This window comes from Streptomyces lonarensis (genome assembly GCF_012033735.1).
Lineage (GTDB): Bacteria > Actinomycetota > Actinomycetes > Streptomycetales > Streptomycetaceae > Streptomyces > Streptomyces lonarensis.
The window spans coordinates 1-54,951 of record NZ_JAAVJD010000008.1; the positions used below are offsets into that span (position 1 = coordinate 1).

General features: G+C 73.4%; 42 protein-coding genes. 21 read left to right on the forward strand and 21 right to left on the reverse strand.

The annotated features are described in order from the left end of the window. Nucleotides 1–508 precede the first annotated feature (508 nt). Together HCN56_RS02505 and HCN56_RS02510 are read right to left on the reverse strand one after the other, a co-directional pair. Nucleotides 509–808 carry a hypothetical protein gene (locus tag HCN56_RS02505; protein ID WP_167967778.1) on the reverse strand — a complete coding sequence of 100 codons (300 nt, stop codon included), beginning with the start codon at nt 806–808 and terminating at the stop codon, nt 509–511. A gap of 205 nt (nt 809–1,013) precedes the next feature. After that, nucleotides 1,014–1,931 (reverse strand): UvrD-helicase domain-containing protein, encoded by a 918-nt coding sequence (locus HCN56_RS02510; protein ID WP_245245835.1) that lies wholly within the window; start codon nt 1,929–1,931, stop codon nt 1,014–1,016. Between the two features lie 575 nt (nt 1,932–2,506). On the opposite strand from HCN56_RS02510, the gene HCN56_RS02515 reads away from it, so the two are divergent. The 8 genes from HCN56_RS02515 (at nt 2,507) to HCN56_RS27150 (ending at nt 11,765) form a co-directional block, all read left to right on the forward strand. Further along, nucleotides 2,507–2,995, forward strand: coding sequence for a hypothetical protein (locus HCN56_RS02515; protein WP_167967779.1), 489 nt, complete (start codon nt 2,507–2,509; stop codon nt 2,993–2,995). A gap of 77 nt (nt 2,996–3,072) precedes the next feature. Then, nucleotides 3,073–3,642, forward strand: coding sequence for a hypothetical protein (locus tag HCN56_RS02520; protein WP_167967780.1), 570 nt, complete (start codon nt 3,073–3,075; stop codon nt 3,640–3,642). A 425-nt stretch (nt 3,643–4,067) separates the two neighbouring features. Continuing rightward, nucleotides 4,068–6,824 carry a class IV lanthionine synthetase LanL gene (gene lanL, locus HCN56_RS02525; protein ID WP_167967781.1) on the forward strand — a complete coding sequence of 919 codons (2,757 nt, stop codon included), beginning with the start codon at nt 4,068–4,070 and terminating at the stop codon, nt 6,822–6,824. A 117-nt stretch (nt 6,825–6,941) separates the two neighbouring features. Then, nucleotides 6,942–7,088 (forward strand): hypothetical protein, encoded by a 147-nt coding sequence (locus tag HCN56_RS02530; RefSeq protein ID WP_167967782.1) that lies wholly within the window; start codon nt 6,942–6,944, stop codon nt 7,086–7,088. Nucleotides 7,089–7,292: 204 nt separating this feature from the next. After that, nucleotides 7,293–7,439, forward strand: a complete 147-nt coding sequence (locus HCN56_RS02535) for a hypothetical protein (RefSeq protein WP_167967783.1) — start codon at nt 7,293–7,295, stop codon at nt 7,437–7,439. After that, nucleotides 7,439–8,116, forward strand: coding sequence for a flavoprotein (locus tag HCN56_RS02540; RefSeq protein WP_167967784.1), 678 nt, complete (start codon nt 7,439–7,441; stop codon nt 8,114–8,116). The genes HCN56_RS02535 and HCN56_RS02540 overlap by 1 nt, the downstream gene beginning before the upstream one ends. After that, complete coding sequence (locus HCN56_RS02545; RefSeq protein ID WP_167967785.1) at nt 8,113–9,966, forward strand: ABC transporter ATP-binding protein; 1,854 nt, start codon at nt 8,113–8,115, stop codon at nt 9,964–9,966. Before HCN56_RS02540 ends, HCN56_RS02545 begins: the two co-directional genes overlap by 4 nt. Then, complete coding sequence (locus HCN56_RS27150; protein WP_167967786.1) at nt 9,951–11,765, forward strand: ATP-binding cassette domain-containing protein; 1,815 nt, start codon at nt 9,951–9,953, stop codon at nt 11,763–11,765. Before HCN56_RS02545 ends, HCN56_RS27150 begins: the two co-directional genes overlap by 16 nt. A 96-nt stretch (nt 11,766–11,861) precedes the next feature. Here the strand turns inward: HCN56_RS27150 and HCN56_RS27155 are convergent, their stop codons facing one another. The 3 genes from HCN56_RS27155 to lanKC form a co-directional block, all read right to left on the reverse strand. Then, on the reverse strand, nt 11,862–14,240 hold the full coding sequence (locus tag HCN56_RS27155) for a helix-turn-helix transcriptional regulator (protein WP_167967787.1): 2,379 nt from the start codon (nt 14,238–14,240) through the stop codon (nt 11,862–11,864). A gap of 129 nt (nt 14,241–14,369) precedes the next feature. Further along, complete coding sequence (locus tag HCN56_RS02560; RefSeq protein WP_167967788.1) at nt 14,370–14,501, reverse strand: SapB/AmfS family lanthipeptide; 132 nt, start codon at nt 14,499–14,501, stop codon at nt 14,370–14,372. 141 nt (nt 14,502–14,642) lie between these two features. Next, nucleotides 14,643–17,234 (reverse strand): class III lanthionine synthetase LanKC, encoded by a 2,592-nt coding sequence (gene lanKC, locus HCN56_RS02565; RefSeq protein ID WP_167967789.1) that lies wholly within the window; start codon nt 17,232–17,234, stop codon nt 14,643–14,645. Between the two features lie 446 nt (nt 17,235–17,680). Here lanKC and HCN56_RS02570 point away from each other — a divergent pair, with 446 nt between their 5' ends. The 3 genes from HCN56_RS02570 to HCN56_RS02580 all read left to right on the forward strand — a co-directional run bounded on the left by HCN56_RS02570 (nt 17,681) and on the right by HCN56_RS02580 (nt 21,275). Further along, nucleotides 17,681–18,238, forward strand: a complete 558-nt coding sequence (locus tag HCN56_RS02570; protein ID WP_167967790.1) for a TetR/AcrR family transcriptional regulator — start codon at nt 17,681–17,683, stop codon at nt 18,236–18,238. Continuing rightward, on the forward strand, nt 18,235–19,794 hold the full coding sequence (locus HCN56_RS02575; RefSeq protein ID WP_312871008.1) for an MFS transporter: 1,560 nt from the start codon (nt 18,235–18,237) through the stop codon (nt 19,792–19,794). The genes HCN56_RS02570 and HCN56_RS02575 overlap by 4 nt, the downstream gene beginning before the upstream one ends. A gap of 260 nt (nt 19,795–20,054) precedes the next feature. Further along, complete coding sequence (locus HCN56_RS02580) at nt 20,055–21,275, forward strand: flavin monoamine oxidase family protein (protein ID WP_167967791.1); 1,221 nt, start codon at nt 20,055–20,057, stop codon at nt 21,273–21,275. 439 nt (nt 21,276–21,714) lie between these two features. On the opposite strand, the gene HCN56_RS02585 is transcribed toward HCN56_RS02580, so the two are convergent. Next, nucleotides 21,715–22,041, reverse strand: a complete 327-nt coding sequence (locus tag HCN56_RS02585; RefSeq protein ID WP_167967792.1) for a hypothetical protein — start codon at nt 22,039–22,041, stop codon at nt 21,715–21,717. 105 nt (nt 22,042–22,146) lie between these two features. On the opposite strand from HCN56_RS02585, the gene HCN56_RS02590 reads away from it, so the two are divergent. Beyond that, nucleotides 22,147–23,733, forward strand: a complete 1,587-nt coding sequence (locus HCN56_RS02590) for an alpha/beta hydrolase (protein ID WP_209312268.1) — start codon at nt 22,147–22,149, stop codon at nt 23,731–23,733. Between the two features lie 360 nt (nt 23,734–24,093). Here the strand turns inward: HCN56_RS02590 and HCN56_RS02595 are convergent, their stop codons facing one another. Continuing rightward, the gene (locus HCN56_RS02595; protein ID WP_167967793.1) at nt 24,094–24,945 is read right to left on the reverse strand and encodes an alpha/beta fold hydrolase; all 852 of its coding nucleotides are present in this window, start codon (nt 24,943–24,945) and stop codon (nt 24,094–24,096) included. Nucleotides 24,946–25,070: 125 nt separating this feature from the next. Beyond that, a complete protein-coding gene (locus tag HCN56_RS02600) occupies nt 25,071–25,286 on the reverse strand; it encodes a ferredoxin (protein WP_312871009.1) in 216 nt (71 codons plus the stop codon). 470 nt (nt 25,287–25,756) lie between these two features. Here HCN56_RS02600 and HCN56_RS02605 point away from each other — a divergent pair, with 470 nt between their 5' ends. Together HCN56_RS02605 and HCN56_RS02610 are read left to right on the forward strand one after the other, a co-directional pair. Then, on the forward strand, nt 25,757–26,482 hold the full coding sequence (locus HCN56_RS02605) for a LysR family transcriptional regulator (protein ID WP_167967795.1): 726 nt from the start codon (nt 25,757–25,759) through the stop codon (nt 26,480–26,482). Then, entirely contained in the window at nt 26,469–27,176 is a 708-nt protein-coding gene (locus tag HCN56_RS02610) for a 4'-phosphopantetheinyl transferase family protein (protein WP_312871010.1), read from the forward strand. The genes HCN56_RS02605 and HCN56_RS02610 overlap by 14 nt, the downstream gene beginning before the upstream one ends. Nucleotides 27,177–27,241: 65 nt before the next feature. Here the strand turns inward: HCN56_RS02610 and HCN56_RS02615 are convergent, their stop codons facing one another. The 10 genes from HCN56_RS02615 to scoE all read right to left on the reverse strand — a co-directional run bounded on the left by HCN56_RS02615 (nt 27,242) and on the right by scoE (nt 43,346). Beyond that, nucleotides 27,242–27,481, reverse strand: a complete 240-nt coding sequence (locus tag HCN56_RS02615; RefSeq protein WP_167967796.1) for an acyl carrier protein — start codon at nt 27,479–27,481, stop codon at nt 27,242–27,244. Next, nucleotides 27,478–28,494, reverse strand: coding sequence for a beta-ketoacyl-ACP synthase III (locus HCN56_RS02620; RefSeq protein WP_167967797.1), 1,017 nt, complete (start codon nt 28,492–28,494; stop codon nt 27,478–27,480). The genes HCN56_RS02615 and HCN56_RS02620 overlap by 4 nt, the downstream gene beginning before the upstream one ends. Then, entirely contained in the window at nt 28,491–29,369 is an 879-nt protein-coding gene (locus HCN56_RS02625) for a thioesterase II family protein (RefSeq protein WP_167967798.1), read from the reverse strand. Before HCN56_RS02625 ends, HCN56_RS02620 begins: the two co-directional genes overlap by 4 nt. Before the next feature lie 43 nt (nt 29,370–29,412). Then, nucleotides 29,413–30,981, reverse strand: a complete 1,569-nt coding sequence (locus HCN56_RS02630) for a long-chain-fatty-acid--CoA ligase (RefSeq protein ID WP_167967799.1) — start codon at nt 30,979–30,981, stop codon at nt 29,413–29,415. A gap of 22 nt (nt 30,982–31,003) precedes the next feature. Then, nucleotides 31,004–33,139 carry a polyketide synthase gene (locus HCN56_RS02635; protein ID WP_167967800.1) on the reverse strand — a complete coding sequence of 712 codons (2,136 nt, stop codon included), beginning with the start codon at nt 33,137–33,139 and terminating at the stop codon, nt 31,004–31,006. Nucleotides 33,140–33,159: 20 nt separating this feature from the next. After that, nucleotides 33,160–39,621 (reverse strand): type I polyketide synthase, encoded by a 6,462-nt coding sequence (locus HCN56_RS02640; RefSeq protein ID WP_167967801.1) that lies wholly within the window; start codon nt 39,619–39,621, stop codon nt 33,160–33,162. 142 nt (nt 39,622–39,763) lie between these two features. Further along, nucleotides 39,764–40,177, reverse strand: a complete 414-nt coding sequence (locus HCN56_RS02645) for an acyl carrier protein (protein ID WP_312871011.1) — start codon at nt 40,175–40,177, stop codon at nt 39,764–39,766. Beyond that, nucleotides 40,174–40,761 (reverse strand): FcoT family thioesterase, encoded by a 588-nt coding sequence (locus HCN56_RS02650; RefSeq protein ID WP_167967802.1) that lies wholly within the window; start codon nt 40,759–40,761, stop codon nt 40,174–40,176. Before HCN56_RS02650 ends, HCN56_RS02645 begins: the two co-directional genes overlap by 4 nt. Then, nucleotides 40,758–41,993 carry a cytochrome P450 family protein gene (locus HCN56_RS02655; RefSeq protein WP_167967803.1) on the reverse strand — a complete coding sequence of 412 codons (1,236 nt, stop codon included), beginning with the start codon at nt 41,991–41,993 and terminating at the stop codon, nt 40,758–40,760. The genes HCN56_RS02650 and HCN56_RS02655 overlap by 4 nt, the downstream gene beginning before the upstream one ends. A 465-nt stretch (nt 41,994–42,458) precedes the next feature. After that, nucleotides 42,459–43,346, reverse strand: a complete 888-nt coding sequence (scoE, locus tag HCN56_RS02660; protein ID WP_167967804.1) for a (3R)-3-[(carboxymethyl)amino]fatty acid oxygenase/decarboxylase — start codon at nt 43,344–43,346, stop codon at nt 42,459–42,461. A gap of 416 nt (nt 43,347–43,762) precedes the next feature. On the opposite strand from scoE, the gene HCN56_RS02665 reads away from it, so the two are divergent. Beyond that, nucleotides 43,763–44,413, forward strand: a complete 651-nt coding sequence (locus tag HCN56_RS02665) for a TetR/AcrR family transcriptional regulator (RefSeq protein ID WP_167967805.1) — start codon at nt 43,763–43,765, stop codon at nt 44,411–44,413. A gap of 205 nt (nt 44,414–44,618) precedes the next feature. On the opposite strand, the gene HCN56_RS02670 is transcribed toward HCN56_RS02665, so the two are convergent. Continuing rightward, the gene (locus tag HCN56_RS02670; protein ID WP_167967806.1) at nt 44,619–44,783 is read right to left on the reverse strand and encodes a hypothetical protein; all 165 of its coding nucleotides are present in this window, start codon (nt 44,781–44,783) and stop codon (nt 44,619–44,621) included. A 1,015-nt stretch (nt 44,784–45,798) separates the two neighbouring features. Here HCN56_RS02670 and HCN56_RS02675 point away from each other — a divergent pair. From HCN56_RS02675 to HCN56_RS02685, 3 genes are all read left to right on the forward strand, one after another. Continuing rightward, entirely contained in the window at nt 45,799–46,194 is a 396-nt protein-coding gene (locus HCN56_RS02675) for an ArsR/SmtB family transcription factor (protein ID WP_167967807.1), read from the forward strand. A 5-nt stretch (nt 46,195–46,199) separates the two neighbouring features. Next, nucleotides 46,200–46,838 (forward strand): SRPBCC family protein, encoded by a 639-nt coding sequence (locus HCN56_RS02680; protein WP_167967817.1) that lies wholly within the window; start codon nt 46,200–46,202, stop codon nt 46,836–46,838. A 351-nt stretch (nt 46,839–47,189) separates the two neighbouring features. Beyond that, nucleotides 47,190–48,641 carry a transcriptional regulator gene (locus HCN56_RS02685; protein WP_167967808.1) on the forward strand — a complete coding sequence of 484 codons (1,452 nt, stop codon included), beginning with the start codon at nt 47,190–47,192 and terminating at the stop codon, nt 48,639–48,641. A 58-nt stretch (nt 48,642–48,699) separates the two neighbouring features. On the opposite strand, the gene HCN56_RS02690 is transcribed toward HCN56_RS02685, so the two are convergent. Together HCN56_RS02690 and HCN56_RS02695 are read right to left on the reverse strand one after the other, a co-directional pair. Next, a complete protein-coding gene (locus HCN56_RS02690) occupies nt 48,700–49,035 on the reverse strand; it encodes an SCO4225 family membrane protein (protein ID WP_312871012.1) in 336 nt (111 codons plus the stop codon). A gap of 230 nt (nt 49,036–49,265) precedes the next feature. Then, complete coding sequence (locus HCN56_RS02695; protein WP_167967809.1) at nt 49,266–51,629, reverse strand: histidine kinase; 2,364 nt, start codon at nt 51,627–51,629, stop codon at nt 49,266–49,268. A 662-nt stretch (nt 51,630–52,291) separates the two neighbouring features. Between HCN56_RS02695 and HCN56_RS02700 the strand changes: the two genes are divergently transcribed. The 3 genes from HCN56_RS02700 (at nt 52,292) to HCN56_RS02710 (ending at nt 54,682) form a co-directional block, all read left to right on the forward strand. Continuing rightward, nucleotides 52,292–52,684 (forward strand): STAS domain-containing protein, encoded by a 393-nt coding sequence (locus tag HCN56_RS02700; protein WP_167967810.1) that lies wholly within the window; start codon nt 52,292–52,294, stop codon nt 52,682–52,684. Nucleotides 52,685–52,913: 229 nt separating this feature from the next. Continuing rightward, on the forward strand, nt 52,914–53,393 hold the full coding sequence (locus HCN56_RS02705) for an ATP-binding protein (RefSeq protein WP_167967811.1): 480 nt from the start codon (nt 52,914–52,916) through the stop codon (nt 53,391–53,393). 245 nt (nt 53,394–53,638) lie between these two features. Next, nucleotides 53,639–54,682 (forward strand): zinc-dependent alcohol dehydrogenase, encoded by a 1,044-nt coding sequence (locus tag HCN56_RS02710; protein WP_209312270.1) that lies wholly within the window; start codon nt 53,639–53,641, stop codon nt 54,680–54,682. The last annotated feature ends 269 nt before the right edge of the window (nt 54,683–54,951 follow it).

Below are 54,951 nucleotides of genomic sequence, written 5' to 3' on the forward strand. Positions count from 1 at the left end.
TCGGAGGTACGAGCCGAACAGATGGACCTCGGTGACAAGGCCCACCGGCCACTGCTGCTCCTCCAACCGGTCAAGCATCTCCCCGATGAGCAACGTCGCATGCTCTCGCTTCACAGCACCCCCCCGTAGACCAGTCCCACCGAAGCCAGGTTCACACACCCGCCGTACCCGGCGCAGGCAGTTGACCGAGCCCCCTACCCCGGCGACCGGGCCACCCCGCCGGCGGTCAGGGGCGGCGGCGGGTCAGGGATGCAGGCGATACCGCCGAGGCCGGCTCCAGGAGTGATGGGCGCAGGGGGCAGGCCGGGGCGCCGGTCCGGACGGGAACGAGGCAGGGACGGGAACGAGGCAGGGACGGGAACGAGGCAGGGGTCGATGGCGGCGTCGGCCGGCGACGGCGGGCCGGTGATCGTGGCGCGCGCCGAGGCGGTCGCCGCGCTGGTCGGTTGGGTGCGCTGACGGCCTGACGGCCGGCTCCGGAAGTAAGGCCGGCCGTCAGCGTGGGGTGTCAGACGGTGGAGGCAAGCCAGCCGATGGTCTCGGTGGTGTGCTTGCCGTCGCTCTTGGTGGCGCCGGCGTAGACCTCGTTCATGCGGATGAGGAACCCGGTGGTGGTGACCTCGTGGATGCGGATACCCGGGGTCTCGGGTCCGTTGAAGGTCTGGGTGAGCGGGAAGACCACGACGTCGCTGCCCGCGGGGAACGGGGTCGGGAAGGTGACCCGGGTGAAGGTGGAGGTGTTGCCGCCGGTGGTCTCGATCGCGTTGTCGGACCGCAGGTCGATCTTGCCGGTCTGGATGAAGCTCATCGTGGTGGCTCCGTTCTGTGGTGTCCGTGGCCTGGTGGTTCTGGCTCTTGCTATTGGACCGGGCGGGGACGGCAGAGCCGGGCGGGGTGTGCGAAGTCCCCACGGACGAGGGAGCGCCCGCGCGGTAGCGGCCCGCTGCCCCCGGAACGTGCATTCGGGGCGCCCCTGGAGGCCCTGGCTCGGACGGGATCGGCCCGGTCGGGTGTCAGCGCGGGGCGGTCCGGGCGAGGAGCGCCTCCAGGTCACCGGCGACCGCCATCAGGCGCTCGGACTCGCGCGGATCGTCGGCGGCGAGGCGACCGGCGGCGAACGACAGCTCGCGCGCCGCGCGCCGGACCGCGTGCCGGAGGTCGGCGGTGTGCAGCTGCTCGGCGGGGAAGCCGGTCATCACATCGCGCGCGTTGCGCCAGCCGTAGATCTGCTGGGCCGGGTCCCCGACGCACACCCGCTGCGCGTCCCGGGCGAGGAAGACCTCCTCCAGGACGGGATTGGTGTCCTGGGCCTCGTCCAGCAGGACGAAGGCCGCCCCGAGCTGCGGGGACGTCATCGCCCACAGCTTCATGTAGTGGTCGTGCTCGAACCGCAGCCGGCCCACGGGCGAGCAGATGTCCTCCCACGCACGGTGTGCGTAGGGCAGCAGGGTGCGGGCGAGATAGTCCTGGCCGGGGCCGTCGAGGCCGTTGACCGGCTCCATGTGGCGGGCCATGACCCGCCGGTCGGTGGTGTAGCAGAACTTGCGGACCATGCCCATCACCAGGCGCGCGGCGTGAGTGACCTCGATCTGGCGGGAGTTGACATTGAGGTCGCGGGTGATGCCGAGCAGGCGGGCGGTGTGCTTGGCGGGGATCCTCGCCGAGGCGTCCAGACGCTCACGGTAGTGGTGGCCGACAGCCCTGAAGGCCAGGGAGTGCGCGGTACGGCACTCCACATTCGGCCCGAACCGCCCGCGGGCGTCGTCGGCGATCGCCCGGTTGAACGCCACGTACAGCCCGCATTTGCGGGTCGCGCTGCCCATCAAAATCAACGTGGACGTCTTGCCCGTCCCGGCACCTGCGACCAGGGCCAGGTCCCGGCCGGAGGCGAACACCTCACGGGCAGCCTGCTGCTCCTTCGTCGGCTCCATGGCCACGAATTCCTCTCTGGGAAGCGCGGCTTCATGTACCGCAGCCCCAGAGGCTGGACCAGTCGATGACCAAACGTCAGTACAGTCATACGTTCGGTAGCCAGTTCCGGCCGAATCCGGACGGGCGTACAAGTGAGCGCCGCGGACCGGTGCGCTGCCGGTTCTTCCCTCCCCGCACCTTGGTGCGATGCCCCCCGACGGCGGCAATCAGGCCAGCGAACTTTCCTGATTCCGGGAAGAGTTGTCAGTCCCGGTTTCCATGCTGCCGCAGGCAAGGAAACCGCTGGGCACCGCGCTGATGCGCGGTCATGCGATCACATGGGAGGTGCGGGATACCGACGTGTACCCGCCGGGCCAAGTCGACCCGGCGCTTATGCCGACGCGAGGCCGCCGAGTGGCCCCGCTACAACGATCTCGCCGCCCCCGTGGTGGCGTGCGCCAGCCACCTCACGCCGGCGGAATGGGCCGCCTGCCAGGAAGCCCGCGCCCGGGCGAACGCCGAGTGGTCCGCCCGCCGGGCAGCGGAGGCGGCCGCACACGAAGAACAGGGCGAACAGGCGCAGCCTGCGCCGGCCGTGGCACGCTATGTCCCCCGGCCGTGCACCGGCCAGTGCGTCTCCCAGGAACGTGCCTGGGGCCGCGACGCCGACAGCGCCTCCAGCCTGTGCGCGACCTGCGACGGCTACGTGTGCCTGGCCTGCGGCGAGGCCGAAGTCGACGGCATCTTGGACTTCTGCGGCCGGTGCGCGGCGTTCGAGTCGGAGATGGACCAGGAGCCGGACGCGGTCTGGGGCGGTGAGATCGACACCGGGCCCGAGCCGCGCATGCGGCTGACCGCGATGGTGCACCAGATCGTCGCGGCCACCGGCACCCCATACCGCGACGTCAACGCCCGCATCAACCGGACCATCGGGGTGCACACCCGCGTCGGAGCCGACGAGCAGGTGATCCGACGCGGGTGTGCACCCCGGCCGCCCGCGACTGGCTCGACCAACGCCTCCCAAGCCCCCAGCCGGACGCCACCGCTGCACCCGACATGCCCGATCCCGGCGCGAGGACAGTGACCGCGGAGCATGTCGAGCCCTCTGCGGTGGCCGAAGGCGCTGCGCGCGAGGGCGGCCGGGTACTACGGTCAGCGCCCGTGGACGCCCCCGCACCACGCCCTGCCGACGACTCCGTCGGCGAGCACGCCGAGCTGACCGTGACCGTCCGCCTGACCGGCCAGAGCGCCGGGCGCCTGCGCCGCGCGGCCGAGATCCAGCAGCGGCCCGTCGAGGAGCTCGCAGCCGAGAGCATCAGCGACGAGGTGCACCGGGACGTGCACGAGGCGCTGTACAGCGGCAGCGACCCGTACGCGGCCACCCTCGACGGCCTCGCCAAGCGCCTCGCACTCATCGTCCGCGAACTGGGTACCCCGCCCTCCGGCGCCGCCGCGCACGTGATCGCCCAGGCAGCTGCCGAACAGCACGGGCCCCTGCCCGAAGAATGGCACCAGCGCATGCTCGAACAGCTCACCGAGATGTGGTCCAGGCGCACCGCCGAGTTCAGCGCGCGCCCCGACGGCTCCGTCGGCCCGCTAGAGGACACGAAGGTCCACGCGATGGTCACCCCCGCGCAGTGGGATGCCCTGGCCCGCATCGGCGCACCCGGCAGCACCGCACTGGGCGCGCAACAGGCCCTCGAGGCCGGGATCGCCGCCCTCGACCGGTGACCGCAACCGGGCGCGTCCGGTCCGGAGGCCAGTGCCCGAGTCGGGAATTGCTTGGCAGCCCAGCGGACGGTGGACGATCTGGACGGCCGGTCCGGCTGGTGCCGCCGGCGTCGGGGTGTAGCGCCCGGCTGGTGGGGTGGCGGCCGAGCGGCGTCGTCAGCCGGATCCGCGCTCGTGATCAGGGCTCAGCTCGGGCAGGCCGTCTCGGCAGCCGTTGGCGGGTCCCGGTGCGCGCCTGGGGCGTGAGCGCACGATGATCGCGTCGGCCTTCCCGAGGCCGTCGTCGCGCCATCCGGCGCAGCGACCCCGGGGGCCCTTGTAGGGGTTCCCCCGATGCTCGGGCTGCGCGTCCGGTGGCACGGTGGCTCGGTCCGCGCCGGCTCCCGGCGTGCGGCGGCGGGCTGACCCGGCTGTGAGGGGGAACCATGCAGGCGTTCGCACTCGATGTACTGCTCGACCGGCTACTGGCCGATGAGGACGCCGAGGGCTGGGGCACCGACGAGGAGGAGGTCTGGTACCGGGTCACTGCGCCCGGGGCGCCGGACCGCGTACAGGGCTGGAAACTCCATGTGGCGGCGACGCGGCTCTCGGCGCCGGAGGTTCTGCACCGGTCCGCCCGGGTGCTGATCGCCGGTGGCTGTTCCTTCAAGTTCGCCAAGAACACCCGGATCGTCGAGGAGATGACCGGGGCCCGCTACGACCGGGCGCAGTGCGGCAAGTTTCTGACTGCCTACCCGCGGGATGACGCCCACCTGCGCGAGCTGGCTGCGGCACTCGACGAGGCGACGGCGGGGCTGCCCGGCCCGGCCGTGCTCTCTGACCGCCCGTACCGGCGCGGCGGGCTGGTCTCCTACCGGTTCGGTGCGTTCCGGGGGGTGCCGGTGCTCACCGACGACGGGGTCTTCGAGGGCCGGCTCCGCACGCCGGACGGCGGCACCGCTCCGGACGTGCGCAAGCCGTGGTTCTGCCCGCCGTCCTGGGCGGAGCTCCCTGTTCCGGGAGCGGCGGCACGTCCGCCCGCGGTGGCCTCGCCCGCTCCGGTGTTGCTGGCGGGGCGGTTCGTGGTCCGCGAGGCGATCCGTCACTCGGCCCGCGGCGGCGTCTACCGGGCGCAGGACCAGCGAACCGGCGCGGAGGTCGTGATCAAGCAGGCCCGCGCCCACGTCCACAGCGGGTTGCCCGCCGAGGACGCCCGGGACGGGCTGCGCCGGGAGGAGGCCGCGCTGCGCGCGCTCGGCGCGGTCTGCCCGGCGGTTGTGCTCTCCTTCGAGGCGGACGGTCATCTCTTTCTGGCGCAGGAGCTGGTGCCGGGCGAGACGTTGAACTCCTGGGTGAAGGACCGCCACGCCGACGACGGCGGGCTCTCCCCGGCGCGCGCGGTCCGGCTCGCGCGGAAGCTGACCGGGCTGGTGGCCGCGGTGCACGCCGCCGGTCTGGTGCACCAGGACATCTCGCCCAACAACCTGATGGTCACGCCTGATGAGGACGTACGGCTGATCGACCCCGAGTGGGCGAGCGCCCCCGGCGCTTGGACCAACCGCGTGTACACACCGGGCTACGGCGCGCCCGAGCAGGTCCGGGCTGCGGGCCCCGGTCCGGGCCCCGGGCAGGCCGTGGACCTTTTCGGACTGGGCGCGGTGCTGTGGTTCGTGGCGACCGGCGTGGCGCCACTGCTGCCGCCGGACGACCCGGACCCGCGCGCCCCGCTGGAGCGGTTGGAGCCGGTGTCGGCGCTGCTCGCACCGGACCGCCCGGCGCTGGTTCCGCTCACTCCGGTGATCCGTGGGCTCCTGCACGCCGAGCCGGAGGAGCGGTGGAGCACGGAACGGGTGATGCGGGCGCTGCGAGGTGCTGTGCGCGATCGGGCGGACCAGGGGGGCGCCACGGACCCGTCGCGGGTGGCCTACGAGTCGCGGCTGGGCCGCCGACTGGTCGCGGACGGGTTGACCCATCTGGTCCGTGCGATGGCTGCGCCGGACGCGACGGCCACCCCGGGGATGCCCGAGCGGCTCTGGCCCAGTGACGACTTCGGCGGCCGGACCGACCCGTGCAATGTGCAGCACGGCGCGGCGGGAGTGCTGGCCACGTTCACGCGGGCCGCCGCGTTGTCGGGCGACGGTCCCGTCGGTGGGGCGGACGGCGGGAGCCTGCGCGAGGTCTGCGCCCGGATCGCCGGGTGGATCGATGTCCGGCGGGAGACGATCCCGCGGCTGCTGCCCGGCCTGTACTTCGGCCGCTCAGGCACCGCTTGGGCGCTGTACGACGCAGGGCGTCTGCTGGGCGACGAGCGGCTGACCTCGCATGCAGCCGAGTTGGGCCGCGCGGTTCCGGTCCGCTGGCCCAATCCGGACGTCTGCCACGGCGCGGCCGGATCCGGGTTCGCGCAGCTGCACCTGTGGCGGGCCACCGGCGAGCAGAGCTTCCTGGACCGGGCTGCCGAGTGCGCACAGGGACTGGCGCTCGCTGCGGAACGGGACGGCGACCGGGTGATGTGGGAGGTTCCGCAGACCGTCGACTCGCAGTTGGCGGGTATCCGCTATCTGGGCTTCGCGCACGGTGTCGCGGGAATCGGGGCGTTCATGCTGGCCGCGGCCGAGGCGACCGGGGAGGACCGCTACCGCGAGCTGGCGCTGGCTGCCGGACTGACGCTCGCCGCAGAAGCCGAGCGGGGCCCGTGGGGCGCCCGCTGGCGCGCGGATGTCCGCGACAAGCACGGGGAGACCATGCTGTACCACTGGTGCAGCGGAGCGTCCGGGGTCGGCACGTTCCTGGTCCGGCTGGCCGCCTCGACCGGGGACGCCGACATGCTGCGGCTCGCCGAGGAGGCGGGCGCTGCCTGCCACGGGGCACGCTGGAACTCGACCACCGCTGCTTGCCACGGGTTGGCCGGCGACGGTCAGTTCCTGCTGGACCTCGCCGAGGCGGTGCCCGGTGGTCCCTACCGCCGCTGGGCGGGCGAGATGGCGCTGGCCCTGGATGCTCGGCACGCCCTGCGCGAGGGTCTGCGTGTGATCCCCGACGAGTCCGGCCTCGGGTTGCGCGCCGACGCGCAGACCGGAATGGCCGGCTCCCTGGACTTCCTGCTCCGCCTGGAGTACGGCGGCCCCCGCCCCTGGATGGCCGACGCGCCGTCCGTCGGGGCGGGGTCCGCCGGCCCGGCGGCGGCGGGGAGCCGGGCATGAGCCCGGCAGCACCACAGGTCATCGGTCCTTCGGCCTCGCCGCCCGGCTTGTCCGACAGGACCGCTACCGCCTCCGGTCCCCCGTCCTCGGGGCTCCGGCCGAACTGAGGGAGAGCCCATGAACTCCGAGATCCAGGCCCCGATCGAGACCAGCATCGACGCCCTGCAGCAGCTGCCGTCGTTCAACGAGACCGGCCCGGGCGTCTGCGAGCAGACGTGCAACGGCGGCTTCACCTGCCTGGTCACGGTCTACCCGACCCAGTGACCACGGGTGGGGCCCACCGCCGGAATCTGCCCGGTGGCACTCCGGTTCCTGCCCGGGCGCCGCACGGTGGCCCCGGTCTCCATACCGGGACGACCTGCGGCGGCGCGGGTGCCACCGGCACCGGGGAGCCGGCCACCCGGGCTCCCGGCCGGGCACCCACTGCACTGTCCGAATTTACGCGCCACCCATCGTAAGGAGAACACCATGACCTCCGATCTCGACAGGCTCCAGGAAATGCCCGCCCAGTTCGAGGGCGTCACCGCGGCCTGCACCGTCACGTGTGGCGACTCCGGGACCTGTTCGGGCGGCGGCACCTGCATGCTGACCGGCGACCAGAAGCCCATGCTGTAATGACGACGCCGGAGCCCGCCGGGACGGGACAGCCGCGGATCGACCTCGCGCGCGGCCGGGTGCTGCTGGCAGCGACCGGCAGCATCACCGTTGTGGGCCTGCCTGAGTGGATCTCCATGCTGCGCGCCCGCTTCGGCTGGACCGTGCGGGTGTGTCTGACCCACTCGGCGGACCAGCTGGTCTCTCGGCGGGCTCTGGCGGCCGTGTCCGGTTCCCCCGTGGACGGCCCCTCCTGGGAGACCGAGCGCGGGGTGGTCCCCCATCAGGAGCTGGCCGCCTGGCCGGATCTGGTGATCGTCGCCCCTGCTTCCCTGAACTTCCTCGCCAAACTGGCCCACGGCATGGCTGACAGCCTGGCGCTGACCGCGGTGCTCTCGACCCGGGCCCCGGTGGTGATCGCGCCGAGCCTGCCGGAGGCCGCCGCGGTACGGCCCTCGGTGCAGCGCAACCTCGCGCTGCTGGCTGAGGACGGCCACCGGGTGGTGCCGATGGAGCCCGCCTACTCGGTGCACCAGCAGGCCATGATCGCCACGGGGATGCCGCGCTGGCCCGCCATTCTCAGACATGCCGCCGCGGCGGTCGCCGACCGCGGCACGGGCACGGTCACCACTGCAGCCTCCTCCGGTGGCACCGGCCCGGTGACCGGGTCCGCTTCCGGGGAGGCGGTCCTGCGATGACCGCCCGTCAGTCCGCTGCCGAAGGGGTCGCCGGGCCGCCACCGGTCACCGCGAATGCCCTACTGAGCGGCGGCGCCCGCCAGGCGCGCGGCAGGCTCCTGCTCCTCACCGTGCTGATGCTGGTCCGCGGCGGCCTGGCGCTGGCCGCCCCGGCGCTGCTGGCCACGGCTGTCGATGCGATGCTGACCGGCGGTTCGCTGCGGCCGGCACTGCTGTGCGGCGCCGTGCTGGTCGGCGGCGCCGTGTTGGAAACGCTTCTCAGTCCCCTGGCGGCCACCGCCTCCGCACGCGGCACCCGCTGGCTGCGGTTGCGCGCCATGCGGCACTTCCTCGGCCTCGGGGCCCGGCCCCCGCTGCAGGAGGGCGAGGCGGTCACCCATCTCACTCAAGCCGCGCCGCAGGCCGGGTCGTTGCCGGTTTCCGCGGTCAGTTGGGCGGTCAGCCTCTCTGGTGCTCTCGGCGGCTTCGTGGCGCTCTGGCTGATCGACTGGCAGGTCGGCCTCGCCTTCACCGTGGCGGTGCCCGTGGTGGTGCTGCTCGCCAAGCTCTTCGTCGGCCGGGCGGTCCGGGCGCACGACGCCTATCTCGCTGCTCAGGCAGGCATCGCCACCCGGCTGATGACCGCGCTGTCCGGAGCCCGTACGATCCGCGCCTGCGGCACCCTGCAGGCCGAGAACGAGCGGGTGCTCGCCCCGCTCGCCGACGTCTCCGCAGCCGGGCGGCGGATGTGGGGGCTCCAGCGGAACGTGGTCTGGCAGCTGACGCTGCTCGCCTCGCTGACCGAGGCGACCGTCCTGGCAGTGGCCGGCCTGGGGGTGGTCCACGGCCGGGTCTCCCCCGGCGCGATGCTCGCCGTCATCGGCTACCTCGCCCTGGCGTTCCAGGGCGTTCAGCAGATCGAGGGCCTCTACGGGCTGGCCATGGCGCGCTCCGCCGCCGGACGGATCGCGCGGGCGCTCTCGGCTCCCGCGGTCGACTATGGCGACCGCCCGGTGCCGGCCGGGCCCGGAGCCCTGAGCCTGCGCAGCGTCACCGTCCTGGCCGCGGGGCAACGGACCGCGGCTGGGGAAGGCGGCGGCTCGGACAGTGGGGAGGCCACGGACGCGGGCTCCGGGAACGGCGCGCCGCTGCTCGACCGACTGGATCTGGAGATCCCCGGCGGCAGCGCCGTCGGCCTCGTCGGGCTGACCGGCTCCGGCAAGAGCCTGCTGGCCCGGCTACCGGGCCGGCTGACCGATCCCGATGCCGGAGAGGTGCTGCTGGACGGCGTGCCGGTCCGGGAACTGAGCCGGGCAGCGCTGCGTTCCGCGGTCACCTACGCCTTCGAGGAGCCGCGGCTGGTCGGCGCCACCCTCGCCGACGCCCTCGGCTACGGCGCGCAGGAGGGCAGCGGGCGGACGCCGGATGTCCGCGCGGCCGCCGTCGCCGCCCGGGCCGATCGCTTCGTACGGCTGCTGCCGGAGGGCTACGACACCCCGCTCGCCGACGCTCCCATGTCCGGCGGTGAACGCCAGAGGCTGGGGCTGGCCCGCACCCTGGCCCGGGACGCCCGGGTCTATGTGCTGGACGACGCGACGTCCGGGCTGGACACCGTCACCGAGGCCGAGGTGAGCGCCGCCCTCACCTCTGCGTTGGCCGGCCGGACCCGGCTGGTGGTCGCCCGGCGGGTTGCCACCGCGGCCCGCTGCGATCTGGTGGCCTGGCTGGCGGACGGCAGAGTCCGGGAGCTGGCGCCGCACCGGGAGCTGTGGCGCCACGCGGAGTACCGCGCGGTGTTCGGCGCCGGAGAGGGCGACGCCGCCGAGAACGCACCGACCACCGGGGAGGAGGCGGCGTGTCCCGCGCGCTGACCGAGGAGATACCGGCCGGACCCGCCCTGCGGCTGCTCCGCGACGGATTGCGCGGCAGCGCCCCGCAGCTGCGCCGCGCCGCCGCGTGGTCGTTGCTGGAGGCAGCGCCCGCCGCGGCGGCGGGTGCCGTGGTCGCGACAGCGCTGGACCGCGGGTTCCTCGCCGGCGACGCCGGCGTCGGCCTCGCCTGGCTCGCCCTGCTGGTGGTCCTCTACACGCTGCGGGCCCTGGCCGAGCGCGCCGTCTTCGGCCCGCTGGCGGAGACAGTCGAGCCGCTGCGCGACGTGCTGGTCCGCCGGGTCGTCCACGGCTCCCTCCACCACGCGGTGCACCGGACCCGGCTGGTGGACGCCGCAGGGGTCTCCCGGCTCACCACCCAGTGCGACGGTGTGCGAGGCATCACCGGAGCGCTGCTGCGCACCGCCCGGCCACTGGTGGTCACCCTGTTCGCCGCCTCGGCCGGACTCGCGGCGCTGGAGCCGGTGTTGGCCGCGATCGTGATGCCGCCGCTGGTGCTGTCGGTGGGACTCTTCCTTCTGGTCATGCGCTCGCTGCTGCGGCGGCGGCTCGCTCTGCTGCTCGCCGAGGAGGGCCTCGCGGCCACGGGAGGCGAGGTGCTGACGGCCGGCCGCGACATCACGGCACTCGGCGCGGAGGAACGGGCGCAGGCCGAGGTGGCCGGTGCCGCCGACGCGGCGCTGCGCGCCTCGGTCACGGTCGCGTGGGGGGAAGCGCTGCGGCTGCCGGTGCTGCTGCTCGGCGGCTACCTGCCGATGGTTGCGCTGCTGCTGGCCGGCCCGTCACTGGTCGGTCAGGGCACCGTCACGGGCGGCGCGATGGTCGGGGCGGTGGTCTATCTGACCTCCTATCTGATTCCGGCGCTGCGCATGATGACCGGTACGGTCGCCGGGTACTGGTGCCAGATGCGGGTGCTGCTGGCCCGGCTGGCGCTTGCCACGGCCGTTCCGTCGCCGCCCGCTGCGGAGCCCACCGCGGCGGCCGCGCCGCCCGACGGGCACGGCCTGGAGGTCCGCGAGCTGACGTTCCGGTACGGTCCGCACGCCGATCCGGTGCTGCGGGAGTTGGATCTGCGGATACCCGAGGGCGGTCATCTGGCGATCGTGGGCCCCAGCGGCGTCGGCAAGTCGACGCTCGCGGGTCTCCTTTCCGGGCTGGAGCGGCCGGGGGGCGGCCGGGTGCTGCTCGGCGGCCGGCCGGTGACGGACCTGCCGGAGGCACTGCGCTGCCGGTTGGTCGCGCTGGTACCGCAGGAGGCGTACGTCTTCCCGGGAACGCTGCGGGAGAACCTCGGATACCTGGTGCCCGGTGCGGAGGACGCGCGGCTGGAGCGGAGTGTGGCGGCGGTCGGTGCGCAGGCGCTGGTGCACCGGCTGGGCGGGCTGGACGCCGAGCTGGCGGACCCGGCCGGTGAACTCTCCGGTGGGGAGCGGCAGCTGATCGCCCTGGCTCGGGTGCACGCCTCGCCGGCCCTGGTGGTGGTGCTGGACGAGGCCACCAGCCAGCTGGACATGGGGGCGGAGGCACTGGCCGAGCGTGCGTTCGCGGAGCGGCCCGGCACCTTGGTGGTGGTCGCGCACCGGTTGAGCACGGCTGTTCGGGCGCGGCGGGTGCTGCTGCTCGACGGTGACCGGCCGGTGAGCGGCACGCACGCCGAACTGCTCGGCGCCAGCCCGTCGTACGCGGCGCTGGTCGGTCACTGGAACGCCGGGGCGGCGCAGGAGCCGACGGTGTCGCGGACCGGGCCCGCCGGGCGAACGGCCGACCCGGCGCACGCCTAGCGGGGGCGCGCCGGGTCGCCGCGGTCGGGGTGGTGGAGACGGCGCCGATGTCGCTCGTGGGGGTGGGCGATGAGCGGCTTGTTGGGCCGCGTGCGGTCAGCGCACTGCGGCGAGCACGGCGGTCAGCTCGGCGCGGGAGCGGACGCCGGCCTTGCGGAAGATGCGGGTGAGGTGCGTCTCGACCGTCTTGACCGAGACGAACAGCGCTGCGGCGATCTCTCGGTTGGGCAAGCCTTGTCGGACCAGGTCGGTGATCTCCTGCTCCCGGCCGGAGAGCTCCGGTCCGCGGCGCCGGCGGCGGGCGCCGAGGGCGCGCTGGCGGTCGGCGGCCAGTCGGGTGAGCCAGGGGGAGCCGGTCCGCTCGGCGAGGGACTTCGCGCGGTGCGTCTCGCGTTCCGCGTCCGCCGGCCGGTCCGCGGCCAGGTGGGCACGGGCCCGTAGCAGGCGGGCGGCGCACTCCAGCAGCACTGCGCCTCCGGCCGCGTACCGGTCGCTCTCGTGCGGTCCGGGCGTGTGCTCCTCCGGTCCGCCCGGTGCGGCGAGCGCTTCGGCGAGGCGGATCAGAGCGGCCGTCTCCGGTCCGCACCGGTGGTCGTGGGTGGCCTGGCCCGCACCGGGGCCGCGCGTCCACCGTGCGGCGAGGAGCTCCAGGTCGTGGGCGGATACTGCGAGGTCGGGTCGGTCCACGTCGAAGGCGGCCAGGCCGGCGGTCCGGGCGGCGGCGACAGCGTCCGCCGGTCGGCCGAGGCCGAGCAGCACTCGACCGCGGGCGGTCAGCAGCATCGGCAGGCGGCCGCTGCGGCCGCACCGTTCGGCGGCCCGCACCGCGCGGCCGAGAAGGCGCTCGGCGTCGGCCCACCGTTGCTCGTGCAGCCAGGCACGGGCAAGCCGTTCCGCGGTGTCCAGGCGGGCGGCGAGCGCCGCGTCGCCGAGCCGCTCCAGCAGCTGCCCGGCGCGGTGGGCCGCGTCCGGCGCGGGCTCTCCGGCCAGCGCGGCGGCCAGTGCCTCGCTGGCGGCGGTGTCCAGACATGGGCCGGGCGGTTCGGTGTGCGGACCGTTCGGCAGCAGTGCGGTGACCGCGGCGCAGTCGCCACGTTCGGCGGCGAGAGCTGCGAGCGGTGCGTCCAGGGCACCGGCGGGCAGCACGGGTTGCTCGGCCTCCAGGAGCGCGCGGGCCTCCGGGCCGTGGCCGGCTCCTTGCTCCAGTGCGGCGTGCAGGGTGACCACCTCGGCCCAGCTCGCGGGGTCCGCCTCCACCAGCAGCACTCTCAGTTCCGGGAGGAGTTCGCGGCATACCCGAAGGCGGCCGACGCGTTCCGCGGCGCGGTAGCGGTCGAGCAGCACGGCGCGACGGGCCGCTGCGTCGCCTGACCCGGGGGCGATCCGGTGCGCGGCGTCCAGCCAGCGTGCGGCACGGGTGGGGGCGACGGGGAGGTCGTGGTCGGCGGCCGCGCGCAGTACGGCGACTGCCGCGTGGTCACCGGGGGTGGCCGAGCGGGCCAGGTGCGGGGCACGGTCGGTGGGTGTGGCGCCTGCGCCGAGCAGGGCGTCGGCCGCTCGGGCGTGTGCGGCGAGGCGCCAGCCGGGCGGGGTCCGGGCGTGGATGACCGCGCCGAGGAGCGTGTGGCGGAAGCGGAAGCAGGGCCCGTCGGCCTCGGCACGGACGATGTCCAGGGCGGCGAGGGCGTCGAGCTCGCCGAGGACCGCCTCGGTGTCCCGGCCGCACACTGCGGCGGTGACGGCGGGGTCGAAAGTGTCACCGACAACGGCCGCGGCGCGGGCCACGGCGAGCTGAGCCGCACTCAACTGGGCGAGTTCACGGCGCAGTGCGGTTCCCGGGTCGGCGGGAAGGGGGCCGCGGAAGCGTCCGGTCTGGGTGAGCTCGCGGAGTTCGGCGTCGGGAAGTCCGGTGAGCAGCGGCAGCCAGCCGGGGACGCCCCCGGTTAGCCGGTAGAGCCGTTCGCGGCGCGGATCGGAGGTGGCGGCCGGCAGGAGCGGGTCGAACTCTGCGGGGCTCAGCGGTCCGAGGGTGATCCGCTCGGTGTGCCAGGCCGGGTCGGCCGCGGTCAGCGCGAGGGTGTGACGGGCGGTCAGCTGGCGGGGACGGACGGCGCAGGCGACCACCGTGGGCACAGTGGGGCTGCGGTCGAGCAGCCGGTGCACCGGGTCCCAGGAGGCACCGGCCAAGCGGTGCAGGTCGTCGAGGCAGTTGAGGACGCCGGGCACGGCGCCGGCGGGACGCCGCACCGCCCGCAGGCCGCGGTGGCCGGCGCGGGCGGCGAGTCCGTCCAGCAGCCGGGTCTTGCCGAGACCGGGGTCGCCGGCGATCTCCAGCAGGACCGAGCCGCCGTTCCGCTGTGCGGCAGCAAGGGTGTCCAGTACGGCCTCGGGGCGGGGGTCCGCAGGGTCCGCGCCGCGGGCGCGGACGGCTCGGACGGCCTGCCGGGGACGGTCCACGGGTACTGCCTCTCCCACTGCTGCTCCTCCCCGTCCGCGCGGGGCGCGGCCGCTGCGTTCTGACCGGCCGGCCGGGGGCCGTCGGGCGGGTGCGTCGCTGCCGGCGGTCCCGGGCGGCGGCGTACCGCCGCCCGGGGCCGCAGGGTTTCAGCAGGCGACGAAGCTCCAGTCGCTGGCGCACTGGAACAGGCTCACGGAGCTGCCGCCGAGGCCGGGCTGGGTCTCGTTGTGCTGCTCGACCATGTCCTGCAGGGCGAGAACGGTGTTCTGGGCCTCCATGGGCCTCTCCTCTCGTCACCGGCGCGGTCGTTCCGCGCCGGACCTGTGGGGAACTGCCGGGGGACGGGTGGGGACCACCGCGTCTCCCGGACACTCGAGGGGCCGGGGCCGTCCCGCGCAACGGCGCGGCGCCCGGCGATTTCAGCCGCGGCGCGCGGCTGGGGCGTCGGCGTCGACCGTGAAGAACGGGTTGGGCGCCGGGGCGAGCAGCTGGGCGAGGAAGAGCAGGACGCCGGCCGAGCCGCTCCACAGCTCTGCGCTGAAGCGGAGCATCTGGTCGCCGAGGAAGCGGACGCCCTCGGGATGGCGGACGGCGCTCTTGAACAGGCCCTGGCCGACGTCGAGGGCGGCCGAGGCGGTGGCCGGGTCGCCGGTGAGGTGGGCGTGCTCGCTGAGCGCGAGGCCGAGTCCGGACAGCCCCTGGTAGAGGCCGGTCATCGCGGTGAAGCGGTGGCCGAGACGAGCGGTGAGCCGGGGCAGCGCGGCGGTCAGACGGTCGTCTTCGGTGTGGCGCAGGCAGCGGGTGACGACCTGGGTCATCCCCGCCGATCCGCTGTAGAGGTAGGGCAGCACCCGGGGGTCCGTACGGGAGACCGGGAAGGCCAGTGTGGGTGCGCTGGGGTCGGGGTCACGGTCGAGTTCCGCGTGCAGCAGGCGGACCGCGACCCGGAGCGGGGCGGACTCGCCGCTGACGGCGGCGAACTGCTGGAGAGCCAGAGCGATGCCGCATCGCCCGTACAGCAGTCCGGTGGCGTCGTCCGGTCCGAGCAGCGGGATGAGGTCGGGTGCGGTGGCGAGGGCGGCGGTGAGTTCGCCGGCCCGGCGGAGGTGGCGCGGATCGCCGGTGTGGCCGTGCAGGGCGAGGTGGGCGAGGGCGACGCCTGCGGCGCCCGAGGCGAGGGTGGCGTCGGTGCCGAGCAACGGGTGGGTGGTGGCGGTGTCCAGCAGGGTGGTGGCCTCGTCGAGCAGTCCGTGGTCGGCGAGGACCCAGGCGACCCCGGCCAGTCCGGTGTGCAGCCCGGGCGGCAGGGCTCCGGGGGACGCCAGCGCTTCGCGGCGGAACTCCTGCAGCACCTCGTCGGGGGCGGTGCGCCCGGCCCGGCGAAGGGCGTGCAGCACGCCGGCGGTGCCGTACATGACGCTGAGTCCGTTGCTGAGCAGCCCTTCGGGAACGGTGGGGAAGACGCGCTCGTCACGGCGGCCGGCGAGAGCGAGCAGGCCATCGGCGGTGCGGTCGCGGAGAGTGGCCAGGGCGGCGGCCGGCGCTGCGGCGACCTCGGCGGGCGTGGGCAGAGCCACCGAGCCGGGCGGCACGCGGTCCTCTGTGTGGTAGCGGCTCAGGCGTTCCCACAGTGGTTCGGGAAAGGGGGCTCGGAGCTGGAGGTCGGCTCTGAGGTGGGCGAGCATGCCGGGGTCGCGCTGGAGGACCTGGTGCAGAGGCATCACCAGGGAGAGGACCAGGGCGCCGAGACCGTAGGTGTCGAAGACGGTGGGGTCGTCGCCGACGAGGGCGGCGGGCGGGGTGAAGCCGGGGGTGGTGATGGCGGTGAGCGGGCCGGCTGTGGGGCTGGCGGCTTCGAAGTCGATCAGCCGGGGGTGGTCGTCCTCGTCGACGAGGACGTTGCCAGGGCTGACGTCGATGAAGACGTGTCCTGTGGCATGCAGTCGCTTGACCGCCGATTCGATGCGCGCGATCAGCCGTTCGGCGCGGGCGAGGTAGGAGGTGATCTCCTCGGCCCCGGAGAGCGCGGCAATCACCGGGTTGTGGCGGGCGCCCCAGGTCATCAGGTTGCTTCCCTCGATGAACTCCGTCACCAGGAAGAGGTGTTCCCACTCCTGGAAGCAGTTCAGCGGCTCGGGGGCGAGTCCGGGGTCCGCTCTGTGCAGGAGACGCAGGGTCTCCGCTTCCCGGCGGAGCCGTGCGCAGGCGTCGCGGCCGTCGGGGCCGACCGCGGTGTGCGGGCGGGCCTCCTTGATGAAGACCTGTCTCCCGGTGGCGAGTTCGCGGCCCTGGTACGTGCCGCCGGAGGTGGTGAAACGGAGTACCCGCTCGAAGGTGTAGCCGCGCAGGGTGTGGGCGGTGGCGCCGGTGGTGCCGGCGGGGGGCTGTTCGGCGCGGAAGGGGTCGGTGATGCCCTCGGGCAGCCGGAAGGAGGGGCGACGGATGTCCTCGACCAGCCGGCCCGCGCCGTCGCGGACGGTGGAGGCGGTGGTGCCGTCGGCGCGCAGCAGCTGCCTGCTGCGAAAGGCGCCGTAGCGGTAGAAGACGATGCCGCGGTCGCCGAAGCGGCGGTCGGAGAGCACGTACGGGCCCTCCTCGCCGTCGAGTTCGGCGGCGAGGCGCTCCATGAGCCGTCGGGCGGCGGGTACGTCGTCGGGGTAGGCGGCGAGGAACTTGCCCACCTGTTCGCGGGCGCCTTGTTTCTGGTGCAGCACTCGGTGGAGCAGCGGGGAGGTGACGTGCTTGAAGCCGATGCCGAGGTCGAAGCAGACAGCGGCGGCGCGCTCCAGTACCGGGGCGAGGCGGTCCGCGCGGGGGGCCACGTGCACCTTCCACCCGCACTCGGCGACGGGCCGGTCGGCCGGCATCCAGGTGGTCCAGACGCCGCGGCGGCCTTCGGCCCAGCCGTCCGGGACGGCGGCGGGTCGGAGCTCGCCGGAAGGGTCGACAGCCAGATGCAGCGGGGAGTAGAAGTCCTGATCTGCGACGGCGAAGCGGTACGGATTGCGCACGTGAACTCTCCCCCTGATCCCCGGACTATCAGCTGAGATGAATGACCTGATGCACACTCACCAACAGCAGCTGACATCCGGGACTCTGGCACAGCCCTCGAAACACTGTCAACTGATCTGAATGGAGAATCACACGGCCATACATCTCAGCTGTCACCACCTACCGGACACCACCCCGCGTCCCCCAGGTGCGAGGCACAACAGCCGCACCCCCCGGGGAGCACCGCCGGCAGCAACGCGTGTCCGTACGCGATCCGCGAGCATCGCGACGGGGCACCTGATCGGCATCGCCGACGAACCAGCTCACCACCGTGACCCGGGGTGGTCGACGCCACGTTCGCAGCCCGCATCCCGTGCAGTACATTTGTACAGTACGAATGTACTACTTCTTGGGAGTGACGCATGAGGTTGCTGATCAGCGGAGTGCACCGGCGTGGAGAACGGCCGTGAGCGGCCGCAAGGACCCCCACGGGCGCCGGCGCACCATGCTCGAGGTCGCGGCACAGGAGATGGCCGACCACGGCTACCAGGCGTTGACTCACCGGAGGGTGGCCGAGCGGGCCGGGGTGTCGCTGAGCTCCACCACCTACCACTTCACTTCCCTGGACGACCTGCGCACCAGCGCCCTGGACGTGCTCGTCGCCCGGACCGAGGAGGACCTGCGTGAGACCGCACAGGCCCTCGAGGCCTGCGGTGGCCGCCCCGAAGGCATCGCCGCGAAGTTCGCCGCCTATCTGAGCGACCACTCCTTGCTGCAGGCCGAGAACGTGCTGTACCACGCCGGGGTGTACGAGCCCGAGATGCGTCCGCTGGCACGGCGCTGGATCGAGGGCATGACGGACATCCTCTCCGCTTACACCTCGCCGGCCGCAGCGCAGGCCACCGCTCTCTACATGGACGGCGTCGTCCTGCACACCCTGATCACCGAACGTCCCACCGGCGAGGCCGAGCTGTGCACGGCCATCGCCGCACTGATGAACGCGTTTCCGGAGAAGAACCCGTGAGTCCGACACAGACCGATCAGGCGCCGGGCCCCACCGCGGACCACCTCTCGCCCCGTCGGCGCTGGGCCGCTCTGGGCGTGCTCGCCGCGAGCCTGCTCGTGGTCGTCATGGATATGACGATCCTCAACGTCGCCCTGCCCGAGATATCGGCCGCGCTGTCGCCCACCGCCGCGCAGCAGCTGTGGATCGTCGACATCTACGCCCTGGTGCTGGCCGGGCTGCTGGTCACCATGAGCACGCTCGGCGACCGTTGGGGTCGCAAACGCATGCTGCTGACCGGCTTCGCGATCTTCGGGGCCGCCTCGCTGGCGATCCTGGTGGTGGAGTCCCCGCCCATGGTCATCGCCGTACGCGCCCTCCTGGGTGTGGGTGGCGCGATGATCATGCCGGCCACACTGTCGATGATCCGCAGCCTGTTCACCGACCCAGCCGAACGCGCCAAGGCGCTGGGCATCTGGGCGGCGGTGGCCTCGCTGGGCGCGGCGGTGGGCCCCATCGTGGGCGGGCTGCTGCTGGAGCACTTCTCCTGGCACGCCGCCTTCCTGATCAACGTGCCGCTCATGGCGGCCGCTCTGGTGGCGGGCGTGCTCCTGCTTCCCGAGGCCCGCAACCCGCGCCCGGGCCGCTGGGACGCTCTGGCCACCGGGCTGTCCATCACCGGCATGGTCGCCCTGGTCTGGGGCATCAAACGCATTGCCAAGGAAGGCCCTGCCGACCTCATGGCGCTCAGCACACTGCTCGCGGCGCTCGCCCTGCTCACCTGGTTCGTGATGCGCTGCCGCAACAGCGACTCCCCGCTGCTGCGCGTACGGCTGTTCGCCATCCCCTCCTTCACTGCCGGCACACTGGCCGCCTTGTTCACCACGCTCGCCATGGGCTCGGCACTGCTGCTGGCCGCGCAGTGGCTGCAGTTGGTGCAGGGGCTGTCGCCGCTCCAGGCGGGCGTCAGGTTGTTGCCGCTGGCCATCGCGGCCGCGGTCGTCTCGCCACTTGCTCCGTACCTGGCCCAGCGCATCGGTGCCCGCGCCGTCCTGGTGGGCGGTCTGGCCCTCTCGAGCGCCGGCTTCACCATCCTGGCCCTGGCCCCCGAGCCGCTCGGCTACGGGCCCGTCGCGGTCTTCCTGGCCCTGCTCGGTGCCGGCATGGGCTCGCTGGCGATCGCCTCGGCGATCATCATGTCCGGCACCCCGGCCGAACACGCCGGCAGCGCTGCCGCCATCGAGGAGACCGCCTACGAACTGGGTGCCGTCCTCGGCGTCGCCGTACTCGGCAGCGCCGCGGCGGCTCTGTACCGCGCCCGACTTCCCGCCGCCGACCTGACGGCCGCCGGGCTGGACCCGACCCAGGTGACCACGGCGCAGGAATCGCTGGGTGGCGCCCTGCACGTGCTGTCCGACCTGGGCGCGGCAGGCGCGGCCGCAGCCGCTCAGGCCCAGGCCGCCTTCACCGACGGACTCACCCTCGTCGGCGTCATCGGAGCCGCGGTCATGCTGGCATCCGTGGTCGTCGTCTTCACCCTGACCCCGAAGGACCTCGACCTGACCAAGGGCCACTGACGCCAGCGGACGCCGTCCGCGGCCCCTGGGCTCCGGCTCGTCCCGGGGGCGGCGCCCGCCGCCACAACCCGCGCCACCCGACTTCTCTCTCCGCCGCTCCCGGCACACCGCCAACGCACCGGACCTGGCCCCGGACGGCGACCGAGCCGCCACCTCGGTCCCCGACCCCGCCCGCCGGCCTCCCGCCGAACAGCGCCACCGACCTCCGGGGGCCTGCCGCTGAACCGACCCCCTCCTCAGGAAGTATGGAGACCGCCCCCATGCCCACAAAGGACGTCATCATCATCGGCGCCGGCGCCGCCGGGCTGATGGCAGCCCTCGACCTGTCCGCCGCCGGCCACGACGTCGCGGTCCTCGAAGCACGCGACCGCGTCGGCGGACGTGTGCACACCGTTCGGTTCCCCGACGGCCGGATCGCCAACGCCGGCGCCGAATGGATCAACGCCGAACACCACACCGCGCGCGGGCTCGCGGAGCGCTACGCGCTGCGCCTGCGCCCCGACACCGGCCTCCAGGGGCTGCTCGTCGACGGATCGCTGCACGACGACGCATCCGAGGAGGCGACCGCGGTGTGGTCCGCTCTCAGCGCGCTCAAGGGCCGTCTGACCGACCTTGAGCGGCCCTGGCGGGACCCCGTCGCGCGCGCCATGGACCGGCGCAGCGCCGAGGACTGGATGACGACCGCCGGGCTGTCCTGGCAGCAGAGGAGCTGGCTGACCGCGTACATCCGCAGCGACTACATGGTCGAACCCGACGAGCTCTCCGAACTGAGCCTGGCTCTGTCGGTGGAGTTGGAGACCGACACCGCCTACCGCATCCAGGGCGGTACCGCCGAACTGACCGACGCCATGGCGCGTGACCTCGGAGAGGACCGCATCCACCTCGGCACACCCGTCCGCAGTATCGAGCACGACGGCCGAGGCGTGTCGGTCCGCACCGACCAGCACCACCTCAGCGCCGACCACGCTGTCCTCGCCCTGCCCCTGCCGGCGCTGGAGCACATCCGCATCACCCCGCAGGTTTTCGTGCCCAGCAAGAAGCACGGACACGGCGGGAAGCTCCTCATCCCCACCCCCGCCCGACGCGACACCGTCCTCGGCAGTGGCCGCGCCCAGGGCAGCCCCTTCCAGTTCCTGTACGACAACGCCCCCCAGGACCAGCCCGGCAGCGCGGGGATCCTCACCGCCTACAGCTACCGCCCGCGTTCCACCGAAGAGATCCTCGACACCGTCCGCGCACTGTTCCCGGAGGCCGGGCCACCGGACGGCGTCCCGGTCACCGCCTGGTGGAGCCAGGAACCCGAATCCGGCTGCACCTACTCCGTCCACGGCCCCGGCGACCTCGACGCGCTCCGGCGCCTGCGCGAGCCCTACGGGAGGCTGCGCCTGGCCGGAGAACACACCGAGATCATCTGCGGCTACGTCGAGAGCGCGCTCCGCAGCGGACGAAGGGTCGCCGCAGCCATCACCGGCCGGACCTGACACCCCGGACACGGCGCTCGATCCGCCCGGACCTTCGCGGTTCGCACGCCGGCGGGCCGACTGTCCGGACAACGAAGGCCCGGAACCGCGCCTGGCGCGGCAGGCTGAGCGCCACCCCCGAGACCGGCTATGAGCGGGGGGTTGCGTACTCGTCCGGGTGAGAAGCAGGGTGGTCGGCACAGGACCGATGACAGCCGCTCCCCCGCTCCCCTCGCACGGCACCGAGCACACCGGTACGCGCCCCGGCCGAACAGCCGCCGCGTGCCGGAGCTGCGCTCTCGCAATGCCACTGGTCGTCGGCCGACCGAGCACGCGACGTCAACCGGTTTCGTACTGCTTCCGGGGAAGGAGCGGCAGAGGCCGGTGATCGCGGGACGCGGAACGGGACCGGCCTCCGCTCGCCCGAAGAGGCCGAGGGGAGGCCGGTTCCGGCGAGTCGTCAGATGCCACCGGGGTACATCTGGCCGTACGCGACCGTCCCTTCGCAGACGACGAAGCCGTTCGCGTTGGCGAAAGGCGCGTACAGGACGGTGTCGGTGCCGGGGACCTGGGTGTTGACCGCCGTGTCACGCTTCTCGACGCAGTCCTCGGCGCGGGCGGTGTACGAGATCGCGGTACGCGCCGTCGCCGGCCCGGAGACCGTGAGCTCCTCGCCTGGGTCGGCGGGCGGCAAAGAGAGGGCAGAAGGTGCGACACTCCGGGTCAGGATCGTCTTCACCAGCACGACCTGCCCGTGGCCGGCGCCAGGCTCAAACCTGTGACTCACGCCACATCCCTGGGGTGTTGAGTCTGCCCCCGGGGCCGAGTGTCCCCTTACTCAACCGACGATCCACTGAGCAAGGGGCGAGCCGCCCCGAAGAGTGAGGAGCTCATGCCGACTCGTAAGATCCGCCCGCGGGCGCTGGCCCTCGTGGCAGTCGCGCCCCTTCTGCTGACCATGGCCTGCGGCGGGGAGTCGCCGTCCTCGGGCGGCGAGGACCAGGACCGGTCCGATCAGCAGCCGGCCGGGCTGCAGCGCTTCTACGAGCAGGAGCTCTCGTTCGAGGGGTGCGCCGACTACGCGACGACCGGGGACGAGGAGACGCTTCTCACCTCGGACGACGCGTTCGAGTGCGCTCGGATGGAGGTGCCGCTCGACTACGACGAACCCGACGGCGACACCGCGCAGATCGCCCTGATGCGCGTACCGGCGCGCGGTGAGCCGATCGGTTCGCTGGTGCTCAACGGCGGCGGCCCGGGCGGCTCCGGACTGGTCCAAGCCGCGGTCACCGCCCCGGCGCTCGCGCAGAGCCCGATCACCGAACGCTTCGACCTCGTGGGCTTCGACCCGCGTGGCGTCGGCGCGTCCGTGCCGGCCGTCGACTGCTATTCCGACGCGGAAGCCGACAGCGGCGACAACACGCTCTCCTACCTCGGCACCGTGGTGGAGTGGACGGAGGAGGACACCCGACGCCTGGTCGAGCGCTGCGCCGAAGGTTCCGGTGGCGGGGACGCGCTCGCCGGCCTCGGCACCCGGGATGTGGCCCGAGACATGGACGTGCTCCGCTCCCTTCTGGGGGACGACGGCCTCAGCTACCTCGGGCAGAGCTACGGCACGCGTCTGGGCGCCGTCTACGCGGAGACGTTCCCCGACCGGGTGCGGGCCATGGTCCTCGACGGCGCCATCGACCCGCGTCAGGACACTGCCGGACTCCGCGTGGGCGCCTACAGCGCGTTCCAGCGTTCCTTCGAGCAGATGGCGCAGTTCTGTGCCGCCGAGGCCGAGTGCCCGCTGGGCACCGACCCCGACGCTGCCACCGAGGAGTTCCAGAGCCTCATCCGCCCACTGCTCGACGAAACGGTTCCGGCCGGCGAGGACGGGGAGCTCGACTTCGATACGGCTACCGGCGGAGTCGTCGTCGGCCTCTACTCCGAGGAAGCCTGGCCGGCTGTCATCCAAGGGATCGCCGAGCTGAAGAACGACGGACGAGGAGACACCCTCCATGCGCTGGCCCGCTCCTTCGGGGGCCGTTCCGCCGACGGCAGGTGGAACAACTTCTCCGAAGCGAACTTCGCCATCAACTGCATGGACGAGGACCGCAAGACCCCCGCGGAAGCCGCCGACCTGCGTGCCGCGGTCTTCGACGCCGCTCCCTTCATGGACCCGGGAATCGACCTGAGCGAGGGCAGCCGCGACGGCTGCGAGTTCTGGCCCGTCGAGCCGACCCTCGGCTACCCGTACGCGGATGACATCGACGGCCTGCCGCAGACCCTGACCGTCTCCATCACCGGCGACCCCAGCACCCCGTACGAGAGCGGCATCAGCCTTGCCGACGCGCTCGGCGGCACCATGCTCACCGTCGAAGGCGAACAGCACACGATCGTCGCGACCGGCACCAACGCGTGCGTCGACGACATCGCCTCCGCCTACCTGATCGACCTGGAAACGCCGGACGACGACACCGTCTGCCGGCTGTGACTGTCTGAGATTGCCGAGGGGGTGAGCCGGGCGGATCCTGCCGACCCCGCCCGCAGCCGAGAACGGTTCGGAAGTCTGGCGTCACGACAGACAGCACCCGGACTGAGCCGGCGCTCGCGAGCACGGCCGAGTGAAGAGGTGCGCCGGCCAGCCAACGTCCCGACCCCGGGCGCTCGCCCGCCGGCAACTCCGCAGCCGCCCTGCACGGTTGCCGGCCGGGTCGCGGAGGTCTCCCGGACCTCTCCGAGGAGGGTTTCGGTGACACGCGAGAAGAGCTGCGCCTGCCACGCGGAGGCGCAGCTCTCCTTGCGTGTCAGCGCCGTGCCGCGGGGAGTCGGCTCCGGCGCGTTCGGCACGCGGTCAGCCCGCTGCGCCCGGCTCGCGCGCCCCGTCGATGAAGTCGGCCACGCGGGTGATCACCTGGGGAGCGGTGATGACGCGGTGGTGCCCGAGACCCTGGGTCAGCAGAAGTTCGGCACGCGGCTCGTAGGCCTCGGCGGTCTCGTGGAACTGGTGGACGCGCGCCCGGCGGTCGTCCTCGTCGTGGACCAGCAGAATCCGTTCGACGGCCACCTCCTCGGGTGCGCGGGGAACGGCGAAGCGCCGCCAGAGGTCGGGCTCCTCGGGGAAGAGGTCGCGCTCCACGTGGCGCCGGAGGTGCTGCTCCAGGCGGCTGTCGAGGCGGAGTTCCTCGATGAAGCCGGAGACCAGGTGGTCGAAGCGGCTGACCCCCGCGATCCCTACCAGTGCCTCGGTCTTCACGCCTTCCCGTACGGCGAGGAAGGTGGCGAGCGAGCCGAAGGAGTACCCGACCGTCGCTCCGAAGACGCCGTGCTCGTCCTGGAGTTCGCGGATGATGTCGGCGTACTCGAGGATGGTGGTGCTCTTGCCGCCGGACTCGCCGTGCCCGGGGGCGTCGAAGGTGATGACGCTGTGTCCGCGTTCCCGGAGTTCGGCGATCAGCGCACCGAAACGCATCCCGCGTGATCCCCAGCCGTGGACGAGGAGGACGGGTCGGGGACCGTCCCCCCAGCGGTAGGTCTCCACACCCTTGCCCGCCACGGTCAGCCGCCCCCGATCGGCCCGCTCGAGCAGCGGAGCGTCGGCGGGGCGGACCCGGGCCTTGCCGATGGGGCGGCGGAAGAGCGCGAACGCGCCCTTGCCCGCGAGTCCCGGGGCGACCTTCGCCGTGACATTCAGGGCCGCACTCACTACAACGGTCGGGTCCATCGTCCTGCCCTTCTGGAGCGCTTCACGCCAGCGAGATAGTAGCACGATCGTTCGCACTTCTTGTTGGGTATCACCTCACGTCCGAACTGCCCGGGCGGGGGGCGTGATCAGCCATCCACCGGGGCCACGAGATCGCCGCTCACACCGTCGACGACCGCTATCGCCTCCAATGGACAGAGTTCCGCGGCGCGGAGGATTCGCGCATCCGGCGCCACCTCCGCGCGCACCACGCGCGACTGACCGTCCTCCCGCAGCGTGAACACACCGGGAGCAGTGGAGACGCAGATCGTGGAGCCGACACAGCGCGACCGATCGACCTCCACCCGCCAACTTCTCACCATTGCCTTTGCCCTTCCCTCGTGAGTATCCGACGAGACCTCCACCGCGGGCGGCCCCGTTCTCCCGGACCGCGCGCCACCACTCCCCCGACCGCGACGCCCCGAGCGACGCAGCCCGCCCCGTGCGTGACCGGCCGCTCCTTGACGCGGGAAGTCGCGAACCCTACTATGCGCACGAACGTTCGCATAGTAGGCGCGGCGCTGCTGGTTCCGAGCCCGAGCGGATGTTTCTCGCCCTCTGCACAGCCACCGTCCCCGAGCGACGATCCGGCCGCTCCGGAGCGCTTCCACCAACTCAGATCGCAGCACGGCGTCTCGATCCCGCCCGGCGACCCAAGAGCCACCGTGCGGACGGACCGACGCGGACCCGATCGCGCCGACGCCTGGTCCCGTCCGCCTCCGGCTCTCGTCCGCAGCAGGTCAGAGGCGTTCATCACCACTCGTGGGGGAACGAAATGTCGATCACCGACACTGAACGAGAGGCACCATCCGGGCGGGCCGTCAGACAGCCGTCGGCAGACCTCGGCCTCAGCCGCCTGCGCTCCTTCATCTGCCTCGCGGAGGAACTGCACTTCGGCCGCGCCGCACAGCGGCTGCACATCAGCCAGCCCGCACTCAGCCAGCAGCTCGTCCGGCTCGAGAAGGACGTGGCCACGCCGCTGCTGCGCCGCACCAACCGGTCGGTGTGGCTGACCCCGGCGGGCCGCGAGTTTCTCCGGGGCGCGCGAGCGGCCGTCCGGGCGCTGGACGAGACGACCGACGCCACCCGGCGCCGGGCGGGCAGCAGGCTGCCGCTGGTGCTGAGTCATGTGCCGCACGCGCACGGCGGGCTCGGGTCCTTTGTCGAGGACTTCGGCGCCGCACTGGGCGAGCAGCTGTTCCGCTCCACGGTGCGGATCGCCCGGCACAGCCACGAGGAGCACCGCAGGGCGTTGCGCGAGGGACGGGCAGTGCTGGGGATATGCCCCGCGGACGGCGAACCGGGGGTGCGGGGACTGGGTTCCGCGGACATCGTCGTCCTCCCCGCGCCGGGCGGTGCGAGCGCCGCGGCGCCCTACCCGCTGCGGTTGAGCTGGCCGGAGTGGGCAAGCCCCGCGGAGGTCGACCGGCTGGTCTCGCTCGCTCGGCACCTCGCGCAGGGGTCCCCCACTCCGTTGGCGGCCGTCCGTGCGGGCGTCTGAGGGGTTGCTCGCCCGGGTCGTGCACGCCGCCTGTCGCACCGTCGAGGCCGACGAGACGTGCGACACCGGGCATCTGGCTGCGCTGCCGCCCGAGGAGGCCGCACTCGCCGCGCTGCTCCCGGAGCGGCGGGCGGGAGAGTTCGCCGCGGCGCGGGCCTGTGCTCGCGCCGCCCTCGGTGGGCTCGGCCTGCCGCCGGTCGCGATCCTGCCCGGCGTACGGGGCGCTCCTGGTTGGCCGCCCGGGGTGGTGGGGAGCCTGACGCACTGCACGGGGTACCGGGGCGCTACCGTGGCCCGTCGGCGTGATCTGCTGGCGGTGGGTGTCGACGCCGAGCCCGCCGTCCGGCTGCGACCGGGCGTGCTGGAGCGGGTCTGCTCCGGGGACCGGGAACTGCGTTCGGTACGGGAGTTGCTGGCGCGCGCTCCGCAGGTGCCATGGGACAAGGTGCTCTTCTCCGCTAAGGAATCGGTCTACAAGGCGTGGTTCCCTCTGACTCTCCGTCGGCTGGGGTTCAGGGACGCGGAGGTCGTGCTGGGGCAGTCCTGGGACGGTCGCGCCGACGGCGGGTTCCGGGCGCGGCTCCGGGTGGGGCCCGGGGACGGGAACAGTCCGACGGACTTCGACGGCCGCTGGGCGCTGCTCGGGTCGTTGGTCGCCACCGCGGTGTGCGTCCCCGCCGCTCCCGGTCCGTGACCGGGGCGCGAGCCCCCGACCGCCCGGCCGGCGCGGTGCTTCGGCCGGGCGGTCGGGGGCTCACGTCAGCCGGGCGAGAGGCAGGACTCGACGATCCGGACCAGGTCGCCGACGGTGGTGACGTCGGAGAGGGCGTCGTCGTCGACGCTGGTGCGGAACTCCCGCTCCAGTCCGAAGCCGATCTCCATCATGGTGAGTGAGTCCAGGTCCAGTGCCACGAGGGACGTCTGTGCGTCGATACCCTGCGGTGGCAACTCGCAGTGCCCGGCGAGAACCTTCCGAACGCGCTCCAGGTTCGTGCTCACGGTGTCATCTCTCCCTCGTTCAACAGGATCTCGGGCCATTCCAGGACGGTCGAACCCCACGTCAGCCCGGCGCCGAAGGCGGTGAGCAGGACGGTGGCGCCCTCCTTCACGCCGCCTTCGGCGAGGCCGTCGGCCAGCGCGAGCGGAATTGAGGCCGCCGAGGTGTTGCCGACGCGGTCGATGTTGCTGATCAGCCGGTCCTCGGGGAGTTCCAGACGGTCGGCCACCGCCCGCAGGATGCGGATGTTGGCCTGGTGGCCGACGACGCGGTCCACGCTCGTCACGTCTCGGCCGGCCTCGGCGAGGACTGTGCGGGAGGACTCCGCCATGCGACTGACTGCGGCGCGGAAGACCTCGCGCCCCCGCATGGTCATGTAGGAGCCGACGGGGTCGGTGGGGCGGCCGCCGGACCGCTGGCGAGAGCCCCCCGAGGGCACGATGATGAAGTCCTCGTGCCGGCCGTCGCTGCCGAGGTCGAAGGCGTTGAGCGCACCCGGCTCCTCCGGGGTGCCCGCCCGCAGCACGACCGCTCCGGCGCCGTCGCCGAAGAGCGGCCGGACGACGGGGTCGGCCGGGTCCAGGACGGTGGAGAAGGTGTCCGCGCCGATGACGAGGACGCTCTCGGCGAGGCCGCCGCGCACCAGCGCGGTGCCGGTGGCGAGTGCGTAGACGAAGCCGGTGCACACGGCGTTGACGTCGAAGGCGATGGCACCCGTCATGCCCAGCCGGGCGGCGACCGCGGGCGCGGTGCCCGGGATCTGGTGATCGGGGGTGGCGGTCGCCAGGACGACGGCGTCCGTGGCTTCGACGCCGGCCGACGAGAGGGCGCGGGCACCGGCCCGGACTGCCAGGTCGGAGGTGGAGGTGCCGGGGTCGCACACGTGGCGCCGCCCGATGCCGGTCCTTCGGCGGATCCACTCGTCGGTGACCCCGAGTTCGCGCCCCACCTCCTCGTTGGTGACGACGCGCGGCGGCAGCCACCCTCCGAGCCCACTCAGTACTGCGGCGGTCATCTCTCTCCTCCTGCCCTGTCGTGTTCCTCGGCCGGCCGGGTCCGCCGGGCGGCGTGGTGTCGGTGGGGGCCGCGCGTACCGCCGGCGGCGGTGGCGGGCCGGGGCTCGCCCGGCGGTCGGCCCGCCGGCTGGGCGGGGCGTGCGGTCCGAAGCAGCTCGCGGACCGGGGCGAGCCGGTCCCGGAGCGGGAAGTGCCCGCCGGGCAGCAGTCGTCGGCGGAACGGGCCGGTGGTGTGGACCCGCCACGCCGCCAGCGTGGCGGGCGGCACCAGGGGGTCGCGGGCCCCACCGAGCGCCGTGAGAGGCATCGTCAGCGGGTCGTGGTCGTGGTGGTGGTAGCGCGCGCAGAGCGTGAGGTCGCTGATCAGCAGCGGTCGGACCGGCCCGGCCGGGCCGGGAGCATCCGGCGACGGACCGGCGAACAGCCGGAGCATTTCGGCCGCCTGCGTCTCCGAGACGGTGTCGTCCGTGTAGCCCGGCCAACGGGCCTGCGGGGCGCGGTGCGAGGAGACGATGAGCTGCTCGGGTGCGGTGGTCCCCAGTTCCCGCAGCCGGCAGGCCAGTTCGTAGGCGACGAGTGCGCCCATGCTGTGCCCGAACAGGACGTAGGGCGTCCCGTCCAGCCGCGGCGCGAGCGCCTCGGCGGCGTCCGCCACCAGCCGCGCCATGTCCCGGTGCGGGGGTTCGTCGCGGCGCTCCCCGCGCCCCGGCGGTTGGAGCGGCACGACGTCGACCTCCGGGCCCAGCGCCTCCGGCCAGTCGTGGTAGGCGGACGCTCCGCCCCCGGCATAGGGGAGGCAGAACAGCCGGACCCCCGCAGTCGGGCGCGGCGGCCCGCCGGGGAACCAGCCGGGCACGCCGTCGGTCGTCGTCACCACAGTCTCCTCTCTCGGCTCTCCGGCCGCTTGCCGCCGCGGTTCAGTTGACCTGCCGGTCCCGGTCGGCCCAGTACCTCTCACGCAGTGCGCGCCGCAGCGTCTTGCCGCTCGGGTTGCGCGGTACCCGGTCGATGAACTCGTAGGAGGTCGGGATCTTGAACCCGGCGACGCGGTCCCGCAAGGCGAGCATCAGGTCCCTGGCGGTGGCCTGCCGGCCCGGGTGCAGCACGACGCAGGCGTGCACCGCTTCGCCCCACCGGTCGTGGGGCACGCCGATGACGGCGGCCTCGGCGACGGCGGGGTGGGCGCAGAGGGCGTTCTCGACCTCGGCGGGGTAGACGTTCTCCCCCGCGACGATGACGGTGTCCTTGATGCGGTCGCAGATGTACAGGTAGCCGTCGGGGTCGAGGTAGCCGGCGTCGCCGGTGCGTATCCAGCCGTCGACCAGCGTCCGGTCGGTCGCGTCCTTCAGCTGCCAGTAGCCGAGCATTGCGGCCGGGGTGTGCAGGTGGACCTCGCCGACTTCTCCGGACGGCAGCCCGGTGCCGTCCTCGCCGACGATCCGTACGCTGACGCCCGGGTAGGGGCGTCCGGCCGCCGTGAGCCGGGGGCTTCCCACGACGTGGTCCTGCGGGGGCAGGCAGACGGCGGTGTTGCCGGTCTCGGTGAGCCCGTAGATCTGTGCGAATTCGCAGCCGAGGACCTCGATGCCGCGGGTGAGGAGGCTTTCGGAGATCGGCGACCCGCCGTAGACGGTCTTGCGCAGGGTGCGGAAGTCCTCGGGCCGGATGCCCGGCTCGGCCAGGATCATCTGGAGCATGGCCGGGACGACGCAGGCCGTCGTCACGCCGGCGCCGCGGATGAGCCGGACCGCGTCGTGGCTGGTGAACATCCGCAGGGAGACGTTGGTGACTCCGGCACTGAACCCCTGGACCGCCCACCACAGGCCGCCGACGTGGAAGCCGGGGATACCGATGAGACTGCGGTCGCCGGGTCGCCAGTCGACCCAGTCCAGGCCGGCGCCGGCGAGGGCGTCCCGAATGCGGAAAAAGCTGCGGTGGGCGAGGACCACGCCTTTGGGCAGGCCGGTGGTGCCGCTGGTGTAGAGCTGTGCGACGGGGCTCTCCGGTCCGGTCGCCGCGGCGGGTGGCTCTTCGGGGTGGGGGGACTTCCAGGCTGTGTAGCCGGTGCCCGGCGGCCCGCCGGCCTCGACCAGGACGACGTCCCGGAGGGCGGGCAGCGCGGCACGCTCCGGGACGGCGTCGAGGAACTCCTGCTCCGCGAAGAGGAGTTCGCTGCCCGAGTCCCGCAGGATGTGGTCGATCTCGGGGGTGGTCAGCCGCCAGTTCACCGGGACGAGGACGGTGCCGCTCTTGGCGCAGGCGAACAGCAGCTCGTAGTAGAGCTCGGACTCCTTGCCGAGGTACGCGACCCGGGACCCGGCCGAGAGTCCGGCGGCGAGGAGGGCGTGCGCGGCCCGGCTGCTCTCCCGGTCCAGCGCGCGGTAGCTGACCGTGCGGCCTTCGCACTCCACAGCGGTGGCCTCGGGGGTGCGCCGGGCGTGGAACGTCACGGTGTCGGTGACCGTCTGGAGCTCGGGGAAGTACATGTGGGTCCTGTTCCGATCGCAGTCAGTGCCAGATGTTGACGTCGGTCCAGTAGCGGCTGCCGAGCAGGGCGGGGCCGGGCAGCCGGGTCAGCGGGGGCGGGTCGGGGGTGAGGGCTCCGGGGTCGACGTCGTGCCCCGCGAGGTAGGCGGCGGCCAGCAGTCCGCACCAGTCGGCCTCGTCGAGCGCGGCCGGGTCGGTCAGCGGCAGTGCCGCCGTGCCGGTGCGGCGCAGGGTGACGGTGTCGGCGTCGTCGTGCCGTTCCCAGGGGGGGCCGGTGGCGCCGTCCCCGGTGAGGACGGCCAGCAGCGGCGCGGCGAGCGCGGCGGGGCACACGACACCGGCGATCGGTGCCCCGGCGCCGCAGATCCGGGCGAGCCAGGCGGGTGTCCGGTCACCGGTCCCCTCCCCCGGTGTGCTGTCGCCCCCGGGCGGGCGGGCGTCGAGGCCGGGCAGTTCCGTTGTCGGCGCACCGCGCCGCAGGTCCAGCAGCACCCCGGTGGTGCTTGAAGGGGCAGCGCCCGGGGGGTCGGTGGTCGCGGCACACCCCAGTGCGGTCAGGAGGTCCTCGTCGGAGCGGACGACGGCGGCGTGGCGGTGGGCGAGGTGGTCGCGGCGCTCGGCCAGGGTCCGGCAGACCGAGCCGTGGCTCCAGTCGTCTCGCGCGGCCAGGTGCGTTCGGAGGCGCTGCGCGGTGGCGGACAGTGCTGCCGGGGTGTGGGCGGAGAGCAGCAGCAGCGCCGGGCCGCCGTGCTCCGGCGGGGCGGAGCCGGGGGGCGGCGGCGCCTCCATGACGACGTGCGCGGCGGTGCCGGTGAAGCCGGTGGCGCTGACGCCGGCGAGGGTGCGGGCGGTGGTGGGCCAGGGTCGCGGGGCGGTTGCCAGGCGGAGGCCGGTGCGCTCCCAGGCGATGGCGGGGTCGGGGTGGTCGGCGCCGGGCTGGGGCGGGATCTCCCGGTGGGCCAGTGCCAGCGCGGTCTTCATCATGCCGGCGACCCCGGACGCGGTCTCCAGGTAGCCGAGGTTCGCCTTGGCCGAGCCGACGTAGAGGTCGGGTGCGGCGGCTCCGCGCCGGTCGTACGCAGCGGCGAGGGTCTCCGCCTCGACGACGCCGCCGACCCGGGAGCCGTTGGCCTGCGCCTCGACGTACCGCACGTCGTGGGCCGACGCACCGGTCCGGTGCAGCGCGAGGTCGATCACGGTGCGCTGCGCCGCGGCGGACCACGCGGCCAACTGCTCGCGGTCACCGTCCTGGTGGACGGCGCTGCCGCGGACGACTGCGTAGGGGGGCCGTCCGTCGGCCGCGGCGTCGCGGTAGCGTTCCAGGACGAGTACCCCGCAGCCTTCCGCGCGGACGTAGCCGTCCGCCTCGGCGGTGAAGGGCAGGCACCGGCCGGTGGGTGAGATCATGCCGGCCTGCGCGAAGACCTCGCTGGTGAACGGGGAGAGCAGCAGGTGGCTCACGCCGACGACGGCGACGTCGCACTCCTCGGCGCGCAGCGCTCCGGCGGCCAGGTGCACCGCGGTGAGCGCGGAGGAGCAGGCGGTGTCCAGGGTGAGGGCGGGCCCCCGTACCCGGAGTGCCAGGGCGATGCGCCCGGAGGCGGCGCTGAGTGCGGTGCCGGTGCCCATGTACGGGGAGAGGTCGTCCTTGCCGATGCCGTTGCGCAGCCCCGCGAAGTTGTACTCCGCGGTGCTGATGCCCACGTAGACGCCGACGCGGCGGCGGCGCAGGGTACGGAGCGTCAGGTTGGCGTCGGCGAGCGCCTGGAGTGTGACGTCCAGCAGCAGGCGCTGCTGGGGGTCGAGGTGCTCGGCCTCCTCGGGCGTGAGGCCGAAGCGTTCGGCGTCGAAGAGGTCGATGCCGTCGAGGTAGGCGCCGGCAGCGAGGGTCGCGGCGAGCGGGGCGAGGTCGGGGGCGGTGGTGTCCCAGCGTGGGCGGCCCCGACTGTCGGTCGGCGGTTGCGATGCCGCGCCGGTCACGGGCCGGGCGTCGCGCACGGCCTCCCACAGTGCGTCGGGGGTGTCGATGCCGCCCGGGAAGCGGCACCCCATGCCGCTGACGGCGATGCCCTGGGTGCTCTCCTGGTGGCGCCGGGCCAGCAGGACCATGAGCTGTTTCCGGGTCAGTCCGGCCAGCTGGTCGATGTAGTCGTTCACGGTCTCTCCTCGCCTCCCCGTCAGAAGGTCTGCGCGCGCAGTTCGGCGAGTTCGGCGTCGGCTTGCTCATCGGTGAGGTCGGCGGGCGCGGCGGGTGGCGGCGGGCCCTCGGGCTGCGCGGTGTCCGCCGTTTCCGGGGAGTCTGCCTCCGGGGCGAGCCGGGCGGCGACGTGCCCGGCGAGGTCGGCGACGGTGGGGTGGTCGAAGAGCGCCGAGGTCGGCAGCGCGGTGCGGAAGGCGCCCTCCAGCGCGTTCTTGAGTTCGACGGCCGCCAGGGAGTCGACGCCGAGTTCGAGGAACTTCGCGGCGGGGTCGATGTCGTCGCCGGACTCGAAGTGCAGCACCGCGGCGACCTTGGCCCGCACGATGTCGGTGACGCCCCGGGTTCGCTCGGCGGGCGGCAGAGCGGCGAGTTCGACGAGGTCGATCTCGTCCTCCCGAGTGGCGGCCCGGGGTCGGACGGCGGTGTAGAAGGCGTCCGCGCCGGCGGGGCCGGACAGCAGGCGCTCGAAGTCGAACTCGCCGATCACGGCCTGGGGCGCGGAGCGGTCCCAGGCGCGCGTGAGCTGACGCATGCCGTCGGTGGGTGTCAGGAACTTCAGGCCGCGCCCCTCGATGGCCCGGATCTGCTGGGCGGTGAGGCCGGCGGCCATGCCGACCTCGGCCCAGGGGCCCCAGTTGACGCTCAGTCCGGGCAGGCCGCGGGCGGCACGTTCGTGCATCAGCGCGTCGAGGAACGCGTTGGCGGCGGCGTAGTTGCTCTGCCCGACGGAGCCGATGACCGACGCGACCGACGAGTAGGCCACGAAGAAGCGCAGGCCGGGCAGGTCGGCGGTGGCCCGGTGCAGGAGCCAGCCCCCGTAGACCTTCGGACGCAGGACGGTGTCGATTCTTTCCCAGTCCTGCCGCCCGATCGGTGCGTCGGCGAGGACGCCCGCGGCGTGGAGGACGCCGCCGAGCGGGGCGGTCGCGGTGTCGGCCTCCGCCACGATGCGGGCGACATCGGCGGGGTCGGCGACGTCGCCGGTGAGGACACGGACCGTGACTCCGTCCCCGAGGGAGCGGGCCAGGTCGGAGAGCTGGGCCGGGTCGACGGTGCGCCGACTGACCAGGGCCAGGTGGCGGGCTCCGTCCCGCACCAGCCTGCGGGCGGCGACGGTGCCCAGGGCGCCGAGGCCGCCGGTGATGAGGTAGGTCTCGTCGGCGGTCAGCCGCACGGGGTCGGGCGTGGGCTCCGGGGTCGGGAAGGTGAGGACGAGCTTGCCGACGTTGGCGCCGCGGCTCAGGACGCCGAACGCCTCCTCGGTCTCGTCCAGGGTGTACGCGGTCGTGGGCAGCGCGCCGAGGTCTCCGGCGTCGATGTGGGCGACGACCCGGGTGAGGATCTCCTTGTTGAGCCGGTTGAGCTGCGCCTCGGGGAGTTCGCTGAGGTCGAAGTTGTGATAGCGGACGTCCGGTCGGTACTCCGCCGTGCGCTCGGGCGACCAGATGCCGATCTTGCCGAGCTCGACGAACCGGCCGCCGTCGGCCAGGCAGTCGAGCCCGGCGGGGACGTAGTCCTTGTTGAGGCTGTTGAGGACGATGTCGACGCCCCGGCCGTCCGTCGCCTCGCGGACCTGCTCCGAGAAGGCGAGGGTGCGCGAGTTCATCAGGTGTCGGACTCCGGCCTGCCGCAGCAGCGGCCACTTGCCGGGGCTCGCGGTGGCGTAGACCTCGGCTCCCGCGAGGTGGGCGATGCGCACCGCGGCCTGTCCGACTCCGCCCGCGGCGGCGTGGATCAGTACCTTGTCGCCCGGCTTGATCCCGGCGAGGTCGTGCAGCGAGTACCAGGCGGTGACGTAGGCGGTGGGGAGGGCGGCGGCCTCCGCGAACCCGAGTGCGGAGGGCTTGCGGACCGCCACGGCCGACGGGACGGTCACCCGAGAGCGCATGCAGCCCAGGTGACTCAGCAGTACCTCGTCACCGGGGGCGAACTCCGCGGAGGGCCCGGCGCTCAGCACGGTACCGGACGCTTCGAAGCCCAGCGGCAGCGGGACGTACTCGGTGGCGGTCTCCTCGGCGTGCCGGCGGAGCATGCCCAGCGCGTTGAGGACGTCCTTGAAGTTCAGGCCGGCGGCGTGGACGCGCACCTCGATCTCGTCGCGTTCGGGGGCCCGGTCGGGGACGGGCACGGGGGCGATGCCCGAGAACCGCCCGTGGTCGAGGATCGTGAGTTCGACCGTGGTCCCCGTGCCGTCGACGCCGTCGGTGCGGGTCCGGTGCAGGCGCTGCACCCGGCGGGCACCGGCCCGCAGGCCGATGCGGTGGTCGCCGGTGTCGCCGGCGGCGCACTCCTGCCACAGCGCCGCGAGGTCCGCCGGCGAATCCTGCGCCGGCAGGTCGACCAGGGCGGCCCGCAGCGCGGGGTGTTCGTTGAGCAGCACCGGGCCGAAGCCCCACAGCGACGCGGCCGCCAGCCTGCGGGGGTGGAGCGGCTCGGTGGCGTCGTCCTCGGGCAGCCGCTGGGCTCCCCGGGTCACCAGCAGCAGTCGCGGGGCACGGTCGCCGAGGGCTGCGAGCAGCGAGAGCAGAGCGGTGTAGTTGCGGCGGCTCTCCTCTCGGAGCGCCGCTGCCTCCGCCGTGGGGCCGTCCGGGGCCGGGGCGGTGTCGCCGCCGTCCCAGAACCAGCAGATGTCGGTGATGTCCGCCGGCAGCGCGTCCGGCACCGGACCGCCGTCGGTGCGTGCTGCCGTGTCGAGCGTCCGCACCGTGACGCCGTCCGGGGCGGGCGGCAGCTCCGCCGGGACGGCGCCGAGGACGAGGACGCGGCGTTCCTGCGCCGGCCGACCCGCGGGCAGCGAGCGCCGGGTCCAGCGCGGCTCGTGGACGAGGTGGCGGGCGGCACCGGTCTGCGTGACGCGCTTGAGGCGCAGTCCTCGCACGGTCAGGGCGGGTCGGTCGCCCTCCAGGGCGAAGAGGTCGGCGGCGAGCTCGTCGGCGTTCTCCTGCGGCAGCAGGCGGAGCACGGTGGTGAGGGTGCCGCGGGGGTTCTTGTGGAGGACCACCTCGTCGAACGCGACGGGCAGGTAGGTCGCGCCGGGGGGTGCCACGACGGCGAGGGTCTGCATCGCGCAGTCCAGGACGGCCGGGTGGAGGCGTCCGCCGTCGCCGATCCCCGCCGCGCGGATCTCGGCGGTGGCGAGGCCGCCCGGGCGGGAACGTACCCGCTCGATCCGGCGGTAGTGCGGGCCGTAGGCGAGCCCGACCTCGGTGAAGTCGGCGTAGAGCTCGTCCGCCGGGTGGTGCCGGTCGGCGTCCGCTGCCTGGGCCAGGAGCTGCCGGGCGTCCCGGGCGGAGGCGTCGGCGGCGGGGTTCGCGGTGCTGCCGGCGAGGGTGGCGGTGGCATGCAGGCGTTCGATGCCGCCCTCGGCGACGCTGACGATGCTGACCGAGTGGCCACCCGCCGGGTCGGCCGTCAACCGGGTGCGCAGCTCCGTGGCGGCGCCCTCGGGCAGGAAGAGCGGTTCGTGGATGCGCAACTGCCGCACCGGGCGGGAGGTCTCGCCGAGGACGGCGTCCTGGATGTCGAGGGCGAGGGCGACGTACCCGGCGCCGGGGAAGACGACCTGTCCCATGACGCGGTGGTCGGCGAGGTGCGCGGGGGCGTCCGGTCCGATCAGGGCGCGGAACTCGGTGGTGCCCGCCGCGCGCTGTGCGTCGGTGGTGCTCTCGGTTCCCAGCAGCGTCGCCGCGGGCGACGGGGCGCCGGGGACGCCGAGGCGGCGGTCGTCGACGGGGAGCCAGTACCGCTTGGTGTCGAAGACGTAGGTCGGCAGGTCGAGCAGCCGGCCGGGCCGGCCTCGGTGGTGGCCGGCCCAGTCGACCGCCAGCCCGGCCGTGTAGCACCGGGCGAGCGCGGTGCGGAGCGTGCTGCCGTCGGTGTCCGCGGGGAGCAGGCTGGGGAGCCAGAGGTGGGCGGCCGCGTCCGGGCTGCGACGCCCCATGGCGGTGAGCGCTCCCGAAGGCCCGACCTCCACGAAGACGTGGCGCCCCCGCTGCTGCACGGTGCGCACGCCGGCGGCGAAGGCGACGGGCTCCCCGATGTGGCGGACCCAGTAGTCCGGCGTCGCCACCTCGTCGTACTCCGCGATCCGGCCGGTGACGTTGGAGACGAAGCTGACGGTGGGTTCGCGGAAGGCGATGTCCGCGATCTCCGCGCGGAAGGCGTCGAAGACCTCGGCCATCAGCGGGGAGTGGAAGGCGTGGGAGACCGGCAGCCCCTTGACGTCGAGGCCGTGCTCGCGCAGCTGCTGCTGCAGGCGGTCGACGGAGTCCCGACCGCCGGAGACGACGCACTGCTCGGGCGCGTTGACCGCGGCGAAGCTGACGTCGGGGATGTCGGTCAGGAACGGGTCGACGACGTCGGCCGCGGCACGGATCGCGATCATGCGGCCCGGCGTCGTGACGGACTGCATGAGCCGTGAGCGGGCCGCGACCAGCCGGACGGCGTCCGGCAGGTCGAAGAGGCCCGCGACGGTGGCGGCGACGATCTCGCCGATGCTGTGGCCGAGGAGGACGTTCGGCCGCACTCCCCACTCGGCCCAGAGGTGGGCGAGGGCGTACTCCAGGGTGAAGAGGGCGCACTGCGTGTACCGCGTGCGGTGGATGTCCGCCTCGGCTTCCGGTCCCTCGCCGAACATCAGGTCGCGGACGGAACGGCCCAGGTAGGGGTGGAAGAGGGCGTCGAGCCGGTCCACCTGCTCGCGGAAGGCGGGGTAGCGCTGGTACAGCGGGCGTCCCATCCCGGGGTACTGCGAACCCTGGCCGGTGAAGAGGAACGCGACGGGGGCGTCGCGCAGCTCGTCGCCCCCGGCGCCGGGCCGTCGCTGCTCGTCGGCGTTCATCACGCGGTCGAGCAGGGCGCGTGCCTGCCCCAGCTCCGCGACGGGGGCGGCGACGCGGGTGGCGAAGTGGGAGCGGCCCAGGTTGGCCGTACGGCAGAAGTCGGCCAGGTCCCGTTCGTCGAGGTCCTCCAACGCGGCCCGCCAGGCCGCGGCCTGGCGGCGCAGGGCCGCAGGGCCGCGGGCGGACAGGGTGAGCACCGCCTCGGTGGCGGAGGGCTCCGCCGGCTCCCGGTCGTCCGTGCCGTCGAGCGCGGGCGGCGCCTGCTCGAGGACGACGGAGGCGATGGTCCCGGCGAATCCGAACGAGTTGACGACGGCGCGGCGCGGCGCGTCCGTCCACGGGCGCCCGCCCGGGGGCAGCGCGACGTGGTAGTCGTCCCAGGGGACGTGGCGGTTGGGGACGGTGACGTTGAGGTGGGGGTAGAAGACGCCGTCCCGCAGCTGGAGGACGGTCTTGATGACGCCGCCGGCACCGGCGGCGGCCTCCATGTGCCCGATGTTGGTTTTCACCGACCCCACCGGGAGCGGTGCGCCGGGAGCGCGGGAGGCTCCGAAGACCTTCTCGATGGCCCCGATCTCGATCGGGTCGCCCAGCGAGGTGCCGGTGCCGTGCGCCTCGACGTAGCCGATCTCGGCCGGTTCGAGTACGGCGTCGGCGAGCGCGGCGCGCATGACCGCGGCCTGGGCGATGCCGTTGGGCACGGTGAGGCCGCCGCTCTCGCCGTCCTGACGGACGGCGGAGCCGCGCACCAGCGCCATGACCCGGTCTCCGTCCCGCCGGGCGTCGGTGAGTCGCTTGAGGACGAGGACGCCGACCCCCTCACTGCGGCTGTAGCCGTCGGCGCTCTCGTCGAACGTCTTGCACCGTCCGTCGGCGGCGAGCATGTTCGCCTGGGAGAAGACGATGTGGTTGCGGGGGTGGTGGATCGCGTTCACGCCACCGGCCAGCGCGATGTCGCACTCGCCGCGGCGCAGCCCGCCGGCGGCCAGGTGGAGGGCGACCAGGGAGGAGGAGCAGGCGGTGTCGATGCTCATGCTGGGGCCGCGCCATCCGAGGAAGTACGACAGCCGCCCGGAGACGGCGCTGTGGGCGGTGCCCGTGCCGACCGCCGCCTCCAGTTCCTCGGGCCGCAGTGCGCTCATCTCCAGGCTGTAGTCGACGGAGCTGACGCCCATGTAGACGGCGCCGTTGCTGCCCCGCAGCGCCGCCGGGTCGATGTTGGCGGCCTCCAGCGCGTGCCAGGACGCCTCCAGCACCAGCCGCTGCTGGGGGTCGACGTAGGCGGCCTCCTTGGGTGCGATGTTGAAGAACTGCGGGTCGAACCGGTCGATGTCGCGCAGGAAGCCGCCGCCCGCGGTGGTGATCCGCCCCCGGGTGCCGCGCTCCGCGCTGTGCAGCGCCTCGGTGTCCCAGCGGTCGGCGGGGACGGGCCCCGTGCCGTCCCCGCCCTGCGCGAGGAACTCCGCGAACCCCTCGGGGGTGGTGTTCTCCCCCGGCAGCCGTAGACCGACTCCCACCACGGCGATGGGCTCGTACTTCTCCAGCAGCAGTCGCCGGAGCAGTTGGTCCTTGTCGGAGTCCGGAACCGAGTCAGTCATGGCGTCTCTCCCGCTGGGCGGCGCGTGGATGGGGTCGAGTGGGGGCGGTGGTGCGGGGCACCGGGCGGAGGGGGTGCTCCGGTACCCCGCACCGGCGGCGGACGGCGTTCGACGGGCGGGGTGCGGCCCACCGGTGGCGGGCTCAGGAGTAGAGCGACTTCATGAGGTCGTCCACCAGCAGCCGGGTGGTGCGGTCCGCCGAGTGGGGGGCGCCGTCCGGCGGTGACGCCCGGTCCGCGGGGGGCGGGGGGAAGTGGTCCGACAGCACGTCGGTCCGCAGGTGGGCCAGGAGATGGTCCACGGTCGGGTTGTTGAGGAGTTCGGAGGCGTCGATCGGACGACCGATGGCCGTCTCCAGCCGCTGCTCCACCTCGGTGGCGCCGAGCGAGGTGAGTCCGTGGGCGAAATAGCTCTCGTCCCGGGGCAGCACGTCGTCCTCGCCCATGAGCAGCACCGTGCGGAACTCGCCCACGACGAGTTCCTCCAGCAGTGCGGCGCGCTCCGGGAGCGGTGTCGCCGCGAGGCGGCGCAGCCAGGCGGTGGGGGCGGCGGTCACGGCGCTTCACCGCCCGCGGGTGCCGGCGGGTCGGTGACCACCAGGCGTACCTCTCCCTGGCAGTGACCGCCGTCGTCGTCCCAGTAGCGGCAGGTCGTGTCGGCGACGATCATCGGCCGGCGGTCACGCCCCCCGCTGTACCGGCGGGCGCGGGTGAAGGTGATCTCGCCGTGGAACCGGTGGGAGCCCATGGCCTTCGCGAAGGAGCTGCGGAAGTCGACGATCAGGAAGGCGGGCAGCTGCCGCTGCCAGTAGTCGTCCATGGACCATTCCGCGAACGGCGGCATGATGCCCTCTTTGACGGCCTTGGCGACCGCGTAGTACATCATCTGGTTGTAGCAGAGGTTGAACTCGACGGCGTTGAAGTGGCCGGTGTCGTCGATGTAGAACGGGGCCGGTATCGAGAAGGTGCACGTCGCCCGGGCCAGGCCGTCCTCGGTCGCCTCGACCTCCGCCGTCCGGAGGTACCGGCAGTCGGGGCGGTAGACGCGCAGTACCCGTGCCAGCAGCGCCTCGTCGGTCGCGTGCCCGGCCGCTCCGGCGGCGGGCGCGGCACCGGACGGCAGCAGGGGAGCAGTGGTCATCGGTCGGCCTGCTTTCCGAGGACGACCGGCAGCGTGGAGAGCTCCCGGAAGGTGAAGCCCGGGCGGTACCGCAGCGCTTCGTCTGCGAGCGCCATCTCCGGGAACCGGGTCAGCAGCTGCCGCAGCGAGACGGCCACCTCCATCCGTCCCAGCTGCGCTCCGGGGCAGAAGTGCGGGCCGAACCCGAAGCTGACGTGGGTGGTGTCGTCCCTCTCGAAGTCCATCCGGGCGGGGCACGCGTACTGCTCGGGGTCACGGCCTGCGGAGCCGATGGACAGCACCACGGCGCTGCCCGCCTCGATGGGCACTCCCCCGATCACCAGGTCCTCGGTGGCGAACCGGCGGATCGCGTTCTGGACCGGTGCCTCGAAGCGCAGGAGTTCCTCGACGGCCGCCGGCATCAGCTCGGGGTACGCGCGCAGCTGCGACGCCCGCTCGGGGTCGCGGAGCAGAGCGAGCGCCCCGGAGCTGATCATGCTGAGCGTGGTGTCGTACCCGCCGATGAGGATCATGAACGCCATGCCGACCATCTCGGACTCGGTCAACCTGTCGTCCTGGTCGCGGGCGTCGATGAGCCCGGTGATCAGCGCGTCGTCCGGCTCCGTGCGCTTGAGCGCGATCATCCGTTTGAGGAAGGCGACCATGTCCCGGCATCCCTGCGCGGCACCGGCGGGGTCGGTTCCGACGATGTTGTCGGTGTAGGCGCGGAAGGCACCGCGCTCGTCCTCGGGGATGCCCAGCAGGTCGCAGATGATGGTGATGGGCAGCGGAGCGGCGAGGGCGGAGACGAGGTCGACGGTGCCCTCGGTGTCCGCCATGGCGTCCAGCAGGCCGTCGACGACCTCGTCGACCCGCGGCCGCAGTGACTCGATGCGCCGACGGGTGAAGGCGGCGTTGATCAGGGACCGCAGCCGGGTGTGGTGCGGCGGGTCGGTGGTGGCCAGGATGACCCGCAGGTCGTCGGGGAGCGGGATGCCCGTGTAGCCGCCCTTGTTGTACTTGGGATGCCGGGCCAGGCGCTGGTCGGCCAGTCCCTGGCGGACGTCCGCGTAGCGGGTGACGAGCCATACGGTCGAGCCGTCGGGCGCGGTGACCCGGTGTGCGGGGCCGGCGGTGCGCAGCTGGTCGTAGAGCGGGTACGGGTCGGCGAAGTACGCCTCGTCGAAGACGGGTTCGGTGGTCCGATGCGCGACCGGGCAGCCGTCGGCCGGTGCGGATCTCGTCTCGGTCATTCTCGCCCTCTCTCGGGAACGGTGAGCGTGACGCGGGTCTGAGCGTGCGTGCGGACGCAGCGAGCGCGACGCCACGGGGTGTCCTGCGGCGCGACCGTGAGCCGCAGGCCGCCGGTGTGGTGCAACCGGGTGGAGGCGGCACGGAGATCCGCACCCGGGCCGGCTCGTTGCGGGGGGGCGGGCGGCGTCAGGTCCGGCGGCTGCGCCCGGGAGGCATCCGGCGGCCACCGCGCCGCGGGCCGCTCCGGCTGCGGTGTCGGCTCCGGCTTCGGTCTCGCTGACGCGGGCGGTCCGCGAGCGACGGGCGGCGTACTGCCGCACCGCAGCTCTCCGTCGCGCACTCACGGTTTTCCGGACCGCGCACGGTCGGGGCGCGGAACCGTGGTCCGGCGTGAGGTTCCCGCGGCGGCGGTGACGGGACGACGCCCGACATCACCTCCCCCTCCCCGGCCCGGTCCTGATCGGTCAGACCCGAATACCCTCGTAGAAAGGGTGCTCGTCGTGGACGGTCACACGGAACGACGAGGTCGGCTCCGGCTGCGAGGTGTGGAGCGCCCGGTGGATGAGCGAACGGTTGTCCCAGACGAGGATGTCGCCCTGCTCGAAGGTCTGCAGGTGGATACCCGGGTGACTGAAGGTGTCGTCGGTCTGCCCGGTCGCGTCCAGCAGCTCCTGCAGCAGTCCGCTGTCGAGGTCGTTGCCCTCGGCGTCCGCGAGGGAGAGCGCGAACCCTTCGCTGAGGTAGAGAATCCGCTCGCCGGTGACGGGGTGGACCGTCACGGTGGGGTGGGTGACGGTGGGGGTCTCGGCCTCCACGTCGGCGAGGACCTCGACAAGCGGCCGGTAGACGTCGGTCGGGCGGATCTTGAAGTACCGCTGCACGCTGTGCCGGCAGACCGTGCCCTCGACAGCGTCCTTCAGCCGCTGCGGCAGCGCCTCGTACGCGCGGCCCATGTCGATGAAGTACGTGCCGCGGTTGACCTTGGGGATGACCTGCGGATAGATGAGGGTCAGTCCGAACGGCTCGGGCATGAACTCGTAGTCGGCGTGCCAGAACTTGCCGGTGCGGGGCACGCCGATCTGCTCGCCGTTGTGCGGCACGTTGGAGGAGACGAAGACGTCCGGCTCCTCGGGGTGCCAGTACATCTTCTGGTAGTAGCGCTCGACGCGGCCCAGGCGGCGGCCGAGTTGCACGTACTGCGACGGAGTGAGGTCCTGCCCTCGGAGGACCGCGATCTTCTCCGTGTGGACGATCTTCTTGAGAGCGCTGAAATCGGCATCCGACGCGGTCGCCGGGTCGAAATCGGAGATGGTGACGCCCAGCGTCTTGCCGGGCTGCTTCGCGACAATCATGGTTCCCCTCCCATGAAGAACGGAAGCCGAAACAAACAGCAGGCGCAGGCGTGCCGACATCGGAATACCGAAAGGCACCGCTCTGCGTCCGCGGCGGCTGGCTCGACACTACGAGAAGGTTCAGAGCGGAGGCCAATAACATCTTCTTATCGGGACAGCCGGTGAAACGTGGCCGCCAAAGGTGCTCTACCTGTGCCCCTCGCCGCCCCTCTCCCCCACCCGGCACAGGGGTGGGCCCGCGGGGCGCGGTGGCAACCCGGCCGATCCGACCGACCCGCGACAAGTACGGCGGCACGGCGGCACGGCGGCACGGCGGCACGGCGGCCGAAACTTACCGCACGATCGTTTTGTCAGTACCCTGGTGGCCCGATCAGTGCGAGGCCCGCGGCGCGCCACGCGGAGCGAGGAGTACCGACGTGACCGAACGGCGTCCCGACGGGCGAGTCGAACGAGGGAACCAGACCAGACGCCTGGTCCTGGAACGGACCGTTCGCATCGGATCGTCGGAGGGCTTGGAAGCCCTTTCCCTGGGCCGGCTGGCGACCGAGTTGAAGCTGAGCAAGAGCGGTGTGTTCGCCCTCTTCGGCTCGAAGGAGGGGCTGCAGCTGGCCACGGTCCGGGCGGCCTCCCGGATCTACGTGGACCACGTGATCGAGCCCGTCCTCGCCCAGCCGCCGGGGCTGGCCCGCCTGTGGGAGCTGAGCGAGGTCTGGCTCCGCTATTCCGCGGAACGGGTCTTCCCGGGCGGCTGCTTCTTCCAGCGCGTCAGGGTCGAGTACAGCTCGCGCCCCGGCGCGGTTCAGGATGCCGTCCGAGCGGCAGACACCGCGTGGCGCACCTTCGTGCGGCAGACGGTGCTGGAGGCCCAGGACGCCGGGGAGATCACCCCGCACCGGTCGGCGGAGCAACTGACCTTCGAACTCACGGCACTCTGGGAGTCGTCCAACACCCAGTCCGTCCTCACGGACTCCGACACCCCCTACCCCCAGGCACGGGCGGGCGTCCGAGAGCTGCTGCGCGCTGTGGCAACGGTGGAACCGGAGTTCCTCGCCCAGGCAGCGGCATAGCCCGGGCGCTCACCTCGGCATCCGGCCGGTCCTTTCCCGCCCCCTGACCTCGCCGCCGTCCTCCGCCGGCTGAGAGACCGGGGGCCCGGTGAGCCCCTCGGCAAGGAGGTCACGCCACCGGCACGCGAAGGCGGCCGGCGCGGCGGTGCAGATATGCGGCCGCGACCAGGGGGAGCATCGAGGCGATCAGCGCCACGCCCGGCAGTCAGCCGGCGGTCATCCCGTCGACCAGCACCGGGAACAGTCCTGCCGCGAGCGGGAGAACGGGCCACGACGAGAGGGCCGCGGCGATGCCCCTGAGCTTGTCGGAACCCAAGCGGTGGCTCGCCAGGTCAGCACGGAAGCCGACACCACACATCAGCAGTCGCAACAGGGTAGATCCCGGTGCTCCCGCGGTGCGGCACCGCGGGAGGTGCGGTTGTCAGCGCAGGAATGAGTTGCGCTGCCGATCGGGTCACCGCGTGCGTGATGCGCCGTCGTGGCGGGCAACCCGAACGGGGCGACCTACCCACCGACCAGGCCCCCTGACCTCACACGCGGCCAGAAGCGCTCCTCACGGGCGGAGAGCAAGAGCGACGGTGACGTCACCCGTGGCGGTCATTTTCGCTCAGCTCTCCACATGAGAATGGAAAGACAGAGAGCACAGCACGCCGTGACGCCACCGAGGAGCCACCAAACAGCGCTCGCACCCCCTTCTTCGCCCCGCGCGAGAACCAGCGAAAGAACGGCCGCCGAGAACAACGCTCCCATAAACGCACGGAGTCCGGCCGAAGTTCCTATTGCTCTTCCCTCTCTCCACGTCGTGGAGCCGACGAAGTCATTCCCGGCTCCACATCCCGTCGTCAGATACGTCGATTCCCGCCGGTCAGGCCGACACCGGCACACGCCACGCGGGTACCCACCGCAGTCGGAGGAAACCTGGCGCCGAGAGTTCCGGCCATACGGCGCACGTCGGTAACCGGCGGCCACATCCCGGCGCTCACGGTCCATGGCCAAGGGAGGCTTCCGCCTGGATCTCGCAACTCGCACGGAGGACTCTGCGCTCCAACGGCGAGGACGCAGGCGGCCGACGCAGGTGAAGCACACGCGAGGCTCGGAGTGCTCCGCGCTCACCTCGGCACCGATCAGGACCGGGGAAGCCTGCCGGGCGGTCATCGACCGCCGCGGGAGCGGTTCTCACCGCGGCGGCGCACCGCGGACCGTCGCCACACAGCCGCTGCCCTCTCCGACCCACCGCGCAGAGGCTTCGGGCCCCGCGGGAGGGCCGAACCGGTCGCTGGGGCACCACCGCCCCACCCCTCACACGCGAGGCTCCGGCGCGGTGCACCGGAACGAAACATACCGTCCCTGGCTTATATAAGCCCGGGCCGGTACAGTCTCGGCCTGTGCACGCATTCGATGTTCTCGGCGACCCGGTGCGCCGGCGCATCCTGGAGCTGCTCGCCGAGGGCGAGCAGACGTCCGGGGCGATCACGGACGTGGTACGGGCCGAGTTCTCCCTGTCCCAACCGGCCGTCTCACAGCATCTCCGCGTGTTGCGCGAGAACGGGTTCGCGTCGGTACGGGCCGAGGGAGCTCGCAGGTTCTACGCCATCGATCCGAAGCCGCTCGGCGAGGTCGACCTGTGGTTGAACCGGTTCCGCGGGTTCTGGGAGCAGCGTCTCGACGCCCTGGGCACCGAGCTGGCCAGAGGCAGGCGCACACCCGGGTCCCTCACGGACCGGCAAACAGGCCCGGCCTCGGCCCCGGGCCGACCTTCTGATGAGAGGAACACAGCGTGAAGGACATGCTGGACGAACTGGCCGCTGCCCGCCGGACGATGGGTGCAGCCACGCTGCCCGCCGGCGACGCGTACACGATGGAGCTGCGGCGTCGCTACGACGCGCGGGTCGAGGAGGTGTGGAGCGCCGTCACCGACCCCGAGCGGCTGGGCCGTTGGCTGAAGCCGGTCACGGGAGACTTGAGGCCGGGTGGCTCGTTCACGTTGGACGGAGGCGAGCACGGGGAGATCCTGCGGTGCGAGCCGCCGCGCCTGTTGCGGGTGTCCTGGCTGTTCGGGCCGGACGCAGACGACTGGCCGGGGACGAGCGAGGTCGAGGTACGGCTGTCACCAGGCCCTGCCGGAGACACCGAGCTCGAACTGGTGCACGCGGCGGCGGTCGCGGAACCCATGTTCCCGACCTACGGTCCGGGCGCCGGCGGCGTCGGGTGGGACCTGCATCTCCTCACCCTGGCGCGGTTCCTGGCCGATGGCGAGCCTCTTGATCACGAGGCGTTCCAGACCTCGCCGGTGGGGCACGAGTTCGTGCGGCGCAGCGCCGCGGCGTGGGGCCAAGCCCATGCGGCCGCCGGCGGCGACCCTGCTCACGTGGCAGCCGCCGTCGAGGCCACCACTGCGTTCTACGCTCCCGAACAGTCCGCTTGAGCGTGAGGCCCTGCCCCCGTCGTTGCCACGTGCGGTCAGTGGCGCGCCTGACAAGAACGGGGCCGAGCGAGCACTTCGCCGGCGTGCGCATGGTGTGCGCACCAGCGCAGGCGGTGGCACGAGCGAGCGGCGGAGCTGGGCGGGGGCAGCTTCCCTCCGCGGCAGCTCCGCCGCGCGCGGACAACCGTCGGCGACCCGTGGGGGTCCGAGGCGGGCGGCCACGCCGACCTCTGCCTGACAGCGGTAACGTGATTACCGGCAGGGTGGGACGTGTCCTGACCGGCGCGAGCAGCAGCTGCTCCCGACCTTCCGACGCCCCACTCCCACGGGACAGCGAGGTTGAGCCGCGTCATGCCAGAGGTGCCAGAAACGCCCGAGCACGCACGGCGGCTCGCGGAGCTGCTGACCGACGTGAAGGAACGCTCCGGACTCAGCTACGGTGCGCTCGCCGAGCGACTGCACAGCAGCACCTCCTCACTGCACCGCTACTGCCGCGGCGCCGCTGTCCCGCAGGAGTACGCGCCGATCGAACGGTTCATCCGGGTCTGCCGCGGCACCCGTGAGGAGGTCGAGGAGGGCCACCGCCGCTGGATCCTGGCGGACGAGGAGCGACGACGGGAGAGCCGTCGCGCTGCGTCGACTCCCCGGCCCGCGTCCGGTGTTCCGCCCGCCGCTCCCCCCGGTGGCGCCGACCGCGAGGCGCACGGCCCGCCCTCGGCCGGTGTGACGTCGGTAAAGCCGGCGGAGTCGGCGGACGGATCGTCCCGGGCCACCGGCGGCGAGCTGCCCGGGGGCACCGACCGGTCCGCGGGCGTCGGACCCGCCGTGCCGCCGACCCCACAGGCCCCGTCGGGTCCCGAGCGGGATGCCCCGAGCCGAGGGCCCGGCGAGGCCGCGGTGCTGGCGGACCGCGGAGCGCCCTGTCCCGCCGACCGCTCCCCCGCCCGGGTACGACGGATTCCACTGCTGGTCACGGCCGCCGCCCTCGTCGCGTCCGCGCTCGCGGCGTTCCTGTGGTCGGGGACCGCCGAACGCACCGAGGGGATCGCGGGCGCAACGGCGGACGCCCCGCCGCCCGAGCGGGGGGACGGTCATCCGGACGGGGCATTGGGCGAGGACCCCGCAAGCGGGGCGGACCGCGGTGCTGCGGACGTCCCCGTGCCGGGGCAGGGAGAGGGACAGGGAGAGGGGCAGGCCGCGAGCGCCCCGCTCACCGTCCTGGTGAAGCCCCACGACTACGAGGGGCCGTGCGACCAGCACCTGCTGGTCGATCTGCCGCCCGAGCAGGTGGCACCCGCGCCGCCGTTCCCGGGGGCTGCGCCCTGGATCGAGGACCATGGCGCCGTCCCGGCCTTCGCCCAGCGCGTCGGGATCACGGTTCAGGGGACCGGCCCGCAGGCCGTCATCCTGGAGTCGGTCGACGTCCGCGTCACCCGCCGGGGCGCTCCGCTGGGCTGGAACGAGTACGCGTTGAACCTGTACGGCTGCGGCGGCGCGCTCCACCCCCGGCCGTTCTCCGTGGATCTGGACAGCGACCGCCCCGTCGTCGAACCGGGCGCGGACCAGCCGGGCTTCCCCTTCACGGTCGACCAGTCCGACCCGGAGATCCTCCACATCAACGCGCGGACCACCGACCACGACGTCAGCTGGGATCTGACCCTGCGCTGGACGAGTCAGGGCCGTACCGGCACCACACGCATCGACAACGACGGCAGTCCGTTCCGCACCAGCGCCGGAGTCGGGGCGTGGCGGTACGCGTACACGTCCCACACGGCGTGGGAGCCGCACCCCCGGACCGACTGACCTCGCCGACGCTCCGGTTGCACCGGGCCCCGGGCGTGCGGAGCGTCGGCGAGGTGGCTCAGCGCTCCGACGTCAGCACCCGGTGGCACCAGCCGATCACGTAGGCGTTCACGAGGGCGCCGAGCAGGATCGGCGCGAACAGGACCGCGGGGTGCTCGCTCAGCATCGGTGGCGCCGCGAGACTCAGCGGCAGGGTTGCCAGCATCGGCCAGATCATGGCGAGCGAGGCGTCGTCGGGCGCGTGGGCGACGGTGGAGGCGATCGCCCAGATGAGCAGCGCGACCAAGCCGCCCAGGTAGATCAGGGCAGATGGGGTGGTGAGGGTGACGCGGACGGTGCGGAGGAAGGACCGGCGCTCAGGGGGCGTGGGGCTGCCGGATGCGGAGAGGGACACGGGTACGGCCTTTCTGAGAGGTGGATCGGGGCGACGGCTCGCCGGATCGTGGCGGGGCGGCGCAGGGGCGCGAGGTACCGGGCGCGGAGGTGCTGCCGGTGTGCGGTCGGGGTCGGGGCCCCGTGCCCGGTCCGTCCCGCCGGCCAGAGCCGAATCCGGCGCCTCCGGCGCGGCGGCGCGCCCGGACGGCGCCCCGAGCCGGTCGTCCGGTGCCGCCTCGCTGACGGTCATCACCGGCCCTCCTCCGCCCCGTTCCCGTGGGCGCCCTGCTCGTGGCTGCCGGCCGCCTTCCGCCGTGGGCGACCCGCGGCCGCGTCGTCACGCGGGGAAAGGCCCGGCGGTGCGGCCGCGAGCGGCAGCCGCAGTTCGGTGACCCCGCCGCGTGCGATCCGGTGGCTGCCGCGCAGCGCGGAGACGCACGCCTCCAGCTCCGCGCGTCGCACTCCGCTCGCAGCGCCGGGCCCGGTCGCGCGCAGCACCAGGGCTTCCTGTTGCCGGATGATGCTCAGCTCCAGCGGTCGGTCACCCGCTCCCGACAGCAGTGTCTCGACCGCGCGGTAGGCGGCCAGGTCCACGGCGGGCGGCAGCCGGCGCACGGCGTCGTCCTCGGCGTGCACCCGCACCCGCCGCCCCGCGGCGCGGCTCTGCCGCACCAGCAGGTCGAGGGCGCTGAGCGTCGGTTGCGGTCGCCGCTCGGCGAACTCCGGAGTGGCACCCTCCCGGTCCAACAGCGCGCGCATCGCGGCCAGCGCCTCCCGGGCCCGCTCTGCGGTCTCCGCGAGGCGCCCCGCCTGCGCCTCGGTGACCATGTCCGCGGTCCGGGTGAGCACGGTGGTCTCCAACCCGGCGGTGATCCGGCTGCGTTCGGCCCACGCGTCACGCACGGCCGCCCCCGTGACGTCCGTGATCCGCGCCTCCTGCGCCGCCCTCGCCGCCCGCGCGTGCCGCCCGTGTCTGCGTCCCAGTGCCCAGGCCGCAGCCACCACGGCGGGCGGGAGCAGCAGCGCCGTCACTGCTCCCGGTACTGCCGGCGCGTCGGCCCGCAGTACCAGTGCCACACCGACCGCTGTCTGCACCACCGCGGCGGTCGCCGCGAACAGCGCCGCGGTCCTGCCGCGCGCGGCAGCGCCGTGGACGGTGACGCCGACAGCGGCAGCAGCCGTGGCGAGGAGGGCGGGGACGACGGGAGGCCCTCCGTACCCGCCGACGCCTGCGGCCGCCGGCCACAGCAGCGCCAGTCCCAGCACAACGGCGAGCGCCGCTCGGGGGGCGGTCCGTGACCACAGCAGCGTCATGGCCTGCGCGCCGGCGACCAGCGCGAAGACCAGCCCCGGCGACACCGCCTCCCCGTCGGGGACGTCGTTGGCCCGGATGACGAGCAGGGGGAACAGGGGGTGCAGGCCGAGGCCGCCCGCCACCACGAGTTGGGCGGCCCTGCGGCGGCGCGGCACCGCGGGTTCGGGCCGGGTGCCACCCGGTCCCGGCAGCCGTGCCTCCACCTCCCAGCCGCCCTCGGCCGTGGGTCCGCTGCGGACCGAGCCGCCCGCCTCCTGCGCCCGGCTGCGGAGGAACGCCTGCCCACGCCCGCCGCCCAGCCCGCCGGCGCCACCGGCCGCAGCGGGCGATGGGCCGTTGCGAACGGCGACGACATGGCCGTCGCCGTCGGCGCGGCAGACGACCCGCGTGTCCGCGCCCGGGGCGTGCCGTACGGCGTTGGTCAGCGCCTCGCGGACGATGCCGAACGCCGCTTCGGCGGCGCTGCCCTCGGGTACCACCGTCAGCTCGCAGCTGATCGGCTGGCCGAGCCGCCGGATGCCGTCCACCAGTGTCAGCAGCCGTTCCCGCGGCTGGGCCGTGTCGGCGGTGCCGCGGCTGGGCTCGGGGACTGCGGCCAGCGCGGCGGCGACCTCTCCGCCGGCGGCGATCGCGAGCGTCAGTGCGTCCTCCCGCAGTTCGGGACGGCGCTCGGCAAGCCCTTCGGCGGCCCCGGCGGAGACGACGACGGCGGTCAGGTGGTGGGCGCTGACGTCGTGGAGTTCTCGTTCCATCCGCCGGCGTTCGTCCGCCGCCAGGCGGTGCCGCTCGGCCTCGGTGCGACGCAGCCGGTGGGCGGCCGCCTCGGCGGACGCCACGGCGCGCCGCCGACGGATGCCCCAACCGCAGGAGGTGGCGTACACGACTGTCACCAGGGCCAGCACCAGTTTGTCGCGGTCCCCGACACCGTGGAGCGTCACCTGGTAGAGCAGCTGCCACAGCGCGAGTGTGCCGACGGTGAGCAGTGTCGTGAAGGTGTCGCGGCGCAGCGCCACCTCGTAGAGCGCCAGCGCGACGCCGGCTGTCCCCGACACCACCACCGCTCCGACCGGAAGTGCCCCGGCGACCAGCGCGCAGGGCGCCACGGTGAGGACCAGGGCTGCCACCGGGTGCCTGCGCCGGGTGGTGAGTGCGCCGGCTACCACAGCCGTGGCGAGTGTCGCGGCCAGCAGGTGGGAGCCGGTGGGCAGTCGGCCGCTCAGGAGGGCTCCGACCGGCCACACCGCGGCTTGCGCCGCCACCAACAGGGCCGGAAGAAACCGGTCATCGGTTCGCTTCATGATGGGACGAGGTTATGGCCGCGGCACGGGGCTCCGCTTCGGCCCGGCGGAGGACCCCGCTCTCCACCCAGCGATAGAGGTCGGCTCCGGAGCTGCCACCCCGGCGGGCCTCTGCCGACTGTCACTCTCTTCGACCGTCGGGAGGCACGAGGACGGTGAGGCCGACCGGAGCTGCGGTGACGGAGCCCGCGCCGCACGCGCCCCGGTCCGCCCGACAGGTTCACGCGGGGCTGCGGCCGCCGCCCTCCCGCCGCGGCCTCGGGTGAGCAGGTCGACCGACCGGCTGCCGGGGGATCGCGTCGACGTCTCCGGTGCGCGCCGTGCAACGGTGCGTCAGGTCAGCCGGGCTCCGGCCCGTGCCCGACGCCCTCTCCCGGGCCGGCGGGCGACTGCACCGGCGGTCGTGCCTCCGCCGGCTGCGGCGCGCCCGCCGTGCTCCCATGGCTCACCTCGATGATCCCCCGCTGGAGTTTGCGCGGGTGGCGGCCCACGTGACACGGCGGACGTCGGGCCTCTGCAGCATCCGGAACACGGTGGGGCGGCGGGACAGGACCTCGCCTCGCTACATCGTGCATAATGTTTTCGATCACTAGACGGTGCCCGAAAAGGTTGAAATCTGGAAGAATCGGGGAGTGCCTTCCTCTTCCAGTGTCACTGTCACGGTGACCCAGACAGCCGAGACCTACCTGATCACTGCCGCCGGCGAGATCGACCTCGATGGCGCCGGTCCGTTCGAGAACGCCCTGGCCGAGGCGGCACGGTCTCTCTCCCGCTGTACGATCCTCGATCTCTCCCGGGTGGGGTTCGCCGACTCCACCCTCCTGAACACGCTCCTCGAAGCGCTGGGCGCGCACGAGGCGGCGGGTCGGCCGTGGGCGATCGCGGGCCCCTTCACCCCCCAGATCCACCGGCTGTTCACCGTCACCGGCACCCACGAGGTACTGCCCCTGGCCCCTGATCTGGCGGCGGCGCGGCGCCTGGCCGGCTGCTCCGACGACGACGGCCCCGGACGGGACAGAGGCACACCGCCGCCGACCGCCCCGAGCACAGCCTGAGGAACCGGCTCCCGTTCCCGGCGGGCCGCGCACCCGCGGGCGCGCGGCCCCGGCCCCGGCGCTTGGCGGCCGACAGCCCCCTGTGGGGGCTGTCGGCCGACCCGGGCCCTTCCTGACCGGTTACCGGCTAGAGTCAGCGGCGGTGGGTAAGCGCCAGGAACCACCCCAAAACGATCAAGGGCGATGATCGGGGCTCAGCTCCCGTGCCGGGTGGAGGAAGGCGAACGTGATGTCCCATCAGTATCCCCGCCGCACGGGGAGCCCTCTGCTCGCCGGTCTTCCCGCACAGAGAGCGGAGCCGCACGGCCCCGCCCCGGTCCGGGCCCGGGCCGTCTACGACGGGACGGAGCCGATTGCCGAGGCTCGCGCGCTGGCGCGGCGGTTCCTCTCCGACGTCCAGCTGCGGGAGGCCGTCTCTCCCGACTCCCGGGACGCGTTGCGCCTCGTCGTCAGTGAACTCGTCACCAATGCCCGGACCCACACCTCCGGCGGCTACTCGCTCACCCTCGAGCACGCGCCCGGCGTCGTCATCGTGAGTGTCCTGGACACCAGCGCCGAGATCCCCGCCGCCAAGCCGCGGGACCCTCGGCGCATCGGCGGCCAGGGCCTCCACATCGTCCACGCGCTGTGCACTGCGTTCCAGGCGAGCCGCAACCACGGCGGGAAGCGCGTCACCGCCACCCTCCCCCTCACGACGTTCTCCCGCTGAGCGGGCGGCTGCCGGTGCCGGCGCCGACCTGCCCACGGGACGACCGGCAGCGGTCGGGCCGGGCTCCGACCGCTCGTCGCTACGACGTCCGCCGGGACGTACGGGGTTTCCGACGCCGGGAAGACGCCGGGCTCATCTGTCGTGTGCGACCGCCGCCGTGTCCCTTCGCCTGAAGGTGTTGTTCCTGTCCGCCTGCCGGGCTCGTTCCACGGCGCGGGCGCCGGAACCGACGCAGCATGTGGGTCATGACTGCTGAACTGCGCTACGTGAGGGTGTCCGGGCCGCGGCGGCTGGAGGAGCTCACCGAGGACGAGCAGGCCCCCGCCCCCGACGGGGTGGTCGTCGACATCACCTACGGCGGCATCTGCGGCACGGACGTCCACGGCTACACCGACGGGCACATGCTGCCTCCAGCCGTGTTCGGCCACGAGTGGACCGGGCGGGTGAGCGCCGTCGGGGACGAGGTCTCCGGCCTTCGTGTCGGCCAGCGAGTGGTGGGCGGTGTCGGGCCCGCCTGCGGAGCCTGCGGCCAGTGCGTGGCCGGCCACGCCCGCCAGTGCGACACGGTGTTCGCCGAGGCCAACGGCGTGGACGCGGCCGCCCCTCCGCACGGCGCCTTCGCCACACGCCTCCGCGTCGCCGCGCGCCGGGTGATCCCCGTGCCCGACGCCCTTTCGGACGTCGAGGCGGCGCTCGTGGAGCCGGCGACCGTGACCTTCCATGCGGTGCGCCGTACCGCGATGGAGCTGGGCGCCCTCGCCGTCGTCCAGGGGGCCGGGCCCATCGGGCTGCTGACAGCCCAGCACGCGCGCAACGCGGGAGCCGGGCGCGTCATCGTCTCGGAGCCGTCGCCGGCTCGCCGTAACGCGGCCGCGCAGCTGGGCTTCCACGACGTGGTGGCTCCGGAGGGCCTCGCCGAGGTGCTGGAGCGGGCCGGCAACGGACTCGGCGCCGATGTGCTGTTCGAGTGCGCAGGGGTCGCCTCGCTCCTGCAGCCGTCCGCCGAACTGGTCCGGCGCGGCGGGACCCTCGCACTGCTCGGCTTCCCGCTCACCGAGTCGACGGTGAGCTACGGGGACTGGCAGAGCAGGGAGCTGAGGGTGGTCGGGTCCCTGGCCTACAACCACGAGGACTTCGTGGGGACGATGGGCGCCATCGCCGAGCGACGGATCGATGTCGCCGCCCTGCACACCGGCACCATCGGGTTGTCACGGCTCGGCGAGCTCCTGGAGGAGCTCGACTCCGGCAGGAGCACGCACACCAAGGTGCTTGTGGACCCGCGCAGCTGAACCCTCCGGGGGGGCCGTCCTCCGGCGGGCGGGCAAGCGGGCGAGCCTCCACACCGCTGGTCCCCGGGCGCGTTGCCGGGCAGCCGCCCGGCGCGGGCCGAGGGGTGACAGCGCGGCCCCGCCAGGCCGAGCGGTCGGCACGGCTTCCGTCGGCGACGCCTCCGAGACGATGACGCGCCCGGCTCCCGCGTTGCGCGCGTGCTGGGCTGTCAGCAGCCCGATGGGCCCGGCCCCCTGGACGACGGCGAGGGCGCCCAGCTCCATCGCGG

What these genes read in the sequence shown, in the direction of transcription:
- HCN56_RS02530 (WP_167967782.1), top strand. Translation starts at nt 6,942, where the DNA reads ATGAACTCCGAGATCCAGGCCCCGATCGAGACCAGCATCGACGCCCTG.
- lanL (WP_167967781.1), top strand. Translation starts at nt 4,068, where the DNA reads ATGCAGGCGTTCGCACTCGATGTACTGCTCGACCGGCTACTGGCCGAT.
- HCN56_RS02650 (WP_167967802.1), bottom strand. Translation starts at nt 40,761, where the DNA reads ATGACCACTGCTCCCCTGCTGCCGTCCGGTGCCGCGCCCGCCGCCGGA.
- HCN56_RS02605 (WP_167967795.1), top strand. Translation starts at nt 25,757, where the DNA reads ATGTCGATCACCGACACTGAACGAGAGGCACCATCCGGGCGGGCCGTC.
- HCN56_RS02630 (WP_167967799.1), bottom strand. Translation starts at nt 30,981, where the DNA reads ATGTACTTCCCCGAGCTCCAGACGGTCACCGACACCGTGACGTTCCAC.
- HCN56_RS02505 (WP_167967778.1), bottom strand. Translation starts at nt 808, where the DNA reads ATGAGCTTCATCCAGACCGGCAAGATCGACCTGCGGTCCGACAACGCG.
- scoE (WP_167967804.1), bottom strand. Translation starts at nt 43,346, where the DNA reads ATGATTGTCGCGAAGCAGCCCGGCAAGACGCTGGGCGTCACCATCTCC.
- HCN56_RS02680 (WP_167967817.1), top strand. Translation starts at nt 46,200, where the DNA reads ATGCTGGACGAACTGGCCGCTGCCCGCCGGACGATGGGTGCAGCCACG.
- HCN56_RS02710 (WP_209312270.1), top strand. Translation starts at nt 53,639, where the DNA reads ATGACTGCTGAACTGCGCTACGTGAGGGTGTCCGGGCCGCGGCGGCTG.
- HCN56_RS02560 (WP_167967788.1), bottom strand. Translation starts at nt 14,501, where the DNA reads ATGGAGGCCCAGAACACCGTTCTCGCCCTGCAGGACATGGTCGAGCAG.
- HCN56_RS02580 (WP_167967791.1), top strand. Translation starts at nt 20,055, where the DNA reads ATGCCCACAAAGGACGTCATCATCATCGGCGCCGGCGCCGCCGGGCTG.
- HCN56_RS02695 (WP_167967809.1), bottom strand. Translation starts at nt 51,629, where the DNA reads ATGAAGCGAACCGATGACCGGTTTCTTCCGGCCCTGTTGGTGGCGGCG.
- HCN56_RS02705 (WP_167967811.1), top strand. Translation starts at nt 52,914, where the DNA reads ATGTCCCATCAGTATCCCCGCCGCACGGGGAGCCCTCTGCTCGCCGGT.
- HCN56_RS02685 (WP_167967808.1), top strand. Translation starts at nt 47,190, where the DNA reads ATGCCAGAGGTGCCAGAAACGCCCGAGCACGCACGGCGGCTCGCGGAG.
- HCN56_RS02620 (WP_167967797.1), bottom strand. Translation starts at nt 28,494, where the DNA reads ATGACCGCCGCAGTACTGAGTGGGCTCGGAGGGTGGCTGCCGCCGCGC.
- HCN56_RS02655 (WP_167967803.1), bottom strand. Translation starts at nt 41,993, where the DNA reads ATGACCGAGACGAGATCCGCACCGGCCGACGGCTGCCCGGTCGCGCAT.
- HCN56_RS02540 (WP_167967784.1), top strand. Translation starts at nt 7,439, where the DNA reads ATGACGACGCCGGAGCCCGCCGGGACGGGACAGCCGCGGATCGACCTC.
- HCN56_RS02590 (WP_209312268.1), top strand. Translation starts at nt 22,147, where the DNA reads ATGCCGACTCGTAAGATCCGCCCGCGGGCGCTGGCCCTCGTGGCAGTC.
- HCN56_RS02510 (WP_245245835.1), bottom strand. Translation starts at nt 1,931, where the DNA reads ATGGAGCCGACGAAGGAGCAGCAGGCTGCCCGTGAGGTGTTCGCCTCC.
- HCN56_RS02535 (WP_167967783.1), top strand. Translation starts at nt 7,293, where the DNA reads ATGACCTCCGATCTCGACAGGCTCCAGGAAATGCCCGCCCAGTTCGAG.
- HCN56_RS02545 (WP_167967785.1), top strand. Translation starts at nt 8,113, where the DNA reads ATGACCGCCCGTCAGTCCGCTGCCGAAGGGGTCGCCGGGCCGCCACCG.
- HCN56_RS02640 (WP_167967801.1), bottom strand. Translation starts at nt 39,621, where the DNA reads ATGACTGACTCGGTTCCGGACTCCGACAAGGACCAACTGCTCCGGCGA.